51 protein-coding genes (2 of these 51 only partly in view) are annotated in these 57,671 nt (G+C 61.8%); 20 read left to right on the top strand and 31 right to left on the bottom strand.

What is annotated here, in order from left to right; translation table 11 throughout:
- Positions 1–970, top strand: the 3' portion of a protein-coding gene (locus CHH27_RS14605; RefSeq protein WP_094072243.1) for an adenylate/guanylate cyclase domain-containing protein. Its footprint begins 425 nt before the window's first position; the window shows 970 of its 1,395 coding nt (coding positions 426–1,395); its start codon lies off the left edge, out of view; its stop codon occupies positions 968–970.
- 4 nt (positions 971–974) lie between these two features.
- Here the strand turns inward: CHH27_RS14605 and CHH27_RS14600 are convergent, their stop codons facing one another.
- Positions 975–1,358, bottom strand: coding sequence for a hypothetical protein (locus CHH27_RS14600; RefSeq protein WP_157738936.1), 384 nt, complete (start codon positions 1,356–1,358; stop codon positions 975–977).
- A gap of 283 nt (positions 1,359–1,641) precedes the next feature.
- On the opposite strand from CHH27_RS14600, the gene CHH27_RS14595 reads away from it, so the two are divergent.
- Positions 1,642–3,030 carry a DUF3179 domain-containing (seleno)protein gene (locus tag CHH27_RS14595; protein ID WP_094074759.1) on the top strand — a complete coding sequence of 463 codons (1,389 nt, stop codon included), beginning with the start codon at positions 1,642–1,644 and terminating at the stop codon, positions 3,028–3,030.
- A 21-nt stretch (positions 3,031–3,051) separates the two neighbouring features.
- Here the strand turns inward: CHH27_RS14595 and CHH27_RS14590 are convergent, their stop codons facing one another.
- A complete protein-coding gene (locus CHH27_RS14590; RefSeq protein ID WP_208988226.1) occupies positions 3,052–4,722 on the bottom strand; it encodes an alpha/beta-hydrolase family protein in 1,671 nt (556 codons plus the stop codon).
- A 247-nt stretch (positions 4,723–4,969) separates the two neighbouring features.
- Between CHH27_RS14590 and CHH27_RS14585 the strand changes: the two genes are divergently transcribed.
- The gene (locus CHH27_RS14585) at positions 4,970–6,823 is read left to right on the top strand and encodes a dihydroxy-acid dehydratase (protein WP_094072241.1); all 1,854 of its coding nucleotides are present in this window, start codon (positions 4,970–4,972) and stop codon (positions 6,821–6,823) included.
- 101 nt (positions 6,824–6,924) lie between these two features.
- On the opposite strand, the gene CHH27_RS14580 is transcribed toward CHH27_RS14585, so the two are convergent.
- From CHH27_RS14580 to CHH27_RS14535, 10 genes are all read right to left on the bottom strand, one after another.
- Entirely contained in the window at positions 6,925–7,761 is an 837-nt protein-coding gene (locus CHH27_RS14580) for a substrate-binding domain-containing protein (RefSeq protein WP_371681722.1), read from the bottom strand.
- On the bottom strand, positions 7,758–8,576 hold the full coding sequence (locus CHH27_RS14575; RefSeq protein WP_094072240.1) for an ATP-binding cassette domain-containing protein: 819 nt from the start codon (positions 8,574–8,576) through the stop codon (positions 7,758–7,760). Before CHH27_RS14575 ends, CHH27_RS14580 begins: the two co-directional genes overlap by 4 nt.
- Entirely contained in the window at positions 8,569–9,276 is a 708-nt protein-coding gene (locus CHH27_RS14570; RefSeq protein WP_094072239.1) for an ABC transporter permease, read from the bottom strand. The genes CHH27_RS14575 and CHH27_RS14570 overlap by 8 nt, the downstream gene beginning before the upstream one ends.
- Positions 9,277–9,541: 265 nt before the next feature.
- Positions 9,542–11,143 carry a BCCT family transporter gene (locus tag CHH27_RS14565; RefSeq protein ID WP_094072238.1) on the bottom strand — a complete coding sequence of 534 codons (1,602 nt, stop codon included), beginning with the start codon at positions 11,141–11,143 and terminating at the stop codon, positions 9,542–9,544.
- Between the two features lie 171 nt (positions 11,144–11,314).
- Entirely contained in the window at positions 11,315–11,689 is a 375-nt protein-coding gene (locus CHH27_RS14560) for a carboxymuconolactone decarboxylase family protein (RefSeq protein WP_094072237.1), read from the bottom strand.
- Between the two features lie 3 nt (positions 11,690–11,692).
- A complete protein-coding gene (locus CHH27_RS14555) occupies positions 11,693–13,144 on the bottom strand; it encodes an aldehyde dehydrogenase family protein (protein ID WP_094072236.1) in 1,452 nt (483 codons plus the stop codon).
- Positions 13,141–13,884, bottom strand: a complete 744-nt coding sequence (locus CHH27_RS14550) for a sulfotransferase family protein (protein ID WP_094072235.1) — start codon at positions 13,882–13,884, stop codon at positions 13,141–13,143. The genes CHH27_RS14555 and CHH27_RS14550 overlap by 4 nt, the downstream gene beginning before the upstream one ends.
- Positions 13,877–14,743, bottom strand: a complete 867-nt coding sequence (locus CHH27_RS14545; protein WP_208988225.1) for a hypothetical protein — start codon at positions 14,741–14,743, stop codon at positions 13,877–13,879. Before CHH27_RS14545 ends, CHH27_RS14550 begins: the two co-directional genes overlap by 8 nt.
- Complete coding sequence (locus tag CHH27_RS14540; RefSeq protein WP_094072234.1) at positions 14,743–15,825, bottom strand: aromatic ring-hydroxylating dioxygenase subunit alpha; 1,083 nt, start codon at positions 15,823–15,825, stop codon at positions 14,743–14,745. The genes CHH27_RS14545 and CHH27_RS14540 overlap by 1 nt, the downstream gene beginning before the upstream one ends.
- The gene (locus tag CHH27_RS14535; protein WP_247646107.1) at positions 15,822–16,709 is read right to left on the bottom strand and encodes a MurR/RpiR family transcriptional regulator; all 888 of its coding nucleotides are present in this window, start codon (positions 16,707–16,709) and stop codon (positions 15,822–15,824) included. Before CHH27_RS14535 ends, CHH27_RS14540 begins: the two co-directional genes overlap by 4 nt.
- A gap of 98 nt (positions 16,710–16,807) precedes the next feature.
- Between CHH27_RS14535 and CHH27_RS14530 the strand changes: the two genes are divergently transcribed.
- The 7 genes from CHH27_RS14530 (at position 16,808) to CHH27_RS14500 (ending at position 26,371) form a co-directional block, all read left to right on the top strand.
- A complete protein-coding gene (locus CHH27_RS14530) occupies positions 16,808–19,288 on the top strand; it encodes an FAD-dependent oxidoreductase (RefSeq protein ID WP_094072233.1) in 2,481 nt (826 codons plus the stop codon).
- Entirely contained in the window at positions 19,285–20,382 is a 1,098-nt protein-coding gene (locus CHH27_RS14525) for an alcohol dehydrogenase family protein (protein WP_208988223.1), read from the top strand. Before CHH27_RS14530 ends, CHH27_RS14525 begins: the two co-directional genes overlap by 4 nt.
- On the top strand, positions 20,379–21,491 hold the full coding sequence (locus CHH27_RS14520; RefSeq protein ID WP_094072232.1) for a mandelate racemase/muconate lactonizing enzyme family protein: 1,113 nt from the start codon (positions 20,379–20,381) through the stop codon (positions 21,489–21,491). Before CHH27_RS14525 ends, CHH27_RS14520 begins: the two co-directional genes overlap by 4 nt.
- Positions 21,488–22,603: a mandelate racemase/muconate lactonizing enzyme family protein gene (locus tag CHH27_RS14515; protein ID WP_094072231.1), complete on the top strand. Its 1,116-nt coding sequence runs from the start codon at positions 21,488–21,490 to the stop codon at positions 22,601–22,603. The genes CHH27_RS14520 and CHH27_RS14515 overlap by 4 nt, the downstream gene beginning before the upstream one ends.
- Positions 22,600–23,724, top strand: a complete 1,125-nt coding sequence (locus CHH27_RS14510) for a mandelate racemase/muconate lactonizing enzyme family protein (protein ID WP_094072230.1) — start codon at positions 22,600–22,602, stop codon at positions 23,722–23,724. Before CHH27_RS14515 ends, CHH27_RS14510 begins: the two co-directional genes overlap by 4 nt.
- Positions 23,725–23,737: 13 nt before the next feature.
- Complete coding sequence (locus tag CHH27_RS14505; protein WP_094072229.1) at positions 23,738–25,021, top strand: aspartate aminotransferase family protein; 1,284 nt, start codon at positions 23,738–23,740, stop codon at positions 25,019–25,021.
- A gap of 105 nt (positions 25,022–25,126) precedes the next feature.
- Complete coding sequence (locus CHH27_RS14500) at positions 25,127–26,371, top strand: glycoside hydrolase family 3 protein (protein ID WP_094072228.1); 1,245 nt, start codon at positions 25,127–25,129, stop codon at positions 26,369–26,371.
- Here CHH27_RS14500 and CHH27_RS14495 read toward each other — a convergent pair.
- The 7 genes from CHH27_RS14495 to hutI form a co-directional block, all read right to left on the bottom strand.
- Entirely contained in the window at positions 26,365–27,915 is a 1,551-nt protein-coding gene (locus tag CHH27_RS14495) for a TRAP transporter large permease subunit (protein ID WP_094072227.1), read from the bottom strand. The two genes, CHH27_RS14500 and CHH27_RS14495, sit on opposite strands and share 7 nt — an antisense overlap.
- Positions 27,912–28,415 carry a TRAP transporter small permease subunit gene (locus tag CHH27_RS14490; RefSeq protein ID WP_094072226.1) on the bottom strand — a complete coding sequence of 168 codons (504 nt, stop codon included), beginning with the start codon at positions 28,413–28,415 and terminating at the stop codon, positions 27,912–27,914. The genes CHH27_RS14495 and CHH27_RS14490 overlap by 4 nt, the downstream gene beginning before the upstream one ends.
- A 408-nt stretch (positions 28,416–28,823) precedes the next feature.
- Positions 28,824–29,921 carry a TRAP transporter substrate-binding protein gene (locus tag CHH27_RS14485; RefSeq protein WP_094074753.1) on the bottom strand — a complete coding sequence of 366 codons (1,098 nt, stop codon included), beginning with the start codon at positions 29,919–29,921 and terminating at the stop codon, positions 28,824–28,826.
- Between the two features lie 143 nt (positions 29,922–30,064).
- Entirely contained in the window at positions 30,065–31,747 is a 1,683-nt protein-coding gene (gene hutU, locus CHH27_RS14480) for a urocanate hydratase (protein WP_094072225.1), read from the bottom strand.
- Positions 31,748–31,771: 24 nt separating this feature from the next.
- Positions 31,772–32,572, bottom strand: coding sequence for an N-formylglutamate deformylase (gene hutG / locus CHH27_RS14475; protein WP_094072224.1), 801 nt, complete (start codon positions 32,570–32,572; stop codon positions 31,772–31,774).
- Positions 32,559–34,115 carry a histidine ammonia-lyase gene (gene hutH / locus CHH27_RS14470; RefSeq protein ID WP_094072223.1) on the bottom strand — a complete coding sequence of 519 codons (1,557 nt, stop codon included), beginning with the start codon at positions 34,113–34,115 and terminating at the stop codon, positions 32,559–32,561. The genes hutG and hutH overlap by 14 nt, the downstream gene beginning before the upstream one ends.
- Positions 34,112–35,323, bottom strand: coding sequence for an imidazolonepropionase (gene hutI / locus CHH27_RS14465; RefSeq protein WP_094072222.1), 1,212 nt, complete (start codon positions 35,321–35,323; stop codon positions 34,112–34,114). The genes hutH and hutI overlap by 4 nt, the downstream gene beginning before the upstream one ends.
- 74 nt (positions 35,324–35,397) lie before the next feature.
- Here hutI and CHH27_RS14460 point away from each other — a divergent pair, with 74 nt between their 5' ends.
- The 6 genes from CHH27_RS14460 (at position 35,398) to CHH27_RS14435 (ending at position 41,674) form a co-directional block, all read left to right on the top strand.
- Entirely contained in the window at positions 35,398–36,780 is a 1,383-nt protein-coding gene (locus CHH27_RS14460; protein WP_094072221.1) for a formimidoylglutamate deiminase, read from the top strand.
- Between the two features lie 16 nt (positions 36,781–36,796).
- Entirely contained in the window at positions 36,797–37,498 is a 702-nt protein-coding gene (locus tag CHH27_RS14455) for a GntR family transcriptional regulator (RefSeq protein ID WP_094072220.1), read from the top strand.
- Between the two features lie 131 nt (positions 37,499–37,629).
- A complete protein-coding gene (locus CHH27_RS14450) occupies positions 37,630–38,085 on the top strand; it encodes a (2Fe-2S)-binding protein (protein ID WP_094072219.1) in 456 nt (151 codons plus the stop codon).
- The gene (locus tag CHH27_RS14445) at positions 38,082–40,190 is read left to right on the top strand and encodes a xanthine dehydrogenase family protein molybdopterin-binding subunit (protein ID WP_208988222.1); all 2,109 of its coding nucleotides are present in this window, start codon (positions 38,082–38,084) and stop codon (positions 40,188–40,190) included. Before CHH27_RS14450 ends, CHH27_RS14445 begins: the two co-directional genes overlap by 4 nt.
- Positions 40,187–40,756, top strand: a complete 570-nt coding sequence (locus tag CHH27_RS14440; RefSeq protein ID WP_094072218.1) for a class I SAM-dependent methyltransferase — start codon at positions 40,187–40,189, stop codon at positions 40,754–40,756. The genes CHH27_RS14445 and CHH27_RS14440 overlap by 4 nt, the downstream gene beginning before the upstream one ends.
- A complete protein-coding gene (locus tag CHH27_RS14435) occupies positions 40,757–41,674 on the top strand; it encodes a helix-turn-helix transcriptional regulator (RefSeq protein ID WP_157738935.1) in 918 nt (305 codons plus the stop codon).
- 102 nt (positions 41,675–41,776) lie between these two features.
- Here the strand turns inward: CHH27_RS14435 and CHH27_RS14430 are convergent, their stop codons facing one another.
- Together CHH27_RS14430 and CHH27_RS27710 are read right to left on the bottom strand one after the other, a co-directional pair.
- A complete protein-coding gene (locus CHH27_RS14430; protein ID WP_094072216.1) occupies positions 41,777–42,604 on the bottom strand; it encodes a lytic murein transglycosylase in 828 nt (275 codons plus the stop codon).
- A 296-nt stretch (positions 42,605–42,900) separates the two neighbouring features.
- Positions 42,901–43,362, bottom strand: coding sequence for a VOC family protein (locus CHH27_RS27710; RefSeq protein ID WP_198338221.1), 462 nt, complete (start codon positions 43,360–43,362; stop codon positions 42,901–42,903).
- 99 nt (positions 43,363–43,461) lie between these two features.
- Between CHH27_RS27710 and CHH27_RS14425 the strand changes: the two genes are divergently transcribed.
- Complete coding sequence (locus tag CHH27_RS14425) at positions 43,462–44,364, top strand: DMT family transporter (protein WP_198338220.1); 903 nt, start codon at positions 43,462–43,464, stop codon at positions 44,362–44,364.
- A 166-nt stretch (positions 44,365–44,530) separates the two neighbouring features.
- Here the strand turns inward: CHH27_RS14425 and CHH27_RS14420 are convergent, their stop codons facing one another.
- The 4 genes from CHH27_RS14420 to CHH27_RS14405 form a co-directional block, all read right to left on the bottom strand.
- Positions 44,531–47,050, bottom strand: a complete 2,520-nt coding sequence (locus CHH27_RS14420) for a heavy metal translocating P-type ATPase (protein ID WP_094072214.1) — start codon at positions 47,048–47,050, stop codon at positions 44,531–44,533.
- Between the two features lie 268 nt (positions 47,051–47,318).
- Positions 47,319–48,860, bottom strand: coding sequence for a tripartite tricarboxylate transporter permease (locus tag CHH27_RS14415; RefSeq protein ID WP_094072213.1), 1,542 nt, complete (start codon positions 48,858–48,860; stop codon positions 47,319–47,321).
- Positions 48,861–48,872: 12 nt separating this feature from the next.
- Entirely contained in the window at positions 48,873–49,304 is a 432-nt protein-coding gene (locus tag CHH27_RS14410; RefSeq protein WP_094072212.1) for a tripartite tricarboxylate transporter TctB family protein, read from the bottom strand.
- 111 nt (positions 49,305–49,415) lie between these two features.
- A complete protein-coding gene (locus CHH27_RS14405; RefSeq protein WP_094072211.1) occupies positions 49,416–50,405 on the bottom strand; it encodes a tripartite tricarboxylate transporter substrate binding protein in 990 nt (329 codons plus the stop codon).
- Between the two features lie 192 nt (positions 50,406–50,597).
- Here CHH27_RS14405 and CHH27_RS14400 point away from each other — a divergent pair, with 192 nt between their 5' ends.
- The 3 genes from CHH27_RS14400 to CHH27_RS14390 are packed head-to-tail and all read left to right on the top strand — an operon-like array spanning position 50,598 to position 53,726.
- Positions 50,598–51,269, top strand: coding sequence for a response regulator transcription factor (locus tag CHH27_RS14400; RefSeq protein ID WP_208988221.1), 672 nt, complete (start codon positions 50,598–50,600; stop codon positions 51,267–51,269).
- Positions 51,262–52,659 (top strand): sensor histidine kinase, encoded by a 1,398-nt coding sequence (locus CHH27_RS14395; RefSeq protein ID WP_094072210.1) that lies wholly within the window; start codon positions 51,262–51,264, stop codon positions 52,657–52,659. Before CHH27_RS14400 ends, CHH27_RS14395 begins: the two co-directional genes overlap by 8 nt.
- Entirely contained in the window at positions 52,656–53,726 is a 1,071-nt protein-coding gene (locus CHH27_RS14390; protein WP_247646106.1) for an ABC transporter substrate-binding protein, read from the top strand. The genes CHH27_RS14395 and CHH27_RS14390 overlap by 4 nt, the downstream gene beginning before the upstream one ends.
- Positions 53,727–53,756: 30 nt before the next feature.
- Here the strand turns inward: CHH27_RS14390 and CHH27_RS14385 are convergent, their stop codons facing one another.
- The 6 genes in view from CHH27_RS14385 to CHH27_RS14360 are tightly spaced (at most 58 nt apart) and all read right to left on the bottom strand, a layout consistent with a single transcriptional unit that may run on beyond the window.
- Positions 53,757–54,863: a TonB family protein gene (locus CHH27_RS14385; protein WP_157738932.1), complete on the bottom strand. Its 1,107-nt coding sequence runs from the start codon at positions 54,861–54,863 to the stop codon at positions 53,757–53,759.
- A gap of 2 nt (positions 54,864–54,865) precedes the next feature.
- Positions 54,866–55,261: a biopolymer transporter ExbD gene (locus tag CHH27_RS14380; protein ID WP_094072208.1), complete on the bottom strand. Its 396-nt coding sequence runs from the start codon at positions 55,259–55,261 to the stop codon at positions 54,866–54,868.
- The gene (locus tag CHH27_RS14375) at positions 55,258–55,626 is read right to left on the bottom strand and encodes a biopolymer transporter ExbD (protein WP_198338219.1); all 369 of its coding nucleotides are present in this window, start codon (positions 55,624–55,626) and stop codon (positions 55,258–55,260) included. Before CHH27_RS14375 ends, CHH27_RS14380 begins: the two co-directional genes overlap by 4 nt.
- A gap of 7 nt (positions 55,627–55,633) precedes the next feature.
- A complete protein-coding gene (locus tag CHH27_RS14370) occupies positions 55,634–56,320 on the bottom strand; it encodes a MotA/TolQ/ExbB proton channel family protein (RefSeq protein ID WP_094072206.1) in 687 nt (228 codons plus the stop codon).
- Positions 56,321–56,329: 9 nt separating this feature from the next.
- Positions 56,330–56,770: a hypothetical protein gene (locus CHH27_RS14365; RefSeq protein ID WP_094072205.1), complete on the bottom strand. Its 441-nt coding sequence runs from the start codon at positions 56,768–56,770 to the stop codon at positions 56,330–56,332.
- 58 nt (positions 56,771–56,828) lie between these two features.
- On the bottom strand, positions 56,829–57,671 hold the 3' end of the coding sequence (locus CHH27_RS14360) for a TonB-dependent receptor domain-containing protein (RefSeq protein WP_208988220.1). Its footprint extends 1,248 nt past the window's final position; the window shows 843 of its 2,091 coding nt (coding positions 1,249–2,091); its start codon lies beyond the right edge, outside the window; its stop codon occupies positions 56,829–56,831.

Raw genomic sequence — 57,671 nt, 5'->3', positions numbered from 1 at the left:
CATCTTCCTGGCCTTGAGCACGCTCGCCTATTCGTGGCGAACCATCTGGGGCATCGGCATCTGGGTGGCGGCTCTCTGGGTGATCGGCTTTGTCGGTGTCGGCTGGTTCGGACACACCATACCGGAGTTGACCGGTGCTGCGGATAACGCGTTTCAGGGATACCCGATCCTGCAGGAAGAATTCGACCCGAACAGCCTTCGCCCGACAATCCGGGTCCAGGAAGTGCTGATCATCCTGATCGTTGCCGCCATTCTCACGGTCAAGGGATGGCGCTCGAACCAACTCCTGATGCGGCAGGCAGACCTTGCCGCCGAGCGTGCCAATCTGTCCCGCTATTTCCCGTCCAGTCTGGTCGATGTCCTTGCCTCCACCGACCGCGATATCGGCGCGGTGCGCACCCAGAATGTCGCCGTGCTCTTTACCGACATTGTCGGCTTTACCGAGTTTGCGGAACAGCATTCTCCGGACGAGGTCATGGACCTTCTGCGCCATTACCACGCCTTCGTCGAGCGCTCGATCTTCCAGAACGGAGGTACGCTGGACAAGTATCTGGGGGACGGTGTCATGGCGACGTTCGGTACGCCGGAAACCAGGCCCGGCGACGCGGCCAACGCGCTGAAAGCCGCAACGCAGCTGATCGAGGAAACAGAAACTTTCAACAAGGACCTGGAGGCCAGGGGCATTTCACCGATCAAGGTGTCGATCGGCGTGCATTTCGGTCCGGTCATCCTGGGGGACATCGGACCGTCCAGGCGCCTTGAGTTTGCCGTTGTCGGCGACACCGTCAATGTCGCCAGCCGCCTGGAAGCCTCGACACGGGAACTTGGCTGCCGCTGTGTGGTGAGCGAGGACCTGATGAAACAGGCTGCCCAGTCCGACAGCCCGGAGGCGCCTCAGACCCGGTTTTCCCTCAGGGACCCGATCAAGCTGCGGGGGCGTCAGACGGCCGTTAATGTCTGGACGATGTGAGGCCTCAAGACCGCGGGCATTGTCTCAAGGGTCCGCTGGAGGCAGGAAAACCCCAGCGGAGTGTCAATTCACCGTCTGACAGGACCATGCCCAGAAAATACTGCCGGACGGTGTCCTCGCCGCAGCGCGCATGGGCGCCGGAGAAATATCCATCCGGGCGTTTTTCGATCGGGCCCCAGCTCAACAGACACCAGAGCTGGCCCTGTCGCAGCCATTCGTCACCGATTTCATAAGGCTCTGCCAGGAAGGTTCCACCCGGCTTGATCGGTTCGCGCGCGCACTGCTTCGCCGTGCCCCAGGTGCCGAAGAAAACTCTGCGATCTTCCGCGGCAGCGACGTCAATCGGCAGGTTCAGAAGGGCAATCAGGATCAGGAGGCGCATTGTCACTGGATAACGCCGCAGGCCCGGCGCCACCAATCACGTCGTCTTGAACGCAGGACGGTCACCGGTGCAATCCCAAGCGCTGTCAGGGGGTTAAAGGTCGATCTCACAGCCCCCTAATCTGTTTGTGATTGGCGGCCCGAATTGGCAGCGCCCTAGGATATCTGCCGAGTTGCATGCGCTTGCCAGAGTGTCGGGACAGCCCCTTCCATCGGCGGACCATGCAGGCGCAAACACGGTCCGCCGCCCGCGTCTTCCCCGGCTGACCGGCTTTTTGAAAGGCTGCAAAATGGCAGTGGCTATCGGTGTCCGGTTTCATCTTTTCCTGGCGGGGCTTGCCCTTGCGGTGTTCCTGTCGTCAGGGATCCAGACGGTCAGGGCCGAGGCTGGAAAGGCCTTGCCCGACTATGTGATCGAGACCTTCGGGGCGAGACCCACCGTGCCTGACGGCCCCTTGTCCGAAGATCTTCAGAAGGCGATCCGGGTGGCTTTTGTCGATCCGGTCAAGAACGGCACCTGGGGGCGCGACCAGATGGATGCCCTGAACGAGATCACGGCCTCGAAGGATCCGCGCATCGGTTGGATCATCAGCGATCTCATGCGGTTCGCCACGTCCCCTCAATTGACGGCCGTCCTCGCGTCGGCTTCCAGCGAGCTTCTTGGTGCGGAGATCAGAACGCAGAACGCCTGGGGCATGCTGACAGATCACCTGATCGCCTGGGATATTCCGGCGCCGCCAGATTATCTTGCTTCCAAACGGGCGATCTTCACCGGCGTCATCCCCGGCTGGGACAGGATCTTCATCGAAGGCGACATCGACTGGCGCATGGTGTCCTGGGGCGGTGTCCTGATCGACAACCGCCCGCATGACCGCACCGACGATCTTTGCAACTGCATTCCGGCTGCCGACAATCCGGAGGTGATCAGCGCAGCGGAAGCGACCTGGCTCGATGAAGACGACATCGTTTTCGGCATCACGATCAATGGCGAGTCCCGGGCCTATCCGAGGCAGATCATGGAAGTGCGTGAGATGGTCAACGACACGTTGGGTGGCCGCGATCTCGGCATTCCCTACTGCACCTTGTGCGGCGCGGCGCAGGCCTATTTCACCGACAACCTGCCTGACGGCATCGAACGCCCGATCCTGCGCACGTCGGGTCTTCTGATCCGGTCCAACAAGGTGATGTACGACCTCAACACCTATTCCGTGTTCGATACATTTCTGGGGCACGCGGTGACAGGGCCGCTTGCCGAAAAAGGGCTGCAGCTCGAGCAGGCGAGCGTGGTCACGACCGACTGGGGCAGGTGGAAGAAGGTACACCCGGAGACAACGGTGCTGAAGGAACGCTACGCGCTCGGCCGGGACCCGGATTTCCGCAATACGCGGGATGCCAACGGTCCGATCTTTCCGGTCGGGGACGTCGATCCGCGCCTGCCGGTGCATGAAGATATCATCGGGGCGATTGCGTCCTCCGGAAAGCCGGTCGCCTTTCAGCGCAGCAAGGCCATGGCCGCCCTGCAAAAGGGCGAGGAAATCGCCTTTGAGGATGTGCGTCTGAAGCTCGACGCCGGTGGCATAAGGGCGGTCGGCAGCGATGGCGCCGACCTTGGCAGCCACCAGGCGTTCTGGTTCGCCTGGTCGCAGTTCCATCCGGGGACAGCACTCTGGCCGGAGTGAGGCGCACGTCTGCTCCGCTCGTTACTTCACGCCGTTGTCGCAGCCCTTCTGGAAGCCGAAATCGCAATGGGCTTTCAGGCGGGCCGTGTCCTCTTCGGTCCAGTCCTTGGGGGCAGTGACCTGAACCCAGGGAACGATGTAGTCCTGAGCGTAATAGGCGTGGCCATGGCCCGGAGGCGCACCGAAGGCGAGTGCCATGTCGAGGGCCAGCTGGAACTGGGTGACAATCGGAATGAAGGTCAGATGGTCCGAGACATCCGGCGCCGGCGGGTCGTTCATCCAGGGCGGTGCACGCCAGACGGACAGCGGATCGTAGAAAACGATCGGATCGCTGGAATACTGCAGGAAGGCGATCCGCATCCGGCCCCAGTCCGCCTTGGCTTCGGACGCGTCCGCATAATGGGACGCGTAGCGGACCAGGGAGCCGTCGCCAATGGTCGGCAGCATCCAGGGACTGCCGGGATTGCGCGCGTTCTGGACGTAGTTCCAGAGCTCGGAAGGGAAGGGCGGACCGGCCCAGAAGGCACCGTTGATCGGATCGTCGACCAGGCGGAACAGATTGGTCGCATACATGGATGACCAGGCCCCGAGGCTCAGTCCGTGAGCGTAGAGCCTCGGCCGGCTGTCTTCCGGCAAGGTCTTCCAATGCTCATGGACCACACGCAGCAGTTCGGTCGCCTGATCAAGGCCGGTGCGGGTTTCCAGGATCAGCGCGAGGGGCGACTGAAGATAGGAATATTGCGCGCTGACGGTCGCGATGTCGCCGCCGTGCATATATTCCAGCGGATCGTGGGAACCGGGATCCATCCAGCCGGTTCCGGTCGGGCTGACGACGACCAGCACCTCTCGGTCGAAGGCCTTGAGCCGCTTCAATTCCGCAAGAGCCAGCTGGGCCCGGTCCTCGGGCGTTTCACCGTCGGCCCGTCCGACATAGACCCGGATCGGGTCCAGGGCAGGTTTGCCGGTGAAGGCGGAGATCGCCTTGGCATCCGGGCCTGAGGTCACGAAGTCCCGGCCCGGCCGGCCCATGGCGGCCCAGTCGATCAGCGACGCGGAAGAACCTGCCTGGTTGGGATTGTCCGGTGGCGGCGGGGCATTTTCAAAGAGGTCCTGGGCCGCTTCATAACTGTTGTCGAGACCGGTCACGACATTGTCGAGAATCCCGTCGCGGGTCACAAAGAAGAGGATCAGGACAACGGCGACGACACCGAGCACGTTGGCGCGCCGCGGGGGCATGAACCGGTAGAAGCGTCCTCGGATCCAGCGGAAGAGGACGCTGACAAGAAAACCGATCAGATAGGCGACAAGAAAGGTGGCTACGGCCGCTGACAGTATCGTCAACACATGCTGGGCTTCGGCCGGTTCCAGTCCCATCTTGATCCTGAGCGCGTTTTGCCAGTCGAGGCTATAGGCCAGCATCCATATCGTGAAGCCGAGCGCCGCAATTGCCAGCACAAGACTGCGATAGAACGCAGCCCGGCCTTTCAGGCGCGGCATGTCCGCGGCCAGCCACAGCAGTCCGATGATCTTTCCGAGAAGATAGCCGAGTGCAATCAGGAGCCCGCCGAGAATACCCTGTACCAGAGCGTCGCGCGGGATCAGGGACGGGGTGAGCGACGCGGCGAAAAAGAGCAGTCCGAGCGTCAGGCAGGGAACGGAAAATGGGGAAATCAGAGCGCGTAACCAGGCCACGGAATTGCCTCTTGAATGTTCGGAGTGAAAGTCAAAATGGTTGCAATCAAGGGGCAAGTCTAGCTGAGGCCAATGAGAATGTAAGTGGGCGCCTGGCTCCGGATTGCAGGTCCGTGACGTTTTAAGGGTGACTTCATCGGGAGGTGCGTGTGTCTGCGATTGCAAGCCGCGTGCCCCGAGGGTATCCAGAAGAGAGAGACAGAAGAGAGGCAGCGCGGGGCGACGCGCTTGAGTGAGAGAGAACAAGATGTCCGATTCGAAGATTGTCCTGATTGACCGACATCCCGGCCGGTCCGCGCAGACCATCGGGGTCGCCCGGGAACTGGGCACGGACCCGGCGCTCATCCATGAACCTTCCGTCGGCGTGGTCGGCACCAAGGGAGACAGCCAGTGCTACCTTGGCGTTGCCTCCAAGGTTGATGCGATTCACGAGCATCTGAAGTCCCGCATCGGCAGTGGGGCCGACGATCTGAAATACCGCCTGGTGCAGCCCGAGTTCACCATCGCGACCTCTGACGGCATCCGCAACGGGACGCGGGAGATGCGTTATTCGTTGCTGGGCCGGGAAGTCACCAACGATTCCCTGTGCGAACATCTGGAAGCGACCGGTCTTGCCGGAACCATTGCCGTCGTTGCCTGCGACAAGCCGCCGGTTGGCACGCTCGCGGCGGTGCTGGAGCATAACGAGCCGGCCATCATCATGTCCGACGGCACCATTCGCCCCGGCCGTGACCCGGAGACGGGTGAAGCGCTCGATATCGTCAGCGCCTATCAGGTTGCCGGTCATCCGGACCAGGCGGTTCGGGACAGGATCGCCTGCAATGCCTGCCCGGGCATCGGCAGCTGTGGCGGCATGTTCACCTACAACACCATGCAGACCTTCATCGGCGTCGTCGGCCTGCAGCCGCTGCACATGGTCGCTCCGGCCTCCGATGACCGCCGCCGTCTGGAGGAGTTCCCGAAGGAACTGGTGGCGCATCTGGCCAACATGATGGCAACCGGTCTGAAGCCGCGCGACATCGTGCAACGGGATTCGATCCGCAATGCGGTCATCGTCGCCATGGCAATCGGTGGCTCGACCAACGTGGTTCTGCATGTTCCGGAAATCGCACGGGCTGCCGGGTTCGAACACTTCTGGCGCGACGTCATGACGCCGGAAGAGTTCAATCACCTCTCCAAGAACGTCGTGCCGGTGCTGACCAACGCCCGGCCATACGGCAAGTATTCGATGATCGACATCGACCGGGTCGGCGGTGTGCAGGTGATTGTCAAGGAATTGCTGGATGCCGGGCTCCTGAACGGCGACATGATGACCTGCACCGGTCGCACGCTCGCCGAACAGGTTGCCGATCTGGAAACGCCTGCGCCGGATGGCGACGTCATCCATTCGGTCGCAACGCCTTTCAAACCGACCGGCGGCCTGCGCATGCTGGGCGGCAACCTGTCACCTGACTTCTCAGCCATTCTGAAACTGGCCGGCGTCGAAGGCGGTCTGGAAGACAATCTCTTCAAGGGGCGGGCGCGGGTCTTTGAAGGCGAAGTCGGCTTGATCAAGGCACTTGATGAAGCGCCTGACAGTTTCCAGGACAAGGACATGATCATTGTCCGCTATGAGGGGCCGAGCGGTGCGCCGGGTATGCCTGAAATGCTGGACCCGACCTCACGCATTACAACGCTTTGCCGCGAACGTGGCATTGTGGTCGCGTTGATGACAGACGCCCGGTTCTCCGGTGGGTCTGTTGGCCTGGTAATCGGCCATGTCGGGCCGGAAGCCGCGCTTGGCGGTCCGATTGCCTTCGTCGAGGATGGTGATGCCATCATCGTGGATCTCAACAACAACACGCTGAACTGCCCGGCGCTGGATGACGCGGCAACGCTTGCCGCCCGCAAAGCCGCCTGGGAGAAAGTCGTGGCCGACAATGGTGGCCAGCATCCGAATTGCGGTGTCGCTGATACCCGTCTCCTGCACCGGGCGCGTCACACGGCGGTTCCGGCCGTGCGCGGCGGTGGCATGCATCCGAACCGGGAAGTCTGGGTGCGCGACCTGCGTGAACCCGTGAAGTCAGGCTTCGAACCGCGCAATCGCCACCGCGAAGGGTAGGCGCGAAAGGCTCGCGCGTTCCAAGAGCGCGCGGTGTTTCCTGCAGCGAGACGCGAGCTGACAAAGGCCTTCAACTGTTTTTAGTTGAGGGCCTTTTTGTTTTAGCTCGAGCCGTCATTGGCGTTGGGGAAGAACAATTGCTGGCCATCGACGGTGTAGTCTGCAATGGCCTGCTGGCCTTGCCTGGACAGCAGCCAGTCGATAAAGGTCTGGCCCATTTCGGCTTTGACGTGGGGGTGGGCCTTCGGGTTGACGAGGATCACGCCATACTGGTTGAAGAGCCTGTCGTCGCCTTCAACGGCGATCTTGAAATCACCCTTGTTGCCGAAAGCAATCCAGGTGGCCCGATCGGTCAGCACATAGGCGCCCATGCCGGTGCCGCTGTTCAAGGTGGCGCCCATGCCCGACCCGGTTTCGCGGTACCAGGTGCCGGATGCCTCGGCTGGGTCGATGCCGGCAGCTTTCCAGAGACGCAGCTCCGCCTTGTGGGTGCCGCTGTCGTCACCGCGCGAGGCGAACAGGGACTGACTTTCCGCAATCCTGGCAAGGGCCGCAGTGATGTCGCTCATGCCGGCGATGCCGGCCGGATCGTCCGGCGGGCCGATCAGGACAAAGTCGTTATACATGACGTCGGCCCGCGAGACCCCGAGACCATCTGCAACGAATTTTTCTTCGGCGGGCCTGGAATGCACGAACAGGACATCACCGTCGCCATTGGCCGCATTGCGGATGGCCTGGCCTGTGCCGACCGCAACGACACGCACCTCGATGCCGGTCTTTTCCATGAAGGTGGGCAGCAAATGATCGAAGAGGCCCGAGTTCTGCGTCGAGGTCGTCGACTGAACGATGATGAACCGGTCGTCGGCCAATGTCGGCTGGCTGGCGAGGGCGGCAAAAAGAAGTGTGGCGGCAAACGCCTGAAACATCCGCTTGATCAATTGGGTCTCCCGGAAGGGGCATGAAGGGATTGTGTGTTGGGGCCGAGATAAAGGCGGCCGTCCCGCCAGGCGCGAACCGGTTCGCTCTGCGGTGCATTCAGGACGGTGTCCACCGGGCCGGTTTCGACTACGGTCCCGTCCTGCAGGAAAATAACGTCCTCTCCCAGCCGTTTCGCCTGACCGGCATCATGGGTGACCATGACGATGGTGACGCCGCGCCGGTTGGCGTCCAGCACGAGTTGCTCGATCGCGGCCGTGGAGGCCGGGTCGAGATTGGCGGTCGGTTCATCCAGGAAGAGCAGCTCCGGGTCGCAGGCAAGGGCACGCACCAGAGACAGGCGCTGTTGTTCGCCGCCGGAAAGCACGCGGGCAGGGCGTTTTGCCAGATGGCTGAGGCCGGCTGAGGCAAGGGCAGATCCGATCCTGTCGGCCTGGTCCTTGCCGCGCAGCCCGCGCACGGCGAGGGCAAATTTCAGGTTTGCAAATACGGAGCGGCGCAGCAGAACGGGGCGCTGAAACACCATGGCCTGAGCCTTGCGGGCGACGCTGTCCAGTTTGGCTCCCTGCCAAAGAACAGTGCCGGTGTCGGGTTCCAGAAGGCCGTGCAGCAAACGCAGGAGCAGGCTTTTGCCGGCACCGTTCGGTCCCATGATCAGCGTGCGAGATCCATGGCGGATTGTCAGGTCCACCTGGTTGAGAAGACGGGTGCCGCCTGCAGAAAAACTGAGCCCGCGAGTTTCCAGCAAGGGAGTGGTCTCGACAGGCGACTGCAGCGCCGACGCGCTGGGGGCCGTGCTGAAGGAGAGATCACGCATAGGCAGACCTTTCGGCAGAGGCGCGCAGCGCCATCACGGCGGCGTTCACGGCAAAGGCAATCAGAAGCAGGATGAACCCGAGAGCGAGCGCCAGCTGCAGATTGCCTTTGGAGGTCTCAAGAGCAATGGTCGTGGTCATCACACGGGTGACATGGTTGATGTTGCCGCCGACAATGATGACCGCGCCGACTTCGGCGACCGCCCGGCCGAATCCGGCGAGGGCAACGGTCAGGAGGCTGTAGCGGGCATCCCAGAGCATGGCTCCCAATCGATCGAGCGGACCGACGCCCATGGACGCGAACTGGTCGGCATATTCGCGATTCAGATCCTCAATCACCTGCCGGGTCAGAGCGGCAACAATCGGGACGACCAGCACCATCTGGGCAATGATCATGGCCGTCGGCGTGTAGAGGAGACGCAACACGCCGAGCGGTCCGGAGGCCGACAGCATCATGTAGACAAGCAGTCCGACCACCACCGGCGGCAGGCCCATCAGAGCATTGAGCACAATGGAAATGAGCGTGCGGCCGGGAAAGCGGAAGCAGGCGACGGCCGCTCCGAGAGGCAGCCCGATCAGGCAGGACAGGAGCACAGCGGTGAGGGTGACCTGCATGGACAGGCCAATGATTTCCATGAGATCCGGATCCAGCGCAAAGACCAGGCCGAATGCCCCGGCAAATGCACCCCAGAAACTGTCCATTCCTGCATTTCCTCCCGTTCACGGGAAAAAATAACGTAAAATGCACAAAAATCCAAGCCGGTATGCGTTTGCTGGCCGGGCGCGTTGCCTGACGCAAATCCTGACTGATTTCAGCGAGTTAGGAAGGAGGGGCAATCCAGGCTGGTCGCGATCGGATGGAAATGACCAGGCGCAGTCTTTTCGAAATCGGCATGCACGCGGTATTTCCCGGCAGAGCTTCGCTTTCCAGGCCGCGGAAGGAGGACCCTCCCGCGGCCCGGAACCGTTACATCTTGGCGCGCTCGGACCTGAGGGCCAGCCACAGGCAGTAGCACATCACCAGGACAACGATGGTGAAGGGGATGCCGGTCGAAACGGCGGCCCCTTGCAAGGCAGCAAGGCCTCCACCCAGAAGCAAGGCGATCGCAACCAGACCTTCCAGGGTGCACCAGAAGACACGCTGGACAACAGGTGCATCCATTTTGCCGCCCGCGGTGATCGTGTCGATCACCAGGGAACCTGAGTCGGACGACGTCACGAAGAAGATCACGATCAACAGCAGCGAGATCGGGGCCACGATCGAATAGAAGGGCAGTTCCCTGAGGAAGCCGAACAGGGCCCCTTCCGGTTTATAGGCGTCGATGACGGTCGCGCGCACACCTTCTGCACCGCCCGCATTGAGCATGTCGATGGCTGCCCCGCCAAAGGTGGACATCCAGAGGGCGCAGACCAGTGTCGGTGCGATCAGGGCACAGAGCACGAATTCGCGTACCGTGCGGCCACGGGAAATTCGGGCAATGAACATGCCGACAAACGGCGACCAGGCAATCCACCAGGCCCAGTAGAAGGTCGTCCAGCCGTGGAAGAAGCTGGTGTCCTCGCGCCCGAACGGATTGGAGAGCGCCGGCAGCATCAGCACGTAGTCGGTCAGGACCGAGAAGTACCGGGTGACGGCAGTGACCAAACCGGTTGTCAGGATCACGAACAGGAACAGCGCGACGGCCATGATCATGTTGATCTCAGACAGTCTCTTGACCCCGGCATCCATCCCCATGAGGACAGAGCCAAGGGCGATTGCGGTAATGCCGATGATCAACAGCACAACGACCGTGGAGGTCGGTTCAATGCCGAACACTTCGTTGAGACCGGCCGCGACCTGCTGCGCTCCGAGGCCCAGCGAGGTCGTCAGGCCGAACAGGGTGGCAAAGACAGCAAGCGTGTCGATCATGTGGCCCCACCAGCCCCAGACCCGTTCGCCGAGCAGCGGATAGAAGGCGGAGCGAAGGGTCAGAGGCAGGCCGAGATTGTAGCAGAAGATTGCGAGCGACAATCCGACCGCAGCATAGACGGCCCAGGCTTCGAGGCCCCAGTGGTGGATGGTGCCGACAACACCGGCATATTCATTGCCGGCCTGGCTGATATCCACGCCAAGCGGGCTGGCGCCGCCACTTTCGGCAAAATTGTAGTAGACCGGTTCCAGCACGCCGAAGAACAGCAGGCCAATGCCGATGCCGGCTGCAAACATCATGGCGATCCAGCCTGCATAGGAATAATCGGGCTTGGCGTCCTTGCCGCCGATCCGGACGGAGCCAACCGGCAGCACGATCAGGGCCAGGCAGAACAGCGTGATCGCGTTGACCGACAGCACCAGGAACCAGTCAAAAGTGCTGGTCAGCCAAGGCCGCAGCCAGCCGAAAAATTCGGCGGCAGCTTCCTGATTGGCAAGTGCGATAAGCACGAAGGCACCGATCAGTATGCTTGAGATCAGGAAGACGGGATTATGCAGATCAAGGCCGAACGGCCTGATATTGTCCTGTCCAAGTTCATATTCGGTCTCGAAATCCCACACACGGGGATCCGGATCGAGCATCTTCTTTGTTTCCGACATATTCCCTCCCATCTTCCTGTCTTGTTAACCAAGGTGCACAGTGAAGTTTTGTCGAATTCCGATGCGTCTTTTTCTTTGTTTGTTGTCTGTCCTCTTTCGTATTTCTGCGTTCTTTTTTCTTTTGCGAGTGTAAGGCTATTTCGAGTGTCGCGTCTATCTGATTGACGCTGGTCAGCCTTGTTCCTCGAGCACCTTCCGCGCCACGCGGAAGCATTCCAGAGCTTGCGGAACACCGCAGTAAATGCCGACGACATGAATGATCGCGCGGATTTCCTCCTGGGTCACGCCGTTGTTGATGGCGCCCCGGCAGTGGATCTCCCACTCGGTCATCTTGCCGAGTGCGCCGATCATGGAAAGGTTCATCATCGAACGCGTCTTGGCATCGATGACGTCGTCACCCCAGCCGAAGCCCCAGCACCAGGCGGTCATGGCTTCCTGGAACGGACGGGTGAAGTCGTCGGCAGCAGCCAGGTTCTTTTCGACATACTCTGCGCCGAGTGTGGCTTTGCGTTGTTCAAGGCCCTTTTCAAACAGGTCCTGGTCCATGATCTACCTCAGTTTGATCGCAACGTTTTTGGTCTGCACGTAGTTGAGCAGGGCTTCGCGTCCCTTCTCCCGACCGTAGCCGGATTTGCCGAAACCACCAAAGGGGGTCTCGACGCCGCCGGCATACCATTCATTGACGAAGACCTGTCCGGCGCGCAGGCGGCTGGCCGCGCGCATGGCCCGGTCGACATCGGCGGTAAAAACACCGCCGACAAGCCCGTAAGGCGTGCCGTTCGCAATACGGATGGCCTCGTCCTCGTCGCCGAACGACAGCACGGACAGGACGGGCCCGAAGACTTCGTCACTGGCGATGGTCATCTCCGGTGTGACCCCGGTCATGATTGTCGGCTCCAGGAAAAAGCCGGGCCGGTTCATCCGGCGTCCGCCAGTCGCCACCCTGGCGCCTTCCCGTTCGGCCGCCGAGACCATGCCTGAAGCGCGCTGCGCCTGCGCTTCGGAAATCATGGCGCCCATATTGGCGCCAAATTCGGGAAATTCGAGACCACTGCCGACCTCAAGTCCCTCTGCCATGGCAACGAGGCCATCGACCAGCTTGTCGTGGACCTTCTCCTGCACGATCACGCGGGACATGGCCGAGCAGACCTGACCGGCATTGAAATAGATGCCCCAGCGAACGTCAGACAGAAACGCGTCGAGATCCGCATCATCATGGACGATGGCAGCCGATTTCCCGCCAAGTTCCAGAACGCAAGGGACGACATTCCTGGCGGCGGCCGTGGCAATGGCGACGCCAGTGGGCACCGAGCCTGTAAAGACGATCTGATTGACATCCGGATGGCCGGCGAGCGCCGCACCAGCCTCCTTGCCGATGCCGCAGAGGATGTTGAGAGCGCCCTTTGGCAGGCCGCAGGAGAGTGCTGCATCCGCGAAATAGCGATTGGTCAGCGGGTCGAGCTCCGGCGTCTTGACTACGGCGGTACAGCCGACGGCAAGGGCTGCCGACAGGGAGCGCGCGGTCATCTCCATGGGATAGTTCCATGGAATGATCTGTGCGGAGACACCGCAAGGTTCGTGTGTGGTGAAATCGAAATAGCCGCTGCCGAGCGGGATCGACCGGCCTTCCATGGTCTCGGCCTGGTTGCCGTAATACTCAAAGTATCGGGCGGCCCCTTCGATCTCGAGACGTGCCTCCCAGAGCGGTTTGCCGGCTTCGCGCGTCAGAACCGGGGCGATCTCGTCGATATGATCGAGCAGATAATCGCCCATCCGGCGTACGATCCGGCCGCGTTCCACCGGGCGCAGGCCGGACCAGGCGCCGCTGTCATGCAGGGCCTTGGCAGCGGCAACCGCCCGGTCGACATCTCTTGCATCAGCGAGTGCCTGCCTTGCGAATGCGTCTCCGGTGGCCGGATCCAGCACGTCAAGCCAGCCTGCGCCGCCATCGACAAAGCTGCCGTCGATGAAATTCTGCCAATGATCCGGAAGCTCTGTCACTGCGGCATTATCCTGTGTCGGTGCAAGCGGTCGTAATGGGGTTTCATGCGCCGGTAGACCTGCTGAACGCGGGCGGGCGCTTCGGTGATGTCGACATATTTGCGCTTTTGAGGTGTCAGACCGGTCGAATTCTTCAGGTTGGCGTGAAAGGAGCCGCCGTCCCACCAGCTGTACTGGGCGGTGTCTGCACCGGGCTTCCAGCTGAGGGCCTCTTCCAGGAACGGGAGGTCCACGGCTTCGCAAAAGGCCTTCACAACCTTCTGCGGATTTTCCAGCAGATCGCCGCTGTCGACGACCGGTGGCGGTGTGCCGTTCAGCGCGGACAGGAGATCGAACAGGGCACGCTGCTCCGGAAAGCCGACTTCGGCTGCGTCAAAGTCGGGCCATTTGGCATGCATGGAGGTGATGGTGAGCGCCGGGTCGCGGATCAAAAACGCATGGGTGAAACGGGACAGGAAGTCTGCGTCCCACATGTGGTTGATATAGTGCGGAAAGTCCTTGATAAAGACAGGACCCTTTTCGGCGCGCTTCCGGATGTCGTCCCAGACGCTGTCGAGTGTCAGGCCCGGGGTTGTCTTGTCACCCGGTTGAAAACGCGGCCAGAACGGGTCTTCGCCCTGATACCAGGCTTCGCCGAACGGTTCGTGCAGGCAATCAAGGTCACCGCGTTGGCGCATCATCCATTCAAAGGCGGTCGAGGTGGAGCGCGGCACCGCCCAAAGAGCGACGATCTTATGCATGAAGTGTCTCCAGCAAGCGCCCGTGATGTCCTTCCGGCGCCAGGCCCAGCGACTTGAACACCCGCCAGTAGAGCGCCGTATCATGCGCAATGACCGGCTTGCCGAGCATATGTTCCAGGTCCGGCGTCAGATGCAGGATGCGTTCCGGCTGACCGTCCGTTCCGGTCCGGAAATTGACCATGCCATTGGCAAGATAGGCATCCGCCTCCGGCGCTTTCTCGGCAACATATTCGAAGCTTTTGCGGGCGAGAGATCCATCAAAGATCCAGCGTTTTGCGTTGACCGCTTCCTGGCTGTCGAACCAGCCCTGGTCGACGAAGTTTCCGGCCCAGACAACATCGAATCCGGCTTCCTTCAGAAAACCGACGGTGCCCTGCCACCAGTCGGGCCAGTGATAGACGGCATTAAGCGCCACCTTCTCGACATTCATGGCCCGCAGGGCCTCGACCAGCGCGTAACCGGCCATGTGAAAGGCCAGCCCATGCGTGTCGCTCAGCCGCTGGCAGAAGTCTTGGATGCCGTCGACACCTAGCCGTGACGCGTGCACCCAGTTGGAACCGACCTGGGCGCAGACATCGGCGCCATTTGTGGCCATGACGGCCGCGAACTCTTCCAGTAGCTGGAAATTCCGGCTGCGCTGGTCGAGCCGGTGGCCATAGTCCGGCACATGCAGCATCCAGCCATGCACACCGACGGTGCGCGGGGCAATGCGCAGGAAATCGCTCGGGGCGGCGTCCCAGTCATGGGGTGGGCAGGTGAAACCGACCTGATACGGAAACAGTTTCTGCTCGGGCGTCCACTCCGCCGGCATGGCTTCGGTCAGGCCGGATGGTTGGCCGGATGCCTGATCTGGGGCCATCAGGCTTCCCGCATCCAGGTTTGCAGGGCCTTGATGGAATGTTCTGAATGAACGCCGCAGGCCGGGTCCAGAACCAGGGGGCCGGGCTTGTAGCCGCGGCTTTTCAGGCCCTTGTTGACGGATTCCACCAGATAAATGTCTTCTTCCACCGTGGTGGACCGGTCCTGAACGGCAAGGCGGCGGATTGTCTCGCTGTCGACGCCATCGATCGTGTACCAGCCGCGCCAGACAACGACGTGATCCACGTCGACCGCGCGCCAGTGATAGGTGTTCAGGATGTTGCCGGGATAGACCTGGAAGGAGAACAGGGGCCACAGGAACCAGGACGAATAATCGCCCGCATGCTCGTTGGAGCCGAGGTCGATGTCATAGGTCATCCGGTCGAGATTCTGGCACTCCGTGGTATGCCTGAGACAATAGCCCTGGGGCTGGATGTCATAGGTTTCCGGCTTGACCACGCCGGTTGCGAAAGTGGGGTGGTTGATGGGGCAGTGGTAACATTCGGAATAGTTCTCCACGGAGACTTTCCAATTGCAGTTTTCTTCTATTTCCACCCATTCAAGCGGCTTCAGCCGATCGATTTGCGGCACGAAGGACCTGAGTTCCTCGCGCACATTCGGGAACCAGTCGTCCATCGGCTTGGCGTCCGGATCGAGGTTCACGAAGAGAAAGCCGCAGAAGTCCTCAATGCGGACGGAGGTCAGGCAGATCTGGCTGCGATCAAAGCCGGGCACGGAGCGGACATTGGGGCCGGAGCGGAGGCCGCCGGTCAGTTCATAGGTCCAGCTGTGATAGGGACAGACCAGCAGTTTGGTATTGCCTTCGCCCTGGACAAGCTGGTGTGCCCGGTGCTGGCAGACATTGTAATACGCCCTGAGCACGTTCTCCCTGTCGCGCAGGCAGATCAGGCTTTCACCGGCAATTTCGACGGTGAAATAGTCGCCCGGCTTGTCAAGCTGCGAGACATGGCCGGCAAATTGCCACGTTCGCGCCAGCAGGCCATCTTTCTCCCGCTCGAAATGAGCCGGGTCGGTGTAATATCGCGCTTCGAGAGAATGGATCAGCTGGCTGTGAACGTTCATGAGCGGTCCTTCCACTCTTCCTGATAAAGCCCCATGGCGTGGCGGCGGGTGTGAAAGCGTTCGATGCTGGCAATCACGTCTTCGGGCGCGTCCGCAATGACGAAGGCCAGCAGGGTTTCAAGCAGGGCAACGGTCGAGACCGAGGACGGAAAAAACTGCGGCGTCTCCGCATCGACGACAAAGCTGTGGTCGCTGCCAACGACAATGGGCGAGGCCGGGCTGTCGGACAGCGCGATGATGGTCATGCCCTGTTCACGGGCGACCTCGACCGCCTCGATCACATCGGTGCGGTAGGGTTTGCACGTCATGGCCACAAGGACGTCGCGTTTGTCCGCACGCGCCAGATCGTCCGTTGCGACAGACCCCATCCTCGGGATGGTCCAGATCGTGTCGACCGCCATGTCGGCCAGGTAGGAGAAGATCCGCGCGTTGGAATTGTTGACGCCGACGCCAAGCACATAGGTGTGCCGCGCATTGACGATGGCATCGGCCGCCGCCTTCATGGCATCTGAGTTGGTGGCGGCAAAGGTGTTCTCGATATTGGCAATGGCGCAGGCCGCCATTTCCGCGAAGAGTTCGCCGAGCTGACCGCCCTTGGCCAGCGACTGCAGCCAGCGGGCACGGTCCGGAAAATCCGTGCCGCGGCTGCGGATCGCTTCGCGGAACGGATGGCGGAAATCCTCGTAGCCCTCGAAACCGACCGACCGTGCCATGCGCACGAAGGTGTTCGGTTTGACGCCTGCCGCATCGGCGATCTCGCGGATTGAGCTGACGCCGACATCATTCGGATTTTCAAGCACATAGCTCGCCGCCTTGCGCAGTTCGGGGGTGAGCTCCTCCAGCTCCGAAGCCAGCTCTTCCAGAACGGCTTGCGGCGCCTTCAAATCTGACTTTGGTACATTCATATCATTCATGATTGACGAGAGTACATTTGTACAATTACGCTGTCCATCGAAAAATTCACCGGCCAAGGAGACAAGACGTGTCGGATGCTGGATCTTCGAAATTGCCGTCCCAGGCGCGTGTCGTCATTGTCGGCGGCGGTATCATGGGCTGTGGTCTTGCCTATCATCTGGCCCATGAAGGCTGGTCCGATGTGGTGCTTCTGGAAAAGGCGGAGCTGACCTCCGGATCGACCTGGCACGCAGCAGGACAGATCACCCATTCCACGTCCAGCTTCGGGCTCGGCAAATGTGTTGGCTACAACATCGATCTTTATGCCGGGGCGCTGGAAGAAGAGACCGGCCAGTCGGTGACCTGGCATGGCTGCGGCTCGTTCCGCCTTGCCTATACGGAAGACGAAATGGACTGGCTGCGCCATACGATGAGTGTTGGCCGGGCACTGAAATTCCCGATGGAACTGGTCGGGCCGGACCGCATCCGCGAGCTGCATCCCTATTACAATCTCGACGGTGTTCTTGGCGCGCTGCACACGCCGGAAGACGGTCACGCGGATCCGTCCGGAGTCACCCAGGCGCTGGCTATCGGCGCGCGGCAGCTGGGCGTGAAAATCATCCGGCGCTGCCGGGCGACCGACATCAAGCAGCAGGCAAATGGCGAATGGAAAGTGTCGACCGAGCTCGGTGACATCACCTGCGAGCACGTCGTCAATGCCGGTGGCACCTATGCCCGTCAGATGGGCGAATGGAGCGGATTGCAGCTTCCAATGACGTCCATGACGCATCATTACATCGTCACGGACACGGTTCCGGAGTTCTTGGAGCTCGATAAGGAGCTGCCCGTCATCCGGGACGACAAGCTGGTCTCCGGCTACATCCGAATGGAGCAGAAATGCGGTCTGATCGGCATTTACGAGAAGGAGAACCCGAACACGGTCTGGGAGGATTTCTGTCCCTGGGAAGCCGAGAACGAACTGTTCGAGGCCGACTATGACCGGATCATGCTCTGGCTGGAAAATGCCATGGATCGGATGCCGATCTTTTCCGAGCTTGGCATCAAGCGCGAGGTTCATGGTGCCATTTCGCACCCGCCGGACGGCAATCCGCTGATCGGTCCTGCACCTGGGGTCAAGAACTATTGGTGCTGCTGCGGCACGCAGATCGGTATCGGTTGGGGACCGGGCCTCACGCGCGAACTGGCGCGATGGATGGTGCATGGAGCGGCCGATATTTCGATGCGCGAGTTCGATCCGCGCAGGTTCGGATCCTACGCGGACCAGGACTGGCAGGTGATCAAGGCCAAGGAAGATTATTGCCTCCGCCATGAAATCCCGTTCCCACATTTCAATCGCCTCGAGGGCCGTCCGATCAAGCCGAGCCCGCTCTATGAACGGCTGAAGGAAAAGGGTGCGGTTTACGAGGAAGTCTATGGACATGAACGACCGCGCTGGTTCGCCCGGAACGGTCTTGAGCAGCGCGACTATTACTCGTTCAAACGGGCCGCCTGGCACGATGTCGTCGGGGCTGAAATGAAGGCGGTGCGTGAGACGGCCGGCATCATGGACATTTCCGCCTTCACCAAGGTGGAGCTGTCCGGCCCGGACGCGGAAACCTACCTGGACCGGCTGGTTGCCAATCGTCTGCCGAAAAAAGTCGGCGGAATTGCGCTGACCCATATGCTGAACCGCCGTGGGCGGATTGAACTGGAACTGACGGTGGTGCGGCTGACCGAAGACAGGTTCTACCTGGTCTGCGCCGCCTTCTTTGAACAGCGCCTGCTGGATCATTTGGGCCAGCAGCTTGAGGGTGAGGATGTCTCGGTTCGAAACCTGTCGACCGAGTGGGGCGCTATGGCCCTGAACGGGCCGCTTGCTCGGGAAATTCTTCAACCCAACACGCCGGCGCCGCTCGACAATCAGTCCTTCCGCTGGCTGACAGCGCAGGAGATTGAGGTTGCCGGCAAGAAGCTCTGGGCGTTTCGTATGTCCTACGCCGGAGAACTCGGTTGGGAATTTCACATTCCCCGCGCAGACATGCTCGCCGTCTACGACGCGCTTTGGACAACCGGTGAACCGCTCGGCCTGACGGATTACGGCTCCTTTGCCATGAATGCCCTTCGCCTTGAAAAGGGCTTCAAGGGGGCAGGCGAACTGACCAATGAAGTCACGTTGCCGGAAGCCGACGTGATGCGCTTCGTCAAGCTGGACAAGCCGGCCTTCCTTGGCAGGGACGCGACGATGGAAAGTGCGGAGGCTGACCGTCTGCCCTGGGTCTGCGTCTATCTGGAAATCGAGCCGGACGGTGTCGAGGACGGGCATGGCGGTGAGGCGGTCCTCTTGAACGGAGAAGCCGTTGGGGCGACCAGCTCGGTCGCCTATGGTCACACGGTCGGAAAGATCCTTGCCTTTGCCTATGTCAAACCGGAGGCGGCGGCGCCCGGACAGGAGCTGGAGGTCGTGATCATGAACACGCCGCGCAAGGCCCGTGTTCTGGCCGATCCGGCCTATGATCCGGACAGCATCCTGCCGCGCACGGACGCCCGGGTGGAGGCGGCTGCGGAATGACCAGCGTGCCCAAAACCATGAAAGCGATCGTGCTGGAAGGGCATGGCGGTCTTGAGCAGCTCGTCTGGCACGAGGACTGGCCGGTGCCGGAGCCGGGGCCCGGCGAGGTGTTGATCAAGGTCGGGGCTTGCGGGCTCAACAACACCGACGTGAACACCCGGTCCGGCTGGTATTCCAAGACCGTCTCGGATGCGACCACCGGGGGCGCTTATGACGAGGTCGACGAGAGCGATCCGACATGGGGCGGGCGGCCGATCACCTTTCCGCGCATTCAGGGGGCCGATACGGTCGGCACCGTGGTCGCGCTCGGCGATGGGGCGCCGGTCGAGCTGATGGGCCAGCGTGTCATGGTCGATTGCTGGCTGCGCGACTGGTCCGAGCCCTACAATCGCGACAAGACCGGCTATTTCGGCTCGGAATGTGATGGCGGTTACGCTGAATACACCAAGGTCGACGCGCGCAATGTTGCCGTTGTCACCTCCTCGTTCAGCGATGCGGAACTGGCCACCTTTTCTTGTTCCTACACCACGGCGGAAGGCATGCTCGGCCGCGCGGAAGTCGGTTCGGGAGACACGGTGCTTGTCACGGGGGCTTCCGGCGGTGTCGGCTCGGCGCTCGTCCAGCTGGCTAAGCGGCGCGGCGCGACGGTCGTCGCTTTGGCATCGCCTGCCAAACATGCCGATGTGACAGCGCTTGGCGCGGATGTCGTTCTGGATCGGGCTCCGCAGAACCTGAAAGCGGAGCTCAAGAGAGCCACTGGCAAGGACACTGTTTCGGTCGTCGCAGATATTGTCGGCGGGACTTATTGGGGAATGCTGATCGATGCTCTGGAGCGGGGAGGGCGCTATACCTGTTCCGGGGCCATCGCCGGTCCCATCGTCGAGTTCGATCTTCGCACCTTCTATTTGCGGGATCTGACTTTTACCGGCTCGACCGTGATCACGCCGAACGTGTTCGGTGACCTGGTCGGCTATATCGAACGCAGTGAAATCCGGCCTGTCCTGGCGGCGACCTATCCCCTGAAGGATTTCCACGCCGCGCAGACTGCCTTTATCGAGAAAAAACACACGGGCAACATCGTGGTGGTTCCATGAAGATCACCCGCATCCGCATCTTCAAGACGGATTTGCCCTATGTGGATGGCTCTTATGGCTGGGGCGCCGGCAATGCGATCACCACCGCAAGAGCCTCGGTTGTCGTGATCGATACGGATGCGGGACTTTCCGGCTATGGCGAATTCACGCCCTGCGGCGAAAACTACATGGTTGCCCATTCCGAAGGCGTGGAGGCTTTGGCCCGATTGGTGGCGCCTGCCCTGATCGGAGAAGATCCGCGCCAGGTTGCCCGTATCGAGCAGCTTCTGGACCACCTGGTACAGGGCCACGGCTACGCAAAAGCGCCGTTCGATGCTGCCTGCTGGGACATTGCCGGCAAGGCGATGAACGCGCCCGTGTGGATGTTGCTCGGGGGCAAGCTGACAGACGGTGCTCCCATGTACCGCGTCGCGCCGCACCGGAGCCGGGACGAGACCGTTGCCGAACTGGAACGGCACAGGGCCGCCGGCTACCGCCAGTTCCAGATCAAGGTTGGAGCAGACTGGGCCGAGGATATTGAGCGCATCCGGGCGGTCGTGCCTTTGTTGCAGCCCGGCGAGAAAGCAATGGCCGACGCCAATCAGGGCTGGCTGGCCGATAATGCATTGCGGGTTGCGCGAGCGACACGCGATCTCGATTTCGTCTTCGAACAGCCGTGCCGAACCTATGAAGAATGCCAGCAGGTACGCCGGCGGATCGACCTGCCGATGAAGCTCGACGAATGTGTCACCGGCATGCCGGCTGCCCAGCAGATCGTAGCCGACCGGGGAGCAGACCTTGTCTGTTTGAAGATTTCCAATCTCGGCGGCCTTTCAAAAGCGCGCCGGGTGCGGGACTTTTTTGTCGACAACCGCATGCCGGTCGTCGCCGAAGACACCTGGGGGGGAGAGATCGCGACCGCGACCCTGGCGCATTTTGCCGCCTCGACACCGGAAGAGTTTCTGCAGAACACGACGGATCTTTGCAATTACAACACGCGGTCAACCGGCACACCGGCTCCCGCAACACACGGCGGCAGGCTTTACGCGTCCGATTTGCCTGGGCTTGGGGTCGAGCCTGACTTTAACAGCCTGAGCGCACCGGTTGCCACATACGGAGAAGCAGCATGAAGATCACGCGCATCTCCGTCTGGGCTGTGATGCTGCCTTTGTCAAAACCCTATTGGCTGTCCGGCGGGCGGCTGAAATTCGAGGCTATCGACAGTACGTTTGTGCGCGTCGACACAGATGAAGGCCTGTCAGGCTGGGGGGAAGGCTGTCCCTGGGGGCACACCTACCTGCCGGCCCACGGACCCGGTCTCCGAGCCGCTCTCGAACTTCTGGCACCCGCCCTGATCGGCAAGGATCCGCGCGCGCTCGATGCCATCAACAGGCTCATGGATGTGACGCTGCCCGGGCATCCTTATGCCAAGTCCCCGCTTGATGTTGCCTGCTGGGATCTGCTCGGCAAGGCGAGCTCTCAGCCGCTCTGGCGGTTTTTCGGGACGGATGAACCTGCGCCGATTGCCGTCAACTCATCGATCTCGACCGGTACGCCAGACGAGATGATTGCGGATATCAGAACCGCAAGCGAGAAAGGGTATCGGACCCATTCCGCCAAGATCGGTGGCAGCGATTTTGCCGCCGATATCGAACGGATCGAGGCGATTTCCGCGGCGCTTCCAAAAAGTGAACAGGTGACGTTCGACGTCAACAGGGCCTGGACACCGGGTGTCGCCCTGCAGGTTCTGAACGCGGTCAAGGCGCGAGACTGGATCGAGCAACCCTGTGAGACCCTGGATCAGAGCGCAGCCGTTTCGGCCAAAGTGCCGCAACCAATCATGCTGGACGAATGCCTTCATTCCTTTCAGGACCACCTGGACGCCTGGCGGCTTGGTGCGTGCCAGGGGGTGAAGGTCAAGCCGAACCGTGTCGGCGGCCTGACAAAGGCCCGGCAGATCCGCGACTTTGGCCTTTCGGTCGGCTGGCAGATGCACATCGAGGATACCGGCGGCAGCGCCTTCGCCGATACGGCAACGTTGCATCTGGCCGCATCGACCCCGGAAGCCAACCGACTGGCGAGCTGGCTCTGCCACGCGCATCTGGCAGAGGACCCAGTGCCCGGACAGGGCGGTCGGAACCAGAACGGATTGGTGCATCTGAATGAACAACCGGGTGTCGGGATCGATCCCGATCCGGCACTCCTTGGAGACCCTGTTGCTGTTTATGGAGGCAAGCAGTGACCAACTTTCCGGATTTCCGCATTTCGGGCCTGACGCTCTGGCGCGTGCCGCTGACCAGTCATGAGACCTATTACATGGCGTCGGGCAAAACCTGTGCGACGGTCGACAGTATGGTGCTTCGGATCGAAACGGATCAGGGCATCTCCGGGTGGGGGGAGGTTTGCCCGATCCCGCATTATCTGCCGGCCTATGCGAGCGGAGTTGCGCCTGCGCTGGAAGAGCTGGCACCTGTCCTGATCGGTGCAAATCCGGTTGGTGTGGAAGCGCTGATGATTGCCTGCCGGTCGCATCTGCTGGGACACACTTACGCCCAGTCCGCCATCGACATTGCGCTCTGGGACCTGACGGGCAAGGCCTGCGGGGTGCCGGTCTACACGTTGCTGGGTGGACGCCAATGCGAGGACTTGCCGCTTTATCACTCCATCACCTGCATTGCGCCGGAGGAAATGGCGCGCATTGCCAAGGAAGCCATGGCCACCGGCATGCGCCAGATCCAAGTGAAGCTCGGCGCGGACGACAATTGGGAGGCGGATGTCGCCCGCTTGCGTCTGGTGCGCGAAGCCGTTGGTGTCGGCCCCCTGGTCTACGGCGACTGGAATTGCGGCGCGACCCGACTGGACGCCACCAGGGTCGGCCGGGCGGTTGCCGATCTCGACATCATGCTGGAGCAGCCCTGCGCGACGCTTGAAGAATGCGCCGCCGTTCGCAGCGCCACCAACCTGCCGATGAAGCTCGATGAAAACGCCCATGACACGGCAACGCTTTTGAAAGCCTATGAACTTGGCTGCATGGATGCCGTGGCGCTGAAACTCAGCAAGTTCGGCGGCATTTCGGAGCTGCGCCGGGCGCGGGACCTTTGTCTCTATTTCGGTGCCAAGATGTGTGTCGAGGACACCTGGGGCTCGGATGTCGCCACGGCCGCTGCGCTTCATGTGGCCGCGGCCACACCGCCCAAATCCATCATGAACGTTTGTGATTTGTCCGGTTATGTCAGCCCGCGTATTGATGCGGACGCACCTGTTCGTTCCAAGGGACGCATCACGCCGCCGGTCGGGCCGGGCCTCGGTGTCTGGCCGGACGCCGACGCGCTTGGAGCTCCCGTTCTTTCCATTGCCGCCTGAGGAGGGCGTTCCCATGAAAACCACCATCTCGCAACAGGACTGGAAAGACCGGGCAGCCCGGGTGCTGCCTGCCGCCGGGTTCGGAAATTTCGATCCGGGCTTGATCATTCGCGACGGCAAGGGATCACGCGTCTGGGACGAAGACGGCAACGAATTCATCGACTATCTGATCGGTTCCGGCCCGATGCTGGTTGGTCACGGTCATGAGGAAGTTCTTGAGGCTGTTCAGGAGCAGCTTGGCAAGGGCATGACCTTCTTCACCAACAACGCCCGCGGTATTGAGCTTGCCGAAGCGCTGGTCGAGGCGGTGCCATGCGCTGACCAGGTCCGCTACGTCTCCACCGGCGGTGAAGCCGACATGTATGCCATGCGTCTTGCGCGGGCGCATACCGGCCGGGACAAGATCCTGAAGTTTGAAGGCGGTTATCACGGCATGTCGGCCGAGGCGCTGATGAGCCTTTCTCCGAAGACCCTGGTGAACTACCCGCAGGCCGTTCCCGACACGGCCGGCACGCCGGAAAGCGTGCGCGACAACATGCTGATCGCGCCGTTCAATGATGCCGAGTTTGCGCGGCAGCTGATTGATGAACATGCGGAAGAGATCGCCTGCTTGATCGTCGAACCGTTGCAACGTCTGATCCCGCCGGAGCCCGGCTTTCTGGAGACCCTTCGCGAAGAGACGGCAAAACACGGAATTGTCCTGGTCTTCGACGAAGTTGTCACCGGGTTTCGACTGGCCTATGGTGGCGCACAGGAAGCTTATGGCGTGGTGCCGGATCTCTGCACTCTCGGCAAGGTCATCGGTGGCGGTTTCCCGCTGGCGGCGATCGCCGGCAAGAAGGAGATCATGGACCATTTCGACAGGGCGGTGGTCGGCGAGAAGGGCTTTACCTTCCAGATCGGCACACTGAGCGGCAATCCGGTGGCCAGTGTTGCCGGATTGAAGACGCTGGAAATCCTGAAACGCCCGGGTGTTTACGACACGATCAAGGGACATGGTGCGCGTCTGATGGCAGCTTTTGCCAAATCGCTCAACAATGAGGGGATTGCGCACCAGCTTGTTGGTGATCCCGTGCTGTTCGATGTTGTCTTCACCGACGCTCCGGTGAAAAACTATCGGGACGTCCTGAAGGGAGATACTGCCAAGGCGAAAGTGTTCAACCAGAGCCTCAGGGCGAGCGGTATCCTGAAACCCGACAGCAAGCTCTATGCCCATCTGGCCCTGACCGAAGCGGATCTTCAGCAAACCGAGTCGGCGCTTGAAGCCGCAGCAAAAGCTGTCGCGGCGGCCGGCTGACCGGATCGGTTTTTGAGCCAAGCCAGCGGTTGCAATTGATTGCCTGATAACCGGGGCGCCTTATCTTGAGTTTCTAGACTTTTTGTCGATGGCTCGGAGAGTGAGATGAGGTTCCCGCGTTTGTTTGCGGCGTTCTTGACCGTGCTGACCGCCATTGGTGGTCTCGGAACGGCGCGCGCGGAGGCGACAGATACGAGAACCGGGCTTGCCGCGGATGAAGCGATCGCGCTGGAAACCAAGATCGGCCAGATGATCCTGGTCGGGTTTCTGGGAAATCGTCCCGGCCATTCCGGTTTCAAGCGAGTTCTGGCCCAGATGGAAGCCGGTCAGATCGGCGGTGTGCTTTATCTCGGGCGGAACCTGAAGGACCGCGACACGGTGCGCCAAATGAATGCGGCGCTGAGTGAGGCAGCCGCAAGCAACACACCTCCCTTGATCGCGATCGATCAGGAGGGCGGGATTGTCCAGCGTTTGAAACGGCATCACGGGTTTCCGCAGACCGTCTCTGCAAAACGCATGGCCCGGCGGTCCAGCCCGGATGAAGCGCAAGTGGCCTACGGGGTGCTTGCGGAGGGACTCGCGGACTGGGGCTTTACGCTCAATCTGGGTCCGGTGGTCGATGTCGACGTCAACAGACGCAACCCCATCATCGGGCGCCTGGGACGCTCCTATTCCCGGGACCCGGGCAAGGTCGCCGAGTTTGGCGCTGCCTTTGTCGAGGCGCATCGCGGTCATCGGGTCCTGACGGCGCTGAAGCATTTCCCGGGGCACGGTTCAAGCCGGCGCGACAGTCACAAGGGCGCAGTTGATGTGTCCAGGACCTGGTCGGACAAGGAACTCATTCCGTTTCAGCAGTTGATCGATGCCGGCAAGGTCGATCTGATCATGACGGCCCATGTCATCAATCGCGGGCTGCAGGGCAAGGGCAAAAAGAGAGTGCCGGTTTCCCTGTCTGAAACCGCCTTGACCGGCACCCTGCGCGGCGACCTTGGTTTTACCGGCGTGATCATCACCGACGATCTGCAGATGGATGCGATCCGCCGGACCTACTCGCTGGAAACCGCCGTCCTGCGCGCGGTTAAGGCCGGAACGGATATCCTGCTGTTTGCCAATGACAAGCGTCCGGACCCTGAGATTCCGTCAAAGGTTGCGAAGATCCTGCTTGATGCAGCGAAAGACGATCCTCAGCTGGTTAATAAGATCAACGCTGCCTATGAGCGCATCGTGACGCTCAAGGACGGACTGGTGAAACCGGCTTTCCAGGGGCCGTCGACAGTTCAAGAAATTGAAACCTGGCTTTCAGGCAGGGCTCCGGACCCGGACAACTGCACGCTCTCCGTTGTTCAGTAAAGCCAGCGCGGCAGCCAGGTGGCGATGATCGGGAACAGCCAAAGAATTGCAACTGCTACGATCTGAAGCGCAATGAAGGGCACAACACCGCGATAGATCTGGCCCGTCGTGATCTCCTTGGGAGCCGCACCGCGCAGGTAAAACAGCGAAAATCCGAAAGGCGGGGTCAGGAAAGAGGTCTGCAGGTTGATGGCAATCAGCACCGTCAGCCAGATCGGGTCGATGCCCATCAGGATGAGCGGCGGGATCAGGACGGGCAGCAGGATCACGGAGATCTCGACAAAGTCGAGGAAGAAGCCGAGCACAAAGACAAACAGCATTGCGAAGATCAGCGCGCCTGTCGGCCCGCCCGGCATTTCATTGAGGATCGCGTGAACACGGTCCTCGCCGCCAAGCCCGACAAAGACCAGCGAAAAGAAGCTTGCCATCAAGATGGTGGCGAAAATCATGGAGGTGACGGTCAGCGTCGACATCAGCGATGCCTTGAGCAATCCGTCGCCAAAGGCGGCCTTCAGGATGCGCAACACCACACCAAGGGCAAAGAGTGCAAGGCCGGCATAGAGCGCAGCTAGCACATAGCCGCCAAAAGTCACATCCGAGCGCTGCAGCCGGACGGGCAAAAGGGACGCGGCGACGGCCAGGATGAGCAGGGCGGCGGTGGCCAGCACAATCAGCTTCGTGGAGACACCAAGACGACGCCCGGCCAGAAGGATTGCGCCGACCGCGCCGACGGAGGCCGCCTCGTTGGGAGAGGCAATGCCGCCGAGGATCGAGCCGAGAACGGCAATGATCAGCAGGATCGGCGGCACGATCGCGCCGGCGATCTCCGTGGCCGAGGGCTTGTCGACATGCTCCTTCATGGCCGGCGCGTCGCTCGGGAAGAGTGTGGCGCGGGCCAGGATATAGATGCAATAAACCGCGACCAGCAGGAGCCCGGGCACCATCGCTGCGGCGAAGGTCTGGCCGACGGAAATCGTTTCGATGGTGAATTTGCCCTGCGCATATTGGGCCTGCTGGAAAGCATTGGACATGACATCGGCAAGAATGATCAGTAGCGTCGACGGCGGGATGATCTGGCCGAGCGTGCCGGCAGTGCAGACCATGCCGGAGGCGAGCTTCGGATCGTAGCCGTTGCGCAGCATGGTCGGCAGGGCAATCAGGCCCATGGCAACGACGGTGGCACCGACAATGCCGGTCGAGGCGGCGAGCAGGGCGCCGACCAGCACGACGGAAACCCCTAGCCCCCCATTCATCTTGCCGAAGAGACGCCCCATCGTTTCCAGGAGGTCTTCTGCGATGCGGCTTTTTTCCAGGATAACGCCCATCAGGACAAACAGCGGGATGGCCGTCAGGACCGGATTGGTCAAAACGCCGAAAAAGCGCTGGCCCATGGCGCCCATGAGCTGAATGTTGAAGTCTCCGATGAGCCAGCCGAGAAGGGCAAAGGCGGTGGCCACACCGGCGATGGTGAAGGCGACCGGATAGCCGAGCAGAATGAAGGCGATCAACGCGCCGAACATGATGAGATCGAGCGGCAGGCTCATACGTCGGCGCCTTTCAGTTTCTGAAGATCGCGAATGAAGGCGGCGACGCCCTGGATCAGCAGCAGAATGCAATAGGCGGGGATCAGGGTCTTCAGAAGAAAGGAAGCCGGAATGCCGCCCACCGAGATCGGGCCTTCCAGAATGGCCCAGCTGCCGCGCACCATGGGCCAGGAAAACCAGAGCAGCACGATCAGGGCCGGCGCCAGCAGGAAAAGGTGGCCGAAGAGATCGATCCATGCCTGGGTGCGTTCATTTGCCTTGGCGTAGAAGATGTCGACGCGGACGTGGGCGTTGACCAGAAACGTGTAGCCGGCGCCGAGCATGAAGATCGCGGCGTGAAAGTAGAGCACGCCTTCATCCAGGAAGATGAAACTGTAGCCGAAGACATAGCGCAGCAGCACGATCACGAATTGCAGCAGCAGCATGCCCAGCGCCGCCCAGCACAGCGTGTTGCCTATCACCAAGTTCACGCGCTCAAGTGCGCCTGCCACCTTGTCCATGCGTGGTGTCCTGCTTCCTGTCTGCCTCTGGCGGATTGATGTCTGCCGTCTGATCCAAAAACCGACCATTTGTCATCCCGGACAGAGCGAAGCGCCGATCCGGGATCCAGTACGCCGCAGCACTTCGATCGAGGTCTCAGGTGCAAGTGGTTACTGGGTCCCCGCCTTCGCGGGGATGACAACGGAAAGCTATTGCCCCTTGAACGGTATCTTCGGACTTTCTGGCCTCACCGCGTCCTCAAAACTCACGTTCTTCGGTATTGCAGGGCTTCACCCACAACCTCATCCTGAGGAAGCGCGGAGCGCTGTTTCGAAGGACCGGCCGCTTGCACCAGACAAGGAGCCGATTCCTCGAGAGGGGCCTCAAGGCCCTCCTCAGGACGAGGTTTGCGGGTGGGCTGGATCGCCCTAGTCGTAGGAGTAGTCCATGACGCGGGCGTTCATCTGGCCGTTGTCGGCATAGGGCATGTAGTCGCGCATCAGCTTGCGGTAGGCGAGGAAGCTTTCCGTGATGCGGACGACCAGTTCGTCGTCGCTGGCCTTGAGGTCCGCGATGACCTCGCCGGCGGCATTGCCCATGGCGACGATGACCTCGTCCGGGAGTTTGCGCACCATGACGCCATGGTCGTTGACCAGCTGTGTCAGCGCCTGGGCGTGCTTGGTGTTGTACTCGGTCAGGACGTCGTTGTAGAGGCTGGCGCAGGCACGCGAGACAGCTTCCTTCAGATCGTCCGGCAGGTCATTGTAGGCTTCCAGATTGACCGCGCATTCTTCTGCGGAGGACGGCTCACCGACACCCGGCCAGTAGTAGTTCTTGGCGATCTGGTAGTAGCCAAGGGCGCTGTCGGTCCAGGGGCCGATGAACTCGCCGGCGTCGAGCGCTCCGGACTGGAGAGCCTGGAACATGGCCGGGCCGCTCATGGCCTGCACCGCCATGCCGAGCTTGGTGCACATTTCGGAAGCAAGACCTGTGGAGCGGAATTTCAGGCCCTTGAGATCGTCAACGCTGTTGATCTCGGTGCGGAACCAGCCGGCCCATTGCGGTCCGGAGTTGCCGCAGAGGAACGGCTTCAGGTTGAAGCGGGCGTAGATCTCGTCATAGAGCGCCTGGCCGCCGCCATGGATCATCCAGCCGGCCTGTTCGGGAGCCGTCAGGCCAAAGGGCTGAGAACCGAACAGAAGAATGCCCTTTGACTTGGAGCCCCAATAGGCCGGAACGGCGTGGTAAAGCTCGGCCGTGCCCTGACCGACGGCGTCAAAGACGCCGTTGCCCGGCACGATTTCACCGGCGGCAAAGAGCTTGACCTCGATGCGGCCGCCGGAGAGCGCGGTGATGCGGTCGGCCAGCATCTGGGCGGCGACGCCCGGGCCCGGCAGGTTCTTTGGCCAGGCCGTAACCATGCGCCACTGGCGCACATCCTGGGCGATGGCCGGAGCCGCCAGTGTGGAGGCCGCGACGGCAGCGGTGCCGGTGGCGCCTGCTTTCAGAAAATCACGTCTTTTCATCATATTACCCCTCAGTCACAGGTTCAGGTTGGGAGCGTCCCGTCGTGCTTTTTTATCTGCCCAGATCAACCTGCTTTCATATCTCGATATGAAAGCAGAAAGTTGAACGCATTTAAGATGCTGGGTCATCTTGTCTGTGTCCATTAGGACGCAGGATGACCCAGAATAGCCGGCAGGTTGAGCCCCTGTTCTTTCGCGCAATCGAGCGCGATGTCGTAGCCGGCGTCGGCGTGTCGCATCACGCCCGTGGCCGGATCGTTCCAGAGCACCCGTCCGATGCGTTTGTCCGCATCTTCGGTGCCGTCGCAGCAGATCACCATACCGGAATGCTGCGAAAAGCCCATGCCGACACCGCCGCCATGATGGAGCGACACCCAGGTGGCGCCCGAAGCGGTGTTGAGAAGGGCATTCAGGAGAGGCCAGTCGGAGACGGCGTCGGAACCGTCCTGCATGGCCTCGGTCTCACGGTTCGGAGACGCAACCGAGCCTGAATCGAGGTGGTCGCGGCCGATCACGATCGGTGCCTTGAGCTCGCCGTTGCGGACCATTTCGTTGAAGGCAAGGCCAAGGCGATGCCGCTGGCCGAGACCGACCCAGCAGATGCGGGCCGGAAGGCCCTGGAACGAGATCCGCTCGCGGGCCATGTCGAGCCAGTTGTGCAGGTGCTTGTCGTCCGGGATCAGTTCCTTGACCTTGGCATCGGTCTTGTAGATGTCTTCCGGATCACCGGAGAGGGCACACCACCGGAACGGCCCGATACCGCGGCAGAACAGCGGCCGGATATAGGCCGGCACAAAGCCCGGGAAGGCAAAGGCGTTTTCCAGACCCTCCTCAAGGGCCACCTGGCGAATGTTGTTGCCGTAATCGAGCGTCGGCACGCCCATGTTCCAGAAGTCGACCATGGCTGCGACATGAACTTTCATGGACGCGCGGGCAGCCTTTTCGACGGCCTTCGGGTCCGTCTCGGCCTTGGCGCGCCACTCGGCGACGGTCCAGCCCTGGGGTAGGTAACCGTTGACCGGGTCGTGGGCGGAGGTCTGGTCGGTGACGATGTCCGGCTTGACGCCGCGCTTGACGAGTTCGGCAAAAACATCTGCGGCATTTGCGATCAACGCGACGGACTTGGCTTCACCGGCCTTGGTCCAGCGTTCTATCAGCTCTAGCGCCTCGTCGAGGGAGTGGGTCTTTTCATCGACGTAACGGGTGCGCAGGCGGAAGTCGGCGCTTTTCTCGTCACACTCGACGGCAAGACAGCAGGCACCGGCCATGACGGCGGCAAGCGGTTGCGCACCACCCATGCCGCCAAGGCCACCTGTCAGGATCCAGCGACCCTTGAGATTGCCCTCATAATGCTGGCGACCGGCCTCCATGAACGTTTCATAAGTGCCCTGCACGATGCCCTGGGTGCCGATATAGATCCAGGAGCCGGCGGTCATCTGGCCGTACATGGCCAGACCTTTTTTGTCGAGCTCGTGGAAATGATCCCAGTTGGCCCAGTTGGGCACCAGGTTGGAGTTGGCGATCAGGACGCGCGGTGCGTCCTTGTGGGTGCGGAAGACACCGACGGGCTTGCCGGACTGGACCAGAAGGGTCTCGTCTTCGTCCAGGCTTTTCAGGCTGGAGACGATGCGGTCGAAATCTTCCCATGTGCGCGCTGCACGGCCGATGCCGCCGTAAACGACCAGTTCATGCGGGTTCTCGGCGACATCCGGATGCAGGTTGTTCATCAACATGCGCAAGGGGGCTTCGGTCAGCCAGGACTTGGTGTTGAGCTCGGTGCCGGTGGGCGGGAAGACGTCGCGGGCGTTGTGACGCGGATTGGTCATGATGGGCTCCCAGGTGTCTGTTCGTTATGTGCTGAGTGAAGGCGCGAGATCTGCCAGCGCGCTCAGGATGTCATTGAGGGGCACGCGCAGCTGCTTTGCCTTTTCCTCATCATAGGCAAAGGGCGTGTCCTCGGTAGCCAGATGTGTCTTTTGCGCCAGCTCCATCTGGATGGCATGGAAGCCTTCCGCGGGCCGGCCATAGTGCCGTGTGGTCCAGCCGCCCTTGAAGCGGCCGTTCAGCACGGAGGTGTATCCCTCTGCAGCTTCCGTGCGGCCTACGACGGCGGCCTCAATCTCGGGCGCGCAGGTCGTGCCGGTGTTGGTGCCGGTGTTGAAGTCGGGCAGCACGCCTTCGAACAGGAATGGCACTACCGACCGGATCGAGTGGCAGTCGTAAAGGATGGCAACGCCGTGCCGGGCACGGACCCGTTCCAGTTCAGCGCCAAGCGCCGCGTGGTAAGGAGCGTGCCAGGCAAGGCGCCGCGCTTCGATTTCGTGCGGTTCCGGTTCTGTGCCGGTGTGGTAGATGGGGCGTCCGTCGAAATCGGTGACCGGGCAAAGGGTTGTTGTGTTCTGACCCGGATAGAGCGAGACCCCTTCCGGGTCCCGGTTGGCGTCGATCACATAGCGATGGAAATTTGCTTTCACCATGGTCGCGCCGGGCAGCAGATCGGCATAGAGCCGGTCCACATGCCAGTCGGTATCGGCCAGTTTCAGGCCGGTGTTGTTGAGCCTTGCGCGAATGTCCTCAGGAACGAACGTCCCGGCATGCGGCACTCCGAGAACGATTGGCCCGTCTCCCTGAATGACCTCAACCGGTTGCATGGGCGTCTCCCAGTTCGATCATGTGGGCGGGTGAGACGACCGAGGCCAATGCGCGGGTGCGGACCAGTTCGGCGGCCCTGTCGAGGTCCGGCGCCATGTAACGGTCGGCCTCCAGCGACGGCACGGTGTCGCGCAGGCGTGCCAGCACGGATTGCAGAGACGGACTGGTCGTGAGCGGCGCCCGGTGCTCGATGCCCTCCGCGGCGCAGAGCAGTTCGACGCCGAGGATCTGGGAGAGGTTCACATTCATGCGCGCCAGGCGGCGGGCGCCATGGGCGGCCATGGAGACATGGTCTTCCTGATTGGCGCTGGTCGGTGTGGAATCGGTCGAACACGGATTGGCGAGATGCTTGTTCTCGCTCATCAGGGCGGCAGTGGTCACCTCCGCGATCATCATGCCGGAGTTGAGACCCGGGTCCTTGGCCAGGAAAGGCGGCAGGTCGAAGGAAAGCGTCGGGTCGACCATCAGGGCCACGCGGCGCTGGGCGATGGCGCCGAGTTCGGCAACCGCGAGCGCGATCTGGTCGGCCGCGAAGGCGACGGGTTCAGCGTGAAAGTTGCCGCCGGAAACAATGCGGTCTGCCTCGATCAAAACCAGCGGATTGTCGGTGGCCGCATTGGCTTCGATTTCCAGGGTGCGGGCGGCCATACGCAACAGGTCGACACAGGCGCCGGCGACCTGCGGCTGACAGCGGATGCAGTAGGGATCCTGAACGCGGGTGTCGCCCTCGCGGTGGCTCTCGCGGATCTCCGACCCATCCATGATCATGCGCATCGCGCGAGCGACCTCGATCTGGCCGCGATGGCCGCGCAATTCGTGGATTTCCGGCAGCAGCGGGGCGGTCGATCCCATGATGGCGTCGGTCGACAGGCTCGCGGTCACCAGGGTTGCTTCCGCCAGACGCCAGGCGTCGAAGAGGCCGGTCAGGGCGCAAGCGGTCGAGAACTGGGTGCCGTTGATCAGGCCAAGGCCTTCCTTGGGGCCGAGCACCACCGGCTTCAAGCCGGCCTTGGCAAGCGCCTCGCCGCCGGGCATGCGCTCGCCGCCATAGTCCGCTTCGCCTTCACCGATCAGGACGGCGGCCATATGGGCGAGCGGAGCCAGATCGCCGGAGGCGCCGACGGATCCCTTGGACGGGATCATGGGGGTGACATTGTGCTGAAGGCAGTCTTCGATCAACTTCAGCACGTCCATGCGCACACCCGAGGCCCCACGGCCGAGAGAGAGCAGTTTCAGCACCATCATCAGGCGCGTGGTGGTGCGGTCGAGCGGTTCGCCGACACCGCAGCAATGAGAGAGGATCAGGTTGCGCTGAAGGGTGGCAGTGTCTTCCGCGGCAATCTTGACACTGGCCAGTTTGCCGAAACCGGTGTTGACGCCATAGACGGCTTCGCTGCCACGGGCCGCCTCGGCCACCCGTTCAGCGGCAAGGTTGATGGCGGGTTCTGCCGACCGGTCGATGGTCACGGGCAGTTCGACCCGGTAGATGCGTTCCAGATCGGCCAGCGTGACAGAGCCTGGCGTCAGGGTGAGGGCGCTCATTCAGAGCCTCCAAAAATGCGTTTTTCAAGAGCGTTGAAGCCGATCCGGTAGGAAAGCTCCGCCGGATGCGCGATGTTCCAGACAGCCAGATCGGCGCGTTTGCCAGGTTCCAGCGTGCCCTGGTCGTCAAGCCCGAGAGCCCTGGCGGCAACACGGGTGACACCGGCAAGTGCTTCTTCCGGCGTCATCCGGAAGAGGGTGCAGCCCATGTTCATGGTCAGCAGCAAGGAGGCGAGGGGCGAAGAACCGGGATTGCAGTCTGTGGCCAGCGCGATCGGGACCTTGTGCTGGCGCAAGAGATCCATCGGGGGCAGCTGGGTTTCGCGCAGCGTATAGAACGCGCCGGGCAGCACCACGGCAACGGAACCGCTCGCAGCCATGGCGCTGACGCCGGCTTCGTCCAGATATTCCAGGTGATCGGCGGACAGTGCGCCATAGGAGGCGGCAAGGGCCGTGCCGCCGAGATTGGAAAGCTGTTCGGCGTGCAGCTTCACGGCGAGGCCAAGGTCCCTGGCCTTGTCGAAGACCCGCCTGATCTGCTCCGGCGAAAAGGCGATGCCTTCGCAGAACCCGTCGACCGCATCAATGAGCCCTTCGGAGTGGGCTGCCTCCAGTGCCGGCAGGCACACTTCGTCCAGATAGGCATCTGGCCGATCCTTGTAGTCGGGCGGAATGGCATGGGCCCCGAGAAAACTGGTCCTGACCGTGACCGGCCGTTCTTTCGCGATCCGGCGGGCAACGCGCAGCATGCGGAGTTCGGTGTCCCTGTCGAGGCCATAGCCCGACTTGATCTCGATGGCCGTGATGCCCTCGGCAATCAGTGCATCAACCCGGGTCAGGGCCGCGGCAAGCAGGTCTTCCTCGCTGGCGGCGCGGGTGGCCTTGACGGTGGAGATGATGCCGCCACCGGCTCGGGCGACTTCCTCGTATGTCGCACCCTCCAGCCGCATCTCGAATTCGCGCGCCCGGTCACCGCCGAAAACCACATGGGTGTGGCAGTCGATCAGTCCGGGTGTGACCACGCGCCCGCCGAGGTCTTCCTTCTTGCACGAGGAATAGTGAGACGGCAGGTCGGGGGTCTTGCCGATCCAGGCAATGCGGCCGCCTTCGATCACCAGTGTCCCGTCCTCGATCAAGCCATAGGGCGCCCCGGTGTCGACGAGTGTTGCCAGCCTGGCGTTGGTGAGAATGCGTTTGGACACGTCCATCTCCGGCTTGATTAGATTGCGTTATAAGATAATATGCATGCACATATTAACGTGTCAACGGAGGAAAAGCGGGCATGTCGACAGTTTCTGGCGCGACGGTTATTGCGGAAAAGGCGCTGCTGCCGGGTGGTTGGGCCAAAAATGTCGCCGTGACCCTCGGTGCCGATGGCAGGATCCTGTCCGTTGAGCGCGATGCGGCTGTGGCGGGTCAACAAACAGTCGGTATCCTGCTGCCTGCGCCGAGCAACCTGCACAGCCATGCATTTCAGCGCGCCATGGCCGGCATGAGCGAACGGCGCGGCTCCGAGCCGCGAGACAGTTTCTGGACCTGGCGCCAGATCATGTTCCGCTTTCTGGATGCCCTGTCGCCGGACGATGTCGAGGCGATCGCGGCCTTTGTGCAGATGGAGATGCTGGAAGCGGGCTATGCCGCCGTCGGCGAGTTCCACTATCTGCATCATCAGCCCGGCGGCGCGCCTTATGACAATCTGGCCGAGCTTTCGGAGAGGATCATCGCGGCGGCCTCCGACACTGGCATCGGTCTCACTCATCTGCCGGTGCATTACCAGTTTGGTGGCTGCGACAAGCGCCCGCTGGCGGCAGGGCAGATCCGCTTTGGCAATGACATCGACCGGTTCGGCAAGCTGCATGAGCTGGCGACCAGTGCGATGAAGGGGCTGCCCGAGGATGCCGTGATTGGCGTGGCACCGCACTCGCTGCGTGCTGTCGACCGGGAAGGTCTCAACAGCGCCGTTACGCTGGCTGGGTCTTCCCCCCTCCACATGCATCTGGCCGAGCAGATCCCCGAAGTGGACGAGGTCCTGGCAGCCTGGGGCAAGCGTCCCGTGGACTGGCTGCTCTCAAACCACGACGTTCAGGACAACTGGTGCCTGATCCACTGCACCCAGATGACCCCGGCCGAGACAGCGGGCCTGGCCAGGACCGGAGCCGTTGCAGGTCTTTGCCCGATCACGGAATCCAGCCTGGGCGACGGCATTTTCGATGGCGTCAATTATCTGGCGCATGGCGGGCGCTTCGGGGTCGGCTCGGATTCCAATATTCGCATCTCGTTGTCGGAAGAACTGAGAACCCTGGAATATTCGCAGCGTCTGCGGGACACCTGCCGGGCATCTGTTGCAACGAAGGAGAAGTCTACCGGACGCGTTCTCTTTGACGGTGCCGTTGCCGGGGGCGCGCAGGCCACCGGCCGTGCATCAGGGGCGATGGCCGAGGGCCATTATGCAGATCTTCTGGCGCTGGACGGGAATGCAATCGATCTGGAGGGTCGGGAGGGAGACGAGATCCTCGATGCCTGGATCTTTGCCGGTGACGATCGCATGGTCACGGATGTCTGGTCGGCGGGGCGGCATGTTGTTTCCGGCGGAAACCATGTAAAAGGCGAGGCCATCCGCGCGAAATACAGGGCGACCATGACATCGCTGCGCAATCGACTTTGACGGGACCGACGACGACTTGACGCTGACCGACACAAATTCCTGGACCGGCATTCGCGAGGAACTGCTCCGGCGGATCCATGACCGGATCTGGCAACCGGGCGAGCAGATCCCGCATGAGGCGGATCTCGCCGAGGAATTCGGCTGTGCCCGGACAACGGTCAACCGTGCGCTGCGCGATCTTGCGGACAGCGGGCTGGTGGTGCGCAAGCGCCGGGCGGGCACACGGGTCGCGCTCAACCCGCCGCAAAAGGCAACGCTCACCATTCCGATCCTGCGCGAGGAAGTGGAAGCGCTCGGGCGCAGCTATCGTCACAGCCTCCTGGAACGGGACCTGCGACCTCTGCCGCCTGTCTTGCATGGGGCGTTTCAGGTATCGCTCGGCGACGATGTCCTGTTTCTGAAAACGCTGCATTTCGCCGACGACCGGCCCTATGCCTTTGAAGAGCGCTACATCAATCTGGAAGCCGCGCCGGCGGCGCGCGACAGGCAGTTTGAAACCGTCAGCGCCAACGAGTGGCTGGTCCACAACGCCCCTTACAGCCACGGCGACATTTCCTTCTTCGCCATGAGTGCCGACAAGACGCTGGCCGCCAAGCTGGACACCACCAAGGGCACGGCGCTCTTCGCCATGGAGCGCATCACCTGGTCCGGGGACATGCCGATCACCCATGTGCGCCTGATCTTCGCCCCCGGGTACCGGATGCGGACGGAAATCTGAGGGGCTGAACGCACGCCCCTGGCAAGCGGCACGCCAGCTTTTTTCCCGGAAACGACGTTTGGCGCGATTGTTCAAGAATTGTTCCTCCAGGCACCCAATTTACGCGGTGCTATCTGTAGCTGGAGCGATCAATGAATATCATTCTCAATGGCCGAAAGGTCGAGATTCCGCCCTCCTGGACGGAAGACACGCTGCTTTTTGTGCTGCGCGAACATTTTGGGCTGGTCGGCGCGAAATTCGGGTGCGGCGTCGGTCTTTGCGGCGCCTGCACCGTCACTGTGGACGGGGACACCGTTCGCTCCTGCGTGACGCCGGTTAGCGCACTGGAAGGCGCGGAGGTGCGCACCATTGAAGGCCTGGCAGACGGTGACCGGCTGCATCCCGTGCAGGAAGCCTGGCTGGACCAGGCGGTGCCACAATGCGGGTATTGCCAGGCCGGGCAGATCATGTCGGCGGTGGCCTTGCTGGAGCAAACCCCGGCGCCGTCCCCGGAGGAGATCGATACGGCGATGGAGGGCAATCTCTGCCGTTGTGGCACCTATGCCCGCATCCGCGCGGCGATTGAAATCGTGGCAGCGCGCACATGATGAACCGTCGAACCTTCCTGAAAGCGAGCGCCGCAGGCCTTGTGGCGCTGATCGGTGGCGGTGCCGCCCTTTATTCTCAGGTGCCGGTTATTCCGAAACGGCCGAACCCCGATCTTGAGGATGCCGCGGGTTGGATCTCCTATCACGACGGGCTTTACAGGCTTGTGCTGCCCAGGATCGAGATGGGCCAGAACATTGCCACGGCGATGAAGCAGATCGCCTGCACGGAACTGGGCACGCCCTGGGAGGATGTCGTGCTGGAGCTGCATGATACGGCCCGTCCCGGCCTGAAACCGACTGTCGGCAGCGAGTCGGTGCAGCTCTTCAGCGAGCCGCTGGCCCAGGCCTGTGCCGCCCTGCGGGAGGCCATCAAGAACGGCCGGCTGGTTGGTGAAGTGGTGGTTGAAGCGCGGCCAAGAGACCAGCTTCGTATTACCCGGGCCAGGGGGCTGATCGGCGCCCGTCCGGAGGTGGAGCAGGGGCGTGCCATCGTCACCGGCTGTCCGCTATATGCCGCCGACATGTCTCGGCCTGGTCAGCTTTACGGCCGCGTCTTGCGGGCGCCCGCCTCCATGGAAATCGCCTCTCGGCCACTTCGCTGGAACAGCGCTGCCGCCGAAGACATTCCCGGATTTGTCCGGATTGTCGAAGAGGTAGGCCCGCCCGTCGGCCAGTCTCAGGGCCTCGGCATTCTGGCAAGCCGGCCCGGAGCGCTTGATCTCATTGCCGAGGCACTTGATGTGGAATGGGAAATAGACGGCCCGCATGACCGGGCTGACATTCAGGGGGCGCTTGATGTCGACCAACATCTTGCAAAAGGAGACCTGCCCCATCTGGCAATGGCGGGAGAGCCGGATACCGGTGCTTTTGATGTTGATCTGCGCATCGAGATCCCGCTTGCAGCCCATGCGGCGATTGAACCGCGCGCGGCCGTCGCCGAGTGGGACGGCGAGGCATTGACCCTTTGGGCGGGCAATCAGGACGTCTTCTACGTGCGTGATTATCTCGCCCATGCCTTCTCGCTGAAGGCCTCACAGGTTCGGGTCCAATCCTGCCGTGTCGGCGGCGCTTTTGGCGGCAAGGTTCTTTGCACCGTTGAGGCGGAAGCCGCCGCCCTGGCCCTTGCGGCAAAGAAGCCGGTCAAGGTGCAATGGACGCGCGCACAGGAATTTGCCCTTAGCTTCCATCGCCCGCCATCTTCTCACCGGGTGCAGGTGCGACTGGCCGGGGACCGGGTCACCGACTGGTCGCATAATCAGGTGTCTTCGCACATCATGTTCACCTCGGCGGCGCTGCCCGCCTGGATGCAGCGCGGCACGGACTTCATCGTCGGAGACGGCGGGGTCGAACGGGGCATGGTCGTCCCCTACCAACTGGGCCGGGCACGCGCGGACTATCAGGCGGTGCGTCTGCCGGTGCACACGGGGCCCTGGCGCGGTCTGGGCGCGGGCACCAACGGGCTTGCAACGGAAAGTGCGATCGATGAAGCCGCCCGCAGGGCGGGTGCCGATCCTCTGGCCTTCCGTCTGGCACATATTGACGATCCCCGGCTGGCAGGCGTGCTCCGGGATGTCGGCGCGCAGTCGCAATGGGACGGGAGCGACCAGTCCTTTACGCGTGGCGACAGGCGTGTCGGGCGCGGTGTGGCCTGCGGCATCTACAAGGGTGTTTCCTACGCGGCGACGGTTGCCGAGGTCGAGGTCTTGCCGGACGGGGCCGTGCGTGTGACCCGTCTCTGGTGCAGCCATGACTGCGGCCTTGTCATCAATCCGGATCAGGTCAGGGCGCAATGCGAGGGCAACCTCGTCTGGAGCCTTGGCATGGTGCTCTTTGATGCCCTGCCTGTGGAGGAAGGGCGGGTCACCGCCGAAACCTTCTTGGATGCGCCGATCCCTAGGATTTCCGACATGCCGGAGGTCTCGGTTCGCCTTCTTCACACGGATGCGCCACCGACCGGCGCCGGAGAAACGGTCATCGTCTCCGGGCCGGGCGCGATCGCCAATGCCGTGCGGGCGGCGACGGGCCTTCGTCCGGTCCGGTTTCCGCTTGTGCCTGAAACCTTCTCAGCAGAATCCGCCTCTGCCGCATCCGTGGAGCCGTCATGACCAAGGCCACCCATTTCGCGGCCGAATGGTTGCGCAATCCGAAACGCGTGGGGGCGATTGCCCCGTCGGGTGCGGATCTCGCCAGGGCGATCACCACCGGCTTGAGCCATGACAGCGGGCCGGTCGTTGAACTGGGCCCGGGCACGGGGTCCTTTACCGACAGGATCCTGGCCCGCGGCGTGCCCGCCTGCCGACTAGCGGCCGTCGAAGCCGGCGCCGGTTTTGCCGGCCTGCTGGCGAAGCGGCATCCGGAGATCGCGCTTGCCCATGGCGATGCGGCGCGCGTGCGCACTCTCGTGCCCTTCACCTCCGGAAGCGTTGAGACCGTGATTTGCGGCCTTCCCCTCCTATCGATGCCGCTTGCGCAGGTCTTTCGCATCATGCGTGGCAGTTTCGACCTGCTCGGGGAGGACGGAGAATTTCGTCTGTTTACATATGGCCCGAAATGTCCCCTTCCGTTCAGGATCAAACAGCGCCTAGGATTGCGCTCTGACCGGCAGAGTTTCGTGCCACTAAATATGCCCCCGGCGACCGTCTACACGTTGCGCAGGAAAGGACCACCTTAAGTGCCCTTGAAGCAGGAGGAGGATTTTGCGTCGGCGGTGATGATGCGCCTGATTGCGACGGGGATGGAAAAGCAGGGACTGATCTCTCCCGTTGACGCCGTGCGTGGTGCGCGCGTGGCCCGCGGGGTGAAACGGTCGGCATTGAAGCAGGTGGCCGAACAACATGGTCTTCTCACCATCCTGCGGCTCGCCGACGCCGTCTATGACATGCCGCCCGAGCCGGTGGCCGTCGCCCTGACAAAGGCGGCGGGACTGGAGGATTTTCTCGAACGCTGGCGCCGTGTTGAAAGCTTCAGCCACGCCAGCAACCGGCTGCGCGCGGAACCATTTGGGGAAACCGGCTTTCGCCTGCACCATGTCAGCAAGATCGCTTCTTCCCCTCCCTTGCTGGTCGAGAGTCTCCTGGTGATCGCTGTTGTCACCGTGCTGGCAGAGATTGCCAGCGAACAGACGTTACGTCTTGAGACCGATAAAGGGCAGGTCTTGCGGGAGGCCTCCAGATGGCGGGCCTTCGACACGCTCGACTGGTCGGGAAAGGTTCTCCTCATTCAGACCCGGCAGCAGATCCGGGACCTGCCCGTTCCAGGTTCGGGGACTGCCGATGTCGCGGAAACGCTCAAGACCATTGTGTCCCAGGATCTGGTGAGACGCTGGTCCGTTCAATCGCTTGCCGACACGATCGGAACCTCCAAACGCAGCTTGCAACGCCGCCTGACCGAGAAGGGGCTGAGTGTCTCGCGCCTGATTATGGAGGTCCGGCTTGAGGCGGCAGCGGCCTTTCTCTGTAATGCCGAAGGTCCCGGCCTTGGCGCCATCGGCTTTCTGACAGGCTTTGCCGACCAGGCCCATTTCTCGCGCTCTTTCAATGAGCATGTGGGCATCCCGCCGCAAGATTACAGAAAGCGGTTCGGTCGCTAAGAGCGAGAGCGTCGCAAGCGCACTAAAATCAAGGCAAAGGTTCTGCCGTCAAATAGAGGGACGGGGCGGCTGACCTTTGCCCGGAACTGCCGGGCGTGCAGATTACTTTTGAATCAAACCGGCAGCATAAGCGATGGCGCGCTGGTAATTGCCGCTGTCGTTCCAGGTCGACAGGACACGGAAATTGGCCGAGCCTTCGCCGAACGGCCGTCCGGACCGCCATCCGTTGCGGCGCAGCATGTTGGCGGCTGTCGCCAGCGCGTCGGCTGCATTGTTGGGGTCGGCGCGGCCATCACCATTGCCATCTACCGCGAAGCGCACCCAGTTGCCGGCCAGAAACTGCATGTGGCCCAGTTCGCCCGAAGGGCCGCCGCGGCTGTTGCCGGTCAGAAGACCGCGATCGACAAGCTGCAGGGCCGCGATCGCATCGTCTTCAAAGCGCGGAGACCGACGACAGTAGGAGGCCAGGGTCACGGCGCCGCTGACGACGGGTGTCTTGCCAGTGTATCCGCCCCAGCCGGTTTCATATCCCCAGATGGCAACGAGGATGGACCCCGGCACGCCGTAGCGCTTTTCAATGGACCTGAACAATCTGGCATTCTGGTTCAGCCTGCGTTTGGCGCCGCTGACAAAGGAGTTGACGCTCGAAAACCGGCTCTTGAGGAACTGTTCCGGACTGCGGTAACGCATGCTGGATTGTGAGGCCGGGTTCGATTCAAACCGCCAGGTGATACCTGAAAGCCGCGCCTGCTGCAGCGCATTCAGACCGCGCTTCCCAACACCGGCCCTTGCGGCCTGTTGCGCCAGTTGCTGCTTGTAGGCTCCAAACTGCCCCTTGCTTGTGATGCAAGTCGCGGCAAGGGCCGGTGTCGCCACCAGCATCCCGGTAACAATCGCCAAGGTTCGAAGTGTGACCCGTGTTGGTGTCATTTCAGTCTCCGTGAATCAAGATGACCCTAGGTCAAACTGACAAACACTGGTGTGTCCTGTCCAGATCCTCATTGATAACAATTTTGGATTTCATGCGTGTGTCAGGATGTTGGAGCGTGTCTGTGCGAAAGAAGATCAGCTCTTTGTGCTCCGGCGACTGCCAACATGATTTCTTGCTCGCCTTGACACATCTCGCTTGCCGCACCGGTTTGCCGGTCACCCAATGGTTCGTGGCGCCGCACCGGCATTCCAGGGAAAGCAGGTGAAACACGGACCCAAAACCCTCGGAGCACTGATCATCTGTGCATGGCGTTCAACGCAATCCGGTTGCCTTCGCTATCCTCGATTTCTGCAACGAAGCCGGCGGTTCCGATATCTTTTTTGGCATAGAGTACGACGCTGCCTTCAGTCTGGGCGCGTCGCAAAACCTCATCGATATCGTCCACATCAAAATAGAGAATGCAGCCCGTTCGGGACGGCTTGTAAACATCACCTTTCACAAGCGCCCCGCTAGTGCCGGTGTGGTTGTCGTTGCGCGGAAAGAATGCCATTTCGTAACCATCGACGGTCTGATGGTCGAACTCAAAACCGAAGAGGCGTTGGTAGAACACGACGGCGCGATCCATGTCTGTCACAGGTATCTCGAAATGGAGTACCGGGTTTGCCATGCAAGATCCTCGTTGAAAAGTCAGGCTCAGACGGCTTTCAGAGGGCCAGACGAACGGTTGATCGGCAGCGGTGCTCGCAATGCAGAGCATGCACTTTCGCCTGAACCGGCGTCCTGCCATTGCCGGTTCTCTGGTTTTGGGTCCATATGCGTGCCTGAACCAACAAGGGCAATGAATCACCAGGGCAATATGGGGCACATACCTGAATCGAATATTCGCGGCATCCTCCTGATGGTGCTGGCCATGGGGTGCTTCGCTGTTGCCGATACCCTGATCAAGCTGGCCGCAGGCAGCGTGTCGCCGCCGCAAATCATGTTTCTGCTTCTGGCGGGCGGGTTGGTGATGTTCTCCATCATGGCCAAACTGCAGGGCGCGGGGCTGATGGACCGCCGCATCTTCGCGCCTGTCATGCTGGTTCGATATCTGTCTGAAGTCGTCGCGATGATCGGCATGGTGCAGGCCCTTGCGCTTGTGCCGCTCTCCATGGTCGGGGCGATCATTCAGGCGACACCATTGCTGGTCGCTCTTGGAGCCGTTGTGTTTCTGGGCGAAACGGTGAGCTGGCGCCGCTGGAGCACGATCCTTCTTGGTTTTGTCGGGGTGTTGATGATCGTGCAGCCGGGAGCGGACGGATTTGAGGCCGCTTCCCTTTGGGCGGTTGTGTCGATGATCGGACTGGCGGTTCGTGATCTGACCACCCGGATGACCCCGGCCGACATGGCCTCCACAAGTCTTGCCGCCTATACGGCAGCAGCATCGCTGCCTTTTGCCGTGGCATGGATTGTCATGGATGGAGACAGCTTGCTGCCGCCGGAAGCGGACTGGCTGCTCCTGGGAATGATGATCCTGCTGGGGTCGACAGGGTATTTCCTGCTCACCGCATCCATTCGCACAACCAGCCTGTCCGTCGTCTCTCCGTTTCGCTACGCGCGACTGCTCTTCATGCTGATCCTGGGCGCCGTCGTGTTCGGCGAACGCCCCGGCGCGCCGATGCTTGCCGGGGCCGCGCTCATTGTGCTGTCCGGCCTTTACATGATGTGGCGCGAACGCGTCGCAAACCGTCAGGCCGGGCCGGCGCACGAGCAGGGCTGAGGTCGCGCGACGGCATTACCAGGGGACTGTCGCCTGCGATGAGAACCGAGCCCATCGCCGGTCTGAACCTGCTCCGGTTTCGATCAAACAACTGCGGACGGCCCGGATCAGACCATCTGCCCGATGCGCCACGCTTTAAAAGAGGCCGGTCCGTTCTCTGACACGGTCACTCAGCGGGCGCGGCCTGCAGCGATCCGGCGCTTGTTCCGCGGTGTGTTTCGTACGGCACCTGCGGGGTCCAGGACCTGAGCCGCAAGGCGTTGCCGAGCACGAAAACGGAACTTAGAGCCATCGCCCCCGCCGCGAAGACCGGCGACAGGAGAAGGCCGAAAGCCGGATAAAGGACCCCGGCAGCGATGGGAACCAGCGCAGTATTGTAGGCAAAGGCCCAGAACAGGTTCTGCTTGATGTTGCGGATGGTTGCCCTGGAAAGGGCAATGGCGTTCGGTACACCGGAAAGCGAACCGGAAACAAGAATGACTTCAGCCGCTTCGATCGCCACATCGGTTCCTGTCCCGATCGCGAGCCCGACATCGGCTTCGGCGAGTGCCGGAGCATCGTTGATCCCGTCACCGACAAATGCAACATGCCCGTGCTTTTCCTTCAGTGCTTTGACGGCGTCCACCTTTCCGGCCGGCAGGACTTCGGAAACGACCTCGTCGATGCCAAGATGCCGGGCAATCGCATTTGCCGTTCCGTTGTTGTCGCCGGTGATCATCGCAATCTTCAGACCAAGCGCGTGCAACGCCTCTATCGCTGCCGGGGTGGTCGCCTTGACGGGATCGGACACTGCGACGATGGCTGCAAGTTTGCCGTCGATGGCGGCATAGAGCGGGGACTTCCCTTCCTCGGCGAAGCGCGCGGCGATGTCCCGGAATACAGAAACATCCTGTCCGAGCGAGCTCATGTACCGGTCCGCGCCGATCTCCACCTTGCGCCCGCCCGCCCTTGCGACAACACCCATGCCGGTGACGCTTTCAAAATCGGCCGCCTCCGGCAGCTGGAGGTTCTGCTCGTGCGCTGCCGCGACAATTGCCTGCGCAATCGGATGTTCCGACTTTGCTTCGACAGCTGCTACATGGGCCAGAACGTCTGAAACGTCGAAGCCGTTCGTTACTTCAAGGTCCGTCAGGCTGGGGGCGCCTTCCGTCAGCGTGCCGGTCTTGTCCAGGGCGACGACCCGCACCTCTTTCAGGACCTGCAGTGCATCGCCCCTTCGAAACAGGACACCCATCTCCGCTCCGCGTCCGGTGCCGACCATGATGGATGTCGGTGTGGCAAGACCCATCGCACAGGGACAGGCGATGATCAGAACCGCAACCGCATTCACAAGGCTGAAGGTGAGTGCAGGCTCCGGACCGAAAATGAACCAGACACCGAAGGTCAACAGCGCCAGCGTCATGACGGCGGGCACAAAATATCTGGTCACGGTGTCGACCATGGCCTGAATGGGCAGTTTCCCGCCCTGTGCCTCTTCCACCAGCCGGATGATCTGGGCGAGCATCGTTTCGTCCCCGACCGCAGTGGTGCGGAAAACGAGGCTTCCCGTCTGATTGACCGTTCCGCCGATAACGGTGGCGCCTGCTTCCTTGGCGACTGGAACCGGCTCTCCGGTGATCATGCTCTCGTCGACATAGGTGGATCCTTCGATCACTTCACCATCGACAGGCAGTTTCTCGCCGGGACGCACTTCGATAATGTCGCCCGGAACAACGCTGGTGACATCCACTTCGATGGTGTCACCGTCGCGTCGGACACGAGCCGTTTTGGGTGCAATTTTCAAAAGCCGCTGGATCGCCTCCGAGGTTCGGCCCTTTGCACGCGCTTCCATCCAGCGTCCGAGCAGGATCAGCGTCACGATGACGGCCGCCGCCTCGTAGTAGACATTCACCGTCCCCTGAGGCAGCAGGCCCGGGGCAAAGGTCGCCACGACCGAAAACGCATAAGCTGCCGCCGTGCCCACTGCAACGAGGCTGTTCATGTCGGGCGTGCCTTTGAAAAGGGCCGGGAAGCCCTGGCTGTAAAAGGATCTGCCGGGGCCGATCAGGACGGCACTGGTAAGTGCAAACTGGATCAGCCAGCTTGTCTGGGTTCCTATGGTCTGCGCAATCAGGTGGTGAACGCCGGGGATCAGGTGGCTGCCCATCTCAAGCAGAAACACCGGCAAGGTGAGAAGGCCGGCCACAATCACGCGCGTCTTGAGATGGCGTGCTTCTTCGTCCCGTCTCAGGGCCGCTTCTTCCCGGGCGGTGTCTTTTTGCCCAGCCGACCGTGCGGTCTTGCCGGTTTCAGCGACGGCGGCGATCAGTGCCTTGACGTCTGCCTGTCCCTTCACCAGAGCGCTTTCCGTGGCGAGATTGACGTTCGCTTCCGTAACACCGGGAACGGCGAGCAATGCCTGTTCAACCCGTCCGACACAGCTCGCGCATGTCATGCCTTCGATCGCAAGATGCGTGGTTTGCGTCGGCACCTTGTACCCCAGACCTTCAATGGCACTGACGACGGCATCCGGTTTGACGGCCTTGTCAAACTGTATGTCTGCGCGTTCGGTTGCAAGGTTTACGCTGGCCGCGACCACGCCGTCGACACTCTTCAGAGCGTTTTCGACGCGGCCGACGCAAGAGGCGCAATGCATGCCTTCTATTGGCAATGACAAGTTGTTTTGAGTTCTGGAACCGGCAGTCATGCCCGCCACTCTCCGCTGGGAATGTTGATCTTCGTCGTGGAGATAGTGCTTCCAGTCGCTGGAGGGTCAAGATGCGGTTTTCTACTGATCCACCCTGGAGGCAGGCAAAGTTTTGCAACCAGGCTGAGGGCATTTGAATGCCTGGGCCCCCGGGGTGCGCAGGTTCTGCGGAGTTGCCATCAACGCGGTGCAGGCACTCGCGCGCAGACAAAAAAGCTCCCTCTCCCGGGTGGGGAAAGGGAGCCTGAGTTGAAAGGCTGCTAGCCTGTCAGTCGATGACCGCGCCTTCTTCGTCTTTCTTCATGTGCTTCATCCGCGCCTTCAGGACACGACCGAAGATAATCGGCAGGAGAAAGCCGATGACGGCCAGCGCCCACAGCGTGATGGACAGGGGGCTGTCGATCAGCGTCCACCAGTTGCCGTTGTCGATGGTGATCGCCCTGCGCAGGTTGTTTTCCATGGCATTGCCGAGCAGCGTTCCGAGGATGATCGGCACCAGCGGCACGTCCAGCTTTCTCAGGATCCAGCCCATGATGCCGAAGCCGATCATGACGAGCAGGTCGAAGGACGAACCGGAAATGCCGTAGATGCCGACAAAGCTGACCATGGCGACGATTGGCATCAGGATGCGCGGCGGGATTAAAAGCACCCGCGTGAACAGGCCGATCATCGGAATGTTCATGGCAAGCAGCATCAAGTTGGCGATGAACAGCGCCGCGATCAGGCCCCAGACCACGTCCGGCTGCTGGGTGAAGAGCAGTGGGCCCGGCGTGATGTTGAGCGCCAGCAGAACTGCGAGTAGGACGGCCGTCGTACCGGAGCCCGGTACACCGAGCGCGAGCATCGGCACCAGTGCACCGCCGGCAGCCGCATTGTTACCGGCCTCGGGGGCAGCGACACCGCGCGGATCACCGGTGCCGAAGGTCTTCTCCTTGTCGACCAGGCGTTTTTCCATCGTGTAGGAAATGAAGGATCCGAGCGACGCGCCGGCGCCGGGCAGAACGCCGGCAATGAAGCCGAGGAAGCTGGTGCGCAACATGGTTGGTGTGCAGGACTTGATCACCGACCAGTTGGGCATCAGCCGACCGACGGAGACCTTGTGACCGGAGCCGTCTGCAGAGCCGTGGCGATGCTCCAGGAAGATGAAGACTTCCGACAGCGCGAACAGGCCGACAATGGCAACCAGGAAGTCGATGCCGTCATAAAGATGCACTTCGCCAAAGGTGAAACGTGGCACGCCGGTCTGGGTGTCGACGCCGATGGTGGCAAGGCCGATGCCGAGCGCGGCGGCGAAGGCGGTTTTGGCCTGGTTGGTCGAGGCAACGCCGCCGAGTGTGGCGAAGGCCAGGGTAAACAGGGCGAAATATTCCGCCGGGCCGAACAGGAGCGCGATCTTGACCAGCTGCGGTGCCAGCAGGATCAGACCCCAGGTCGCCAGGAATGCGCCGACGAAAGAGGCGATGCCGGACAGCGCAAGGGCCTCGCCGGCCCGGCCCTTTTGGGCCATTGGATAGCCGTCCAGACAAGTCATCATGGCCGGTTCGTCACCTGGAATATTCAGCAGGATCGACGAGATACGGCCGCCATACATGGCCCCGTAATAGACCGAGGTCAGAAGGATCAGGGCTGGTGTCGCGCCGAGACCGAGCGTGAAGGCGAGCGGGATCAGGATGGCGACGCCATTGGAGGGCCCGAGACCCGGCAGCGCGCCCATCATGGTGCCGAGGAAGCAGCCGAGCAGCGCCAGCAGCAGGTTCTGCCAGGTCAGCGCGATGGCGAAGCCGTCGGCAAGGGAAGCAAGGGTTTCCATGAAATCTGCTCCTTAAAAGCCGAAGGGGCCCCTGGCCAGCGACAGGCCAAGAACGAGGTGGAAGACGGCATAGATGCCGACCGAAGTCGCGCAGCCGGAAACAACCGACGACAGCGGCCGGGTGCCGAGGCGCCAGGTGAGATAGGTTGCCGCCAGCGCGGTGGCGATGACAAAGCCAAGCTCAGGCAGAAAAATCGCGTAGAGGATCATCACGATGATGGCTGCGCCCACTTCCATGAAACGCATGAAGGACGGCCATTCCGGTGCCTTGTCCGGCTTTGCGATGATGACCAGGGAAGACAGTCCGAGAACGGCTGCCATGATGAGGGGGAACGCTTTCGGCCCGACGGCGTCGGACAGGAAGCTTTCTTCGATATTGAGAGCGGCCCAGGCATATCCGAGTGCGAGGAGAAGCCCGACCACTCCAAAGACGCGGTCGCTCATGAGGGTACCTTCCTGCAGGCGGGCCAGCCCCTGGCGGCCCTCTGCGCGGGATTGAGGATAAAGAAAAGGGGCACAGTGAAGTGTGCCCCTAAAGTTGGGATGTGGCCCGTTTTATTTGATGATGCCGATCTCTTTGGAGATGTCCTGGATCTGCTGAACGGAGTTGCCGACGAATTCCTGGAAGGCTGCGCCCTGCAGGTCGAGCGGTGCCAGACCATTGGCGGCCATGATGCCTTTCCACTCTTCGCTGGCATAAAGGTCGGCGATTGCAGCCACCCAGGCGTCGTAGGCTTCGTCAGACATGTCACCTGGTGCGTAGAACCCGCGCCAGTTGGCGCCGATGGCATCGATGCCCTGTTCCTTGGCGGTCGGGAAGTCGGCGAACTCGCCCGGCAGGCGGTCCGGTGCCAAGACGGCAATCACCTTGATGTCGCCGCTGTCGACAAAGCCCTTGGCTTCGGAGATGTCGCCGGTGAAGGCCTGGACGCTGTCGGCCAGAAGCTGGGTCACGGCTTCACCGCCACCGTCAAAGGCGATGTATTTGACCGAGCGCACATCGTCGATACCGTAGGCGTTGGCCGCGATCAGGACTTTCAGGTGGTCCCAGCCACCGACCGCGGAACCACCGGCCACGGACACAGAGCTCGGATCGGTCTTGATCTTCTCAAGCAGCTCGGGAAGCGTGTTGATCTCGCTGTTTGCGGCCACGGCGATCACGCCATAGTCGGCACCGATGGTGGCGAGCCAGCGCACCTGGTCCATGGTGTTGCCCGGATAGGCACCCTGGGCAAGGCGGGTTGCGGTCGCCGAGGACGCTGCCACGATGAGGTCGTTGTCATCTCCGCGCTTGTTGACCACTTCGGCGAAAGCCACACCGCCGCCGCCGCCGGCGAGGTTGACGACCTGCATGGTCTTGTCGAGCAGTTTCAGGTCCTGAAGAGTCTTGCCGACCTGGCGGCAGGTGAAGTCCCAGCCACCGCCCGGGTTGGCCGGGGCGATGCATTCCGGGTTCTCCGGCTTGAAATCAGCGGCGGAGACGCCGAACGCGGAAGCGCCAAGGAAGGCTGCCGCCAGCAGAAGGCGGGTCGATTTGAATGCCATGTTGTCTTTCCTCCAAAATCTCCGGGCTGTTTGTCAGCCCTTGGTATCCGTTGTGCCGCTGGCCGCGGGTCCTCCCAACGGATGTGAACCCAGCGTAACGCCGAACCCTGTCACCAACCTGTCAAACCCTGTCAGATCGCTTGCATGTGGCAAATGGGCGATGCAATGCTTGGTGCCGGGAGGACAAAGTCAGTGCGTTTGCTGCTGGTTGAAGACACGTTTGACATGGCCGAGGCGATCATGATCCGGCTGGAACGGTCCGGTGTTGCCTGTGACCTGGCCAAGACGCTGGAGGAGGCGCGGGACTGTGTTGAGGTCCAGCGCTATGACGTGATCGTTCTGGATATCAATCTGCCCGACGGGCTCGGCACCGAACTCCTGAAGGAGTTGCGGAGCCGGGGTGACCGGACACCCGTCCTGATGCTGACGGCGGAGTTTTCGGTCGACAACCGGGTGTCGTCGCTGGATTCGGGCGCGGACGATTACCTGGTCAAACCGTTTGATTATCGCGAACTGGAGGCGCGCATCCGGGCGCTCTACCGGCGTGAGCTGGCAGACAAGGCGGAAGAATTCCGGATCGGCAATCTCACCTTCAATGCTTCTGCGCGGCTGGTGCGGCGGGATGACAGCCCGATCAGCCTGACCCGGCGCGAGTTCTCGCTGCTGGAGATCCTGATCCACAATCGCGGCAAGACCGTCAGCAAGGAGCGCCTGTTTGAAGGCGTATTCAGTTTTCAGGACACGGATGTCAGCATGAATGCGCTCGAGCTCTATATTGCCCGGCTGCGCAAGAAACTGTCGGGGTGCTCGGTCCGGATCGAGACCCAGAGAGGGCTTGGCTACAAGCTGGACGCCGATGACTGACCTGCTGCGCCGGCTGTCCACGTTGTCTCTGACCGCCCGTGTGGCCCTCGGCATTGCCTTTCTGTTGATCTTCGGCGGCGTGATCGTTTCCATCGCCGCCTTTGCCTATGGCCGGGAGGCTGCCCGCACGGCCTACGATCGCTTGCTTCTGGGCGCGGCCACCGACATTGCCTCGGCCATCACGGTGCTGGATGGACGGCCGGAAATCGAACTGCCGGTCTCCGCATTCGAATTGCTGGCGCTGGCGCCGGACGACCGGATTGGCTATCGCATCATCGGCCCGGACGGCGAGACGCTCACAGGTTATGACGAGCTGGTGGTTCCTGCCGGGCGCAAACCGTTGAACGAAGGCTTTTTCGACGGAAATTTCTTTGACGAACCCGCCCGTTTTGCCGTCGTCTCCCGCCGTTTTGCCGAACGAACCTTGAATGGCACGATCAAGGTCGTGGTTGGCCAGACGCTGCTGGCCCGCGATGCGATGGCCTATGAAATCACCCGGAATGCGCTTTACGTTCTGGCGGCATCCGGTCTTGCGATGATCCTCCTGTCGGTGGTCGTTGTGCGTTCGGTGCTGAAACCGCTTGAAACCATCGCCGGAGGCCTGTCGCGGCGAGACCCGCATGACCTGACGCCGCTCGACACCTCCGTTCCCCGCGAGACGCAGGTCATGATCAGCGCACTCAATGGCTTCATGGCCCGGCTCGATCGGCAGATGAATTCCATGCGTCACCTAATTTCCGACACGGCCCACCAGTTGCGCACACCGGTGGCCGCGCTCAGGGCACAGGCGGATCTTTTCGAGGACGAGGCCGATCTGGGCCGCAAGGAAAAGATCGTTGAACGCATCCAGACCCGGTCGGCGAGCCTTGGCCGGCTGCTCGACCAGATGCTGGCCCAGGCACTGGTGATCCACCGGGGTGACAGTGCCCGCCGGGAAGCGGTGGACATGCGCGACATCGCGCTCGATGTGTTCGAAGATGGTGACCATGTGGTGCTCAGTCCCGAGTTCGACGTTCAACTGGAAATCGGCGAGCGGCCGGTCATCGTGATGGCGGACGAACCCTCATTGAGAGAAGCGCTGAAAAATCTGCTCAACAATGCGGTCAAATATGGCGCGTCGCCGGTCCGGGTCGGCGCGACACAAACAGAAAAGTGCGCGGCGATCTGGGTCGAAGACAGTGGTCAGGGGCCAGTGGACGAGGTGCTGGCGGAGCTCGGCAACAGGTTCAACAAGGGCACGCTGTCCCGGCAGGCGAGCTCGGGCCTTGGACTGGCGATTGCCCATTCCGTTGCCGTTTCCTTTGGTGGTGAGCTCAAGCTGGAGCGCACAGAGCGCGGCACGTTCCGCGCGTCGCTCGAGTTCGAGGCGGCACCGGAGTGGACGTCATGAGTGGGCGCAACGCCTTCCGGCTGATGCTCCTTTGGGCGTTCCTTATCTGGACTGCGGGCGTCGTCCAGGCCCAGGAGATGATCCGCGTGTTTGGTGCGGCAGCTCCGGCCGAGGTCTTCGTGCTGCGCTCGACCACCGATATCTCGGTCTTCGGCCCTGTGGTCGAACGGTTCCTTGAGACCCGGCCGGATCTGCAGGTCCGGTACGAGCAATGGGGGTCAAACGGGCTCTACAGCCTCAGCCGCCAGGATTGCCGGGAGAAACGGCCGGGGGCCGATGTCGTGATCAGCTCCGGGGTGCACCAGATGGTGAAACTGGTCAACGAGGCCTGCGCCTGGTCCTATTCGTCGCGGTTGACGGCGGAGCTTCCGGCGGCGCTCAGGTGGCGTAACGAACTCTGGGGCATTACCCGGGAGCCGGCGGTGATGGTCTTCAACCGGGACCTGGTTCCGGCAGCCGATATCCCGCAGACCCGCTTCGACCTGCTCGACCTGTTGCGGCCGGCCGACACGCCATATGCGGGGCGGGTGGCCACCTATGACATCGAACAATCCGGGCTGGGCTATCTTTTCGCCTTTGCCGACGCCCGGGAAGCGACCACCTTCGGCGCCTTGCAGGAATCGCTCGGACGATCGGGCGCCGTTTCGACCTGCTGTTCTGCCGACATCATCCGTAGCGTGGCTGAAGGCAAATACCTTGTGGCCTATAACGTGCTGGGCTCCTATGCCCAGGGATACCAGCGACAAGACGACCGCATCGGCATTGTCTTGCCGTCCGATTACACGCTGGTGCTGTCGCGGGCGTTGATGATTCCGAAGGATGCCGTCAACAAGGCTGCCGCGGAGCAGTTCCTCGACTTTCTGCTGTCGCCGGACGGCATCACCGCGCTGCAGGAGACACTGCTGATCAGCCCGCTTCTGGAAACCGAAGATGGCAATGCAGGCGAAGCCGTCAGCCCGACGGCCTTGCGCCCGATCGGACTTTCGCCAGCCTTGATGGTGGCGCTCGATGCCCTGACACGGGAAACCTTCCTGCGGCGCTGGCGGGAGACATTTCCAGGGCCGTGACGGGTTGCTCAGTCCGCCAGGGCGTGTGGGTCAGGGCACCCCGACCGGCAGCGTGAAGGTCCAGCTCTTCTTTCCAGCGGCGGCCGGTATTGGCGGGAACGGAGCGGCGCTGCGGACAGCTTTCAGAACCGCCTGGTCGAAGGGCTTCGATCCGGAGGACCGGGCCAGTCGCACAGCAGATACGGAGCCATTCCGGGCGACGGTGAACCTGACCACCGCGTCCTGCCGCGCCTTGCGTCCGCTGCGCGGTTTTCGCACGGCCCGAAGCAGTTTTCGATGCACCTTGGCCGGATAGTTGGTGACGTCGGAATTGCCGGCCGACGTCCGGGTTCCCTTTTTTTGCGAGCCACCCTTCTGGGTGGTTTGCGCCGATTTGCCACCAGCCCCGGACCGGGTGTTGGCTTTCGCCTTCTGCGCTTCTTTCTCTGGTTTCTTGGATGCGGTCCGGGTTTTGGTGACTGGTGTCCGCCTCGGCGGCGCCGGCTTGACCGGAGGTGGCGGCACAGCTTCTGTTTCGGTTCTTGCCGACTGTTGCGGGGAAACAGCGGCAGCCACTTTTTGAACGGTCGTGGGCGCGGCCTTCTGATCGCTAACGGCGACCGCTTTGGTTGTCCTGTTTTCAACTCTGACCGCTTCGCTCGGCTGAAGCGCTGCCTGTGCCTCCTTGAGGTTTTCGGGCTGTTTAGCAGAAGTGGTTGGCACAGAAGAGGCCGGCTGGGTGGCGGGCCTCGCCTTCTCGGGAAAGGCCAGCCCGGCAACGTTTGTCGCTTTCAACGGTGCGACTTGACGGCTGGATGGAAGGGGCGTTGTCACAGGCACGCTTGCCGGCACAACCGGCTTGGACGGCGTGGGTTGAACCGGCTGCTGCGGATCAGCGTCGGGAGGCAGGGCCCTTTGCAGCTTTTCCGGTAAACTCGGCTGCTCAATCGGATTTGGCGGTACCGGCTCGGCACGGGCAACGGCTGCGGTTGTTCCGGCAAGGACCGTATTAAAAGGCGATTGCCCGAGAACGGCATGGCTGACAGGACCGCCGCCCTCGACTTCCAGAGCGGGCCGTTTGGTCAGGGTCAGAGCCGCAGCCCCGGCATGGATCAGGGCGGACAGGACCAGTGCAAAAAGGATAAATCTGCGGGACAAGGTCATTCGGTCCCGGTTCTGGTGACGATAACGACGCTTTTGGCACCGGCGCGATAAAGGGCGGAGACATGCTGCAGGAGGTCGGTTGCTTTCAGTGCCCTGTCCGCAGCCAGCCTTATGGCGGCTCCTTCTCCACCATCCTTGTTCTGCTGTGCCAGATAATCTTCCGCGTTGACGGTGCGCTCCCGGTACCGGAGCGAACCGTCCGCGTGGGCATAAAGGGCATCTGGTGGCGGCAGGGCTGGGGCATTTGCCTTTGACAGCTTCACGTCAGCGTCCTGCGGCGGCGCGAGCCGGCCGGCGACCAGAAAGAAGATCAGCATCAGGAAGACGATGTTGATCAGCGAGATCGTCGTTTCCATGGGCCGCTTCGCGGGTTTGCGAGGCACTTTGATCATCGGCCCTCCGCAACGGTCGTCGTCAGCCAGTCCAGCTCTTTCAGCTGCGTCATGACGGTGACGAGTTGCTGCGTGCTGGTGCTGCCGCGGACAAGAACAAGCAGACTGTCGATATCCGTGTCGCGCAGGGACTGAGCCTCCAGCAACAGATCCTCTTCCAGGATCGTCTGGCCATTCAGTTGCAGCCAGTCCCCCTCCAGTACCAGCAGGGCCTTGGGCAGTTCGGCGGTTCCACCGCTGCCACCGGGGGCGCCGATTTCAAGCTGTCCGAAGGTCGTGAACGTGGAGGAGAGCATGAAAAACAGCAGCAACAGGAAGATCACGTCGACCAGCGGCGTCAGGGAAATCGGCTTTTGTTTTCGCACCGGTCGATCAATGCGCATAGGAAAGCGACGGCTCTCGAACGCTTCGAAGCTCAGCTGGTGCCGGAGCGGCCTGCTTCAGAAGCAGCGTCGAGGTCAATGTCTCGATGTCGACCCGCTCCGCCTCGAGCCGGCCTTCCAGCCAGGAGACGACCAGCGAGACCGGCATGGCCACACCAAGGCCGGCGGCCGTGGTCATGAGGGCAACCCAGATGCCGCCGGCCAGCGCGGAAGGGTCGACATTGCTGCCTGCCGACTGCAACGCCTGGAACGCTTCGATCATGCCAAGCACCGTGCCGAAGAGGCCGATCAGCGGTGCGATCTGGGCGATGGCTTCCAGCGCACGTACACCTTTTGAAAACTGGTGCAGGTCGCGGGTGGCGGCGACGCTGATATGATCTTCGATTTCGTCCCGGGGCGTGCGGGTCTCCAGCAGCTGCAAGGCGGTCAGAACCGATTTTTCCGCCGCGCTCTTTGCGCCGGAAAGGCAGGCCCTAGCCTCTCCCGGCCGGCCGGACAGCCAGAGCGTTGTGGCTTCAGCAGCTCTTTTGCTGGTGCCGATGCGGCAGCTGGTGAACTCGAACCCTTTCACCAGGATCAGGGCAAGCGCGATGACGGAAAGGCCGGCGATCACGGTGACGACGGGGCCGCCGAGCTGCAGCAGCGAGCTGATATGCAAAAGGATGTCTGACAGCATGACGGGCTCCTATTGGGTCAGGGCAAGACTGGTGCGGCTGGAAAGGGACAAGGGGGCCCGGCAATGACCCGCAGGGGCCGTTTCGGTGCATCCCGAAGGTCCGTTGATCAGGAGACGGCCGGCCTCTGCGCAGGCGACAGTCTGCAGTTCGAACTGGCGGACGACAGTCTTTTCGGCCGGCAGGGCACCAAAATCGAAGACCGACATCTGGTTGATGATGCCGTCTTGGGAAAAGAGCACGAGCTCATAGGCGGCGCCTTCAAGATCAGCTCCCGTGGCATTGCGCAGTACGAAGGACAGCCGGCAGGCTGACCCGGTGTCCTCGGTCTTGTTCAGTTCCAGGACGAGCCCTTCTGGTGCCGGGTCCGCCAGGGCCGCAGAAGTCAACCCGGACGCGATCAGCGCCAAAGAGAGCGGGACAAGTTGTGCCAGTCGTCGCAGGCCAGTCATTTGCATCTCCTTTTCCTGTCAAAACCGCCGCCCGTAAGGACGGGCGGCGGGGTATGCGTTAAAACGTCTTGGCAAAACTCAGCTTGAAGCTGCGGCCCGCGCCTTCATCCTCGCTGAGGTGATGGCGGTAGGACTTGTCAAAGACATTGTCGATGTTGAACCGGACTTCGCTGCCGGCCAGGTGCCCCTCGGTGGGTTTCCAGGCGGCATAGAGATTGTGCAGGACGTATCCTGCGGTCTTGTCCTCGTCGTCGCCGACCCGGTCCTGGGCGGCGTAGAAGTCGCCTTTCCAGCCGAAATCGAGGTTCCAGGGCCGGTGCACATAGCCGATCTTCAAGAAGGCATTGTCGGCTGGCACGGCATTCATGAAGCCGCCCGTGCTCACATTCTCGCCGCGGATCAGGGAAGCCCCGAGAGAGCCGTAGACCGTCTCGGTCCAATAGGAAGCCTCCAGTTCCAGGCCCTCGTAACGGGTTTTCGGGATCACCTCGGTGACCACCGCCGTGCCGTTCCAGTAGCTGGCATAATAGTTGGTGATGTTGTTGCGGAAGGCCGTGCCCTTCAGCCGGAAGGCGTCGCCGTCGCGGACCAGATCATCAAAGGAGAGGGTGAACCCGGCCTCGAAATTGTTCGACTGCTCCTTCTTGATCGCATTGACCGTGTAGTTGGAGAAGACCTCGTCGAGGGAGGGCAGGCGCTCGGTGTGGGCAACCGAACCGAAAACGCCGAGCCAGTCGGTCATCTTGACCATTGCGGCCAGTTTCGGCGAATAGCCGAACTTGGTCTTGTCCTCGTTGAGGGTCACCCTGTTGCCGCTGCTGTTGACATAGCTGCCGACGTGAACGTTGCTGTAGTCGATGCGCATGCCCGGGATCAGGGTGACGCGATCGTTCCAGATGAA

Origin of the sequence: Labrenzia sp. VG12, assembly GCF_002237595.1 — a bacterium.
Classification (GTDB): domain Bacteria; phylum Pseudomonadota; class Alphaproteobacteria; order Rhizobiales; family Stappiaceae; genus Roseibium.
The sequence above is the reverse complement of the archived record's forward strand: the minus strand, read 5'-3'. Positions and strand labels throughout refer to the sequence as shown.

What these genes read in the sequence shown, in the direction of transcription:
- CHH27_RS14595 (WP_094074759.1), top strand. Translation starts at nt 1,642, where the DNA reads ATGGCAGTGGCTATCGGTGTCCGGTTTCATCTTTTCCTGGCGGGGCTT.
- CHH27_RS14585 (WP_094072241.1), top strand. Translation starts at nt 4,970, where the DNA reads ATGTCCGATTCGAAGATTGTCCTGATTGACCGACATCCCGGCCGGTCC.
- CHH27_RS14575 (WP_094072240.1), bottom strand. Translation starts at nt 8,576, where the DNA reads ATGCGTGATCTCTCCTTCAGCACGGCCCCCAGCGCGTCGGCGCTGCAG.
- CHH27_RS14570 (WP_094072239.1), bottom strand. Translation starts at nt 9,276, where the DNA reads ATGGACAGTTTCTGGGGTGCATTTGCCGGGGCATTCGGCCTGGTCTTT.
- CHH27_RS14565 (WP_094072238.1), bottom strand. Translation starts at nt 11,143, where the DNA reads ATGTCGGAAACAAAGAAGATGCTCGATCCGGATCCCCGTGTGTGGGAT.
- CHH27_RS14560 (WP_094072237.1), bottom strand. Translation starts at nt 11,689, where the DNA reads ATGGACCAGGACCTGTTTGAAAAGGGCCTTGAACAACGCAAAGCCACA.
- CHH27_RS14550 (WP_094072235.1), bottom strand. Translation starts at nt 13,884, where the DNA reads ATGCATAAGATCGTCGCTCTTTGGGCGGTGCCGCGCTCCACCTCGACC.
- CHH27_RS14545 (WP_208988225.1), bottom strand. Translation starts at nt 14,743, where the DNA reads ATGGCCCCAGATCAGGCATCCGGCCAACCATCCGGCCTGACCGAAGCC.
- CHH27_RS14540 (WP_094072234.1), bottom strand. Translation starts at nt 15,825, where the DNA reads ATGAACGTTCACAGCCAGCTGATCCATTCTCTCGAAGCGCGATATTAC.
- CHH27_RS14525 (WP_208988223.1), top strand. Translation starts at nt 19,285, where the DNA reads ATGACCAGCGTGCCCAAAACCATGAAAGCGATCGTGCTGGAAGGGCAT.
- CHH27_RS14520 (WP_094072232.1), top strand. Translation starts at nt 20,379, where the DNA reads ATGAAGATCACCCGCATCCGCATCTTCAAGACGGATTTGCCCTATGTG.
- CHH27_RS14515 (WP_094072231.1), top strand. Translation starts at nt 21,488, where the DNA reads ATGAAGATCACGCGCATCTCCGTCTGGGCTGTGATGCTGCCTTTGTCA.
- CHH27_RS14505 (WP_094072229.1), top strand. Translation starts at nt 23,738, where the DNA reads ATGAAAACCACCATCTCGCAACAGGACTGGAAAGACCGGGCAGCCCGG.
- CHH27_RS14500 (WP_094072228.1), top strand. Translation starts at nt 25,127, where the DNA reads ATGAGGTTCCCGCGTTTGTTTGCGGCGTTCTTGACCGTGCTGACCGCC.
- CHH27_RS14495 (WP_094072227.1), bottom strand. Translation starts at nt 27,915, where the DNA reads ATGAGCCTGCCGCTCGATCTCATCATGTTCGGCGCGTTGATCGCCTTC.
- CHH27_RS14490 (WP_094072226.1), bottom strand. Translation starts at nt 28,415, where the DNA reads ATGGACAAGGTGGCAGGCGCACTTGAGCGCGTGAACTTGGTGATAGGC.
- CHH27_RS14485 (WP_094074753.1), bottom strand. Translation starts at nt 29,921, where the DNA reads ATGAAAAGACGTGATTTTCTGAAAGCAGGCGCCACCGGCACCGCTGCC.
- hutU (WP_094072225.1), bottom strand. Translation starts at nt 31,747, where the DNA reads ATGACCAATCCGCGTCACAACGCCCGCGACGTCTTCCCGCCCACCGGC.
- hutG (WP_094072224.1), bottom strand. Translation starts at nt 32,572, where the DNA reads ATGCAACCGGTTGAGGTCATTCAGGGAGACGGGCCAATCGTTCTCGGA.
- hutH (WP_094072223.1), bottom strand. Translation starts at nt 34,115, where the DNA reads ATGAGCGCCCTCACCCTGACGCCAGGCTCTGTCACGCTGGCCGATCTG.
- hutI (WP_094072222.1), bottom strand. Translation starts at nt 35,323, where the DNA reads ATGGACGTGTCCAAACGCATTCTCACCAACGCCAGGCTGGCAACACTC.
- CHH27_RS14460 (WP_094072221.1), top strand. Translation starts at nt 35,398, where the DNA reads ATGTCGACAGTTTCTGGCGCGACGGTTATTGCGGAAAAGGCGCTGCTG.
- CHH27_RS14450 (WP_094072219.1), top strand. Translation starts at nt 37,630, where the DNA reads ATGAATATCATTCTCAATGGCCGAAAGGTCGAGATTCCGCCCTCCTGG.
- CHH27_RS14445 (WP_208988222.1), top strand. Translation starts at nt 38,082, where the DNA reads ATGATGAACCGTCGAACCTTCCTGAAAGCGAGCGCCGCAGGCCTTGTG.
- CHH27_RS14440 (WP_094072218.1), top strand. Translation starts at nt 40,187, where the DNA reads ATGACCAAGGCCACCCATTTCGCGGCCGAATGGTTGCGCAATCCGAAA.
- CHH27_RS14430 (WP_094072216.1), bottom strand. Translation starts at nt 42,604, where the DNA reads ATGACACCAACACGGGTCACACTTCGAACCTTGGCGATTGTTACCGGG.
- CHH27_RS27710 (WP_198338221.1), bottom strand. Translation starts at nt 43,362, where the DNA reads ATGCTCTGCATTGCGAGCACCGCTGCCGATCAACCGTTCGTCTGGCCC.
- CHH27_RS14425 (WP_198338220.1), top strand. Translation starts at nt 43,462, where the DNA reads ATGGGGCACATACCTGAATCGAATATTCGCGGCATCCTCCTGATGGTG.
- CHH27_RS14420 (WP_094072214.1), bottom strand. Translation starts at nt 47,050, where the DNA reads ATGACTGCCGGTTCCAGAACTCAAAACAACTTGTCATTGCCAATAGAA.
- CHH27_RS14415 (WP_094072213.1), bottom strand. Translation starts at nt 48,860, where the DNA reads ATGGAAACCCTTGCTTCCCTTGCCGACGGCTTCGCCATCGCGCTGACC.
- CHH27_RS14410 (WP_094072212.1), bottom strand. Translation starts at nt 49,304, where the DNA reads ATGAGCGACCGCGTCTTTGGAGTGGTCGGGCTTCTCCTCGCACTCGGA.
- CHH27_RS14405 (WP_094072211.1), bottom strand. Translation starts at nt 50,405, where the DNA reads ATGGCATTCAAATCGACCCGCCTTCTGCTGGCGGCAGCCTTCCTTGGC.
- CHH27_RS14395 (WP_094072210.1), top strand. Translation starts at nt 51,262, where the DNA reads ATGACTGACCTGCTGCGCCGGCTGTCCACGTTGTCTCTGACCGCCCGT.
- CHH27_RS14390 (WP_247646106.1), top strand. Translation starts at nt 52,656, where the DNA reads ATGAGTGGGCGCAACGCCTTCCGGCTGATGCTCCTTTGGGCGTTCCTT.
- CHH27_RS14380 (WP_094072208.1), bottom strand. Translation starts at nt 55,261, where the DNA reads ATGATCAAAGTGCCTCGCAAACCCGCGAAGCGGCCCATGGAAACGACG.
- CHH27_RS14370 (WP_094072206.1), bottom strand. Translation starts at nt 56,320, where the DNA reads ATGCTGTCAGACATCCTTTTGCATATCAGCTCGCTGCTGCAGCTCGGC.
- CHH27_RS14365 (WP_094072205.1), bottom strand. Translation starts at nt 56,770, where the DNA reads ATGACTGGCCTGCGACGACTGGCACAACTTGTCCCGCTCTCTTTGGCG.